The organism is Propionibacterium sp. oral taxon 192 str. F0372 (assembly GCF_000413315.1).
Lineage (GTDB): Bacteria > Actinomycetota > Actinomycetes > Propionibacteriales > Propionibacteriaceae > Brooklawnia.
Genome location: NZ_KE340297.1, coordinates 228378 through 286048, shown reverse-complemented (window position 1 = coordinate 286048; position 57671 = coordinate 228378). Strand labels below are relative to the sequence as shown.

The window sequence follows — 57671 nt, the reverse complement described above, 5'->3', positions numbered from 1 at the left end:
CTCCTGCCCCCGGCGCTCCAGTACAGGAACAAGGCAGGGGTCCAGGTCGGCATCCTCATGGTGCAGGGCACGATCGTCACCGTCTTGGCGCTGCTCTTCATCATCATCCCCAACGGCAACACGGCCTTCGTAACGCTAGTCGACATGGCGACGGCGCTCTACCTCATCATGTACGTCCTCATGTTCGCCTCGGCCCTGCGCCTGCGTCGGATCCACCCTGAGGTTCGCCGCAGCTACCGGGCACCCGCCATCAAGTTGACGGCCAGCGTCGGGCTCGGGGCCTCGGCCGCCGCTTTCGTCATGGCCTTCGTGCGGCCGTCCGGGTTCACCGGACTCAGCGCCGTTAGCTACCCTCTCGTCGTCGCCGTCGTCGTCTTCCTGCTCGGGGCACCACCGCTCGTGTTCTACGCGCTGCGCAAGCCCGCCTGGGACCTGCGACCGGAGGAGGAGCGTGAGACGGCCGAGAATGTCCTTGTCAACGCGCAGTGAGCGCTGAATGAGGCTGCGGAGCTGCCTGGCTTACGCGCCTCAGCCGTCGTCGTCCTCCCCTCACGCTCTCCTTCGCCTTGTAATTTCCGATCTTCACCGCCAGTCGCCCTGGCCGTGATGCTGACTGCGTCCGGGGCCTTGGTCATCCTCCTAGACGCATTCACCGGCCCCGAGAGGTTCAATCTCCACCCACTCGGTCACGTGGTTCGTCGGGCCCACCCCCGCGAGCCTCACTCTGCGCCGGGCCGCCCCTCCCGAGGCCGCGAGCATGGCAACGGTCCGACTGCCCTGGCCGTGTGGACCGACACCCGAGGAGCTTGCCTCTGTTGTTCGGGCACCGTGATGTATGCCCACACCTTCTACGAATGCTTCGCTCCCGCTATCCGCATGGTCCGTACCATGGATTGGTTTAAGTTACGGTTGCTCGTTGCGTGTATCTATTCCGGTGGCGGGGTGATCTTGGTGTGGACCGGTCTCAAATTTGAGACCCTAGTCTCCTTTGGATCGCTGATCGGTGGGGTGTTGTCGATTGGTTTGTGGGCCATCGCGATGTTCTACACCGATGCCAAGTTCCTGCCGAAGCGCTATCAGATGCACCCGGTGATGAGGGTACTGCTACTAGTGAGCGGCATTGTTCGGAGCGGGTAGCGATGCCCCCAGGCCGATTCCGAATGGAGGAGAATCTTTGATCGTTGCTGGTGGCTTAGGATTGCTGTGTGATTTCCTGCATGCCCGATGACGGTCCTCACGAGGAGTGCGGCGTCTTCGGTGTATACGCACCGGGCGAGGTCGTCTCCAAGCTCACCTACTACGGGTTGTTTGCCCTGCAGCACCGTGGCCAGGAATCTGCGGGCATGGCCGTTGGCGACGGCGAGCGGATCACCGTATTGACCAGGAGGACACATGAGTGAATCGGCCTATGCCCGCGCCGGAGTCGACATTGAGGCCGGTGGCCGGGCCGTCGAGTTGATGAAAGCCCATGTGGCATCCACCCGGCGTCCCGAGGTGATGGGTGGGATCGGTGGCTTCGCCGGACTTTTCGACGCCTCGGCCTTGAAGGCCTACGAAAGGCCGGTGCTGGCCACATCCACCGACGGGGTGGGCACCAAGGTGGCCATTGCTCAGGCGCTCGGCATTCACAACACCGTTGGCTGGGATTTGGTGGGCATGCTGGTCGACGATCTCGTCGTGTGCGGTGCCGAGCCCTTGTTCCTCACCGACTACATCGCATGTGGCAAGGTCATCCCTAAGCGGATTGCAGCCATCGTCGAGGGTATTGCAGCTGCCTGTGCCGCATCCGGTACCGCGCTCATCGGCGGCGAGACGGCAGAACACCCCGGGCTGATGGAACCCGACGAGTTTGACATGGCCGGGGCAACCGTCGGGGTGGTGGAAGCCGATCGGATACTTGGAGCCCATCTGGTGCGCCCCGGCGACGTTGCGGTTGCCATGGAGGCTTCTGGACTGCACTCGAACGGGTACTCCTTGGTCAGAAGGGTGTTCGCGAATGCAGGCGTGGGGCTGGAAACACATGTTGCAGAATTCGCGCAAACCTTGGGGGAGGAACTGCTCACCCCCACCCGGGTCTATGCCGTCGATGCGCTGGCCGCGATCCGGGCCACCGAAGTCCACGCGATGAGTCACATCACCGGGGGCGGGCTAGCCAGCAACTTGGCCCGGGTAATTCCCGACGAGGTGACCGTGCGCATTGATCGATCGACGTGGGCGCCGGCTGCGGTCTACCGGATGGTTGCCGGCCTCGGCAGGGTGAGCCAAAACGATATCGAGGCGACTCTGAACATGGGGGTTGGCATGGTGGCGATGGTTGCCCCGCAAGACGCCGATGTGGTGGTGGAACTACTGGGTGCCAGGGGGGTTCCGAGCTGGGTCTGCGGTGAGGCGCTCGGGGCCACAGAGCACCGGGTCGAAATGGTGGGCGAGTACCAGGACTGATTCTTGGGAAGATTCACAACCACAGGGCGGGCATCTTTGGCAGGGGTGCCCACCATTGGGTAGCCTGTACCCACGACATTTTTCATTCATCATGCCGCGGCACTGCCGCGAGGGACAGAGCGAGGGGGTCGACCCATATGGGGCGCGGCCGTGCAAAGGCGAAGCAGACGAAGGTAGCCCGCGATCTGAAGTATCGCTCGGTGACCACGGATTTCGCCTCACTGGAAAGAGAACTTCAAGGTCAGTCCGTCCATGAGGACGACCGCTACGACGACATCCCCGACCAATACGCAGATCTGGCTGCCCGCTACGCGGAGGATGCTGATGTCGCCTACGACGATGAGGACGAGGGCCGATGATCCCGGCTGGGGTCCTGATCGACTGATCGAAGGGTACCAGTCCCGGACGTGGGTGATTGAAGGGGCGGAGCGTGCCGATGGTGAGCCCCAGGTCGACATCACTGCAACCTTGGTCCGGCGCGGTGAGCCGTGCCACGGGCGTGCGGTTCTGTACATCCATGGCTGGAACGACTACTTCTTCCAGACCGACTTGGCCGATTTCTGGGAGTCCATCGGTTTCGACTTCTACGCTCTTGATCTGCGTCGCTATGGCCGCAACTTGCGACGGGGTCTGTATGCGGGATACATCTCCTCGCTGCGGGACTACCAGGCGGAGATCGACGAAGCATTCGGGCTGGTTCTTGCTGAAGGACACGACCGGGTGACCTTGTCCGGGCACTCCACTGGTGGACTGATCCTGTCCCTGTGGGCAGCGCACACAGATTTCGCGTTGAACGGGCTGGTGCTGAATTCGCCGTGGCTCGATATGAATGCTCGTAGTTCCCTGATGAAAACGCTGACTCCGCTGGTCAAGTCGATGGCCTCGGTCAGCCCCACCACTGCCCTGCAGGCTTCCGGCAAGCAGTTCTATGCCCGGTCGATCAGTTCGGCGATGGATGGTGAATGGGACTACGACCTCGACTACAAATCGAATCCGGCCTTCGTGGTGCGGTTCGGGTGGGGTAGGGCGATCATGGCAGGACAGGCAAAAGTGGCTTCCGGGCTCGGTATCAACACCCCGATCCTGTCGATGATGAGTGCATCCTCCCAGGTGGACCTGGCGGAGTGGTCATCGGCGGCTTGGGAGAACGATATCGTCTTGGACGTTGAGCGTTTGGGTGCGGTGTCATGGCGGCTGGGTAACCACGTGACGATCATCCGGATACCCGGCGCGCTGCACGACATGATCCTGTCACCCGAGCCGGTGCGCACCGAGGTCTATGAGGAGATGCGCCGCTGGGTTGCGGCCTACGTCGACTGAGTCCCGGTGTAGCCACCCGGCAGGCAGCACTGGAGCAGAGCATTGCGAAGGAGCATGATTCTGCCTCGATGGCTGAGAGACGGGAGTGGAGTGCTCGGTTTTCAGGCATTCCACTTCATGAAAAGCGGAAGATTTCAGGGGCGGCGGCTCGACACCGGAGGTAAAAATTCATCCGGCAGAAGTCAATTCTAAACCGCAGGAGGCACTCCCGTTCAACGGCAGGTGGCAGTACCGGATGCGATCGATGCCATGCGGAGGTTGTTTCGTGACAATGCCGAGAGCTCCGATCCGACCGGGTGCATCGCGGGTCTAGACCGAGCATCGCATCTCGATCGCGAGCATTCGTGCCACCCTTGCCTGCTATGAAGTTGGTCGGATGGACGGCAGAATCAAGACAACCCAGGACAACACCGTGACGGACGCTCTTTGAAGAGTTGCAGACGAACGAACCCATGGTGGCCAGGGGCGGGGTCGAACCGCCGACCTTTCACTTTTCAGGCGAACGCTGCTACCAACTGAGCTACCTGGCCGTGGCGACCCCGACGGGACTCGAACCCGCGACCTCCGCCGTGACAGGGCGGCGCGCTAACCAACTGCGCTACGGGGCCAGGTGCCTTACCGCTATCCTCCTTAGACAGCTCGAAAAGCATAGCGTGAAGCTCGTAAGAAAAGCAAAATAGGGTGAATCGCCTTGTAAGAATGGAATGCGTCGGGGTGTTCGGCGGAGGCCTGCCAGCGTCCGAATGGTGGCGGGGAGGATTGGGGTATCTCCTGAGCCGTCCACGATTGTCGCCGGGCGGACCAACGACGGTGGGGGATGGGGCTTCAGATGACCCCGATTCTGTCTAGGGTCAACTATCGGTCGGGCAGAGGTTCCGATCAGACAGGAGAAAGACGTGGGCTGTTCGCGTTGCCACACCGAAGTGCCTCCGGCGTCGCACTATTGCTACCGCTGCGGTGGTGACGTTATGGGCTCGGATGCTACCCGTCGGCGTTCCTACGCCGCCCGACCTGATCAAGCTGTCACAACCTTCGCACCGGTAGGGACGATCATGCCAAAAGGCATCGTTGGTCACCCGAGCACCTACCAGTTCGTCTTGGTGGCTGCTCTGCTCATCATGGTCGTCAGCGCAGCCCTCGGTGCTGCGCCTCTCGCTTTGTCGGTGGCGGCCTTCGCCGTCCCGCTGGTCTACATCGTTTACCTCTACGACGTGAATATGTGGGAGGACGAACCCGTTCCGGTTGTCATGCTGGCTTTCGTCCTCACCTTCCTGCTTGGTGCGGGATGGACCGTGCTGTCTGTCATGCTGCGGGGCAATCAAGGTATCGTCACCCCGACCCTTGAGGGCAGCGTCCTGGATATTCCGGGGCTGCTTATCACGGTGCTGCTTGTCCCGGTCGTCGGCGAGGTGATTCGCCAGATTGGCCCGATTGTGCTGGCCTCGCGTCCAGCGTTCGACGACCTGATGGACGGGTTCACCTTCGGCGTTATCGCCGGCGTCGCCTACGCCTCGGCAGAAACTGTTGTGCTCTACTGGTCAATGCTGCAGATTGGTTTCGCCGGGCCCAACGGGGTGGATTCGTTGCAGATGATCGCCCTGCTGGTGCTGCACGGCTTCTGCAAGCCGATTGTCTACGGAACTGCATCCGGCGTTGCCGGAGCGGAATTTTCCGGGCTTGGCGCCGGTTACGACGGCTTTACCTCCCGTTATGCACGCGGAGTGGGCATCGCCATTGCTGCCGTCGCGGTGTTCAGCCTCGGCACCTTCCTGGCCAGCCATGTCGCCAATCCGGCCACCGGGCTGGTGCTGGCCCTGCTCGTCGGCGGTGCTGTGCTATTCGGCCTGACCTTGTTGGCGCGTAATGCGCTGCACACCGGCCTCATGGAGGCTGCTTTGGAGGCAGCCGCTCGTGAAGGTGGGATTGGAGCCGAGGGCGAGCTCCAGTTCTGTGCGGCCTGTGAGATGCCCCTGCTGTACCAAGCGAGCTTCTGTTCAAGCTGCGGCCTGGGTGTCGGCGCGGTGCAGGGCACGGCAGAAACACCCGCGCCGGAGAAGGTGACGGTCGAGGAGACATCCGCACCACAAGACGGTCCCACGGGCGAACAGGAGCAGTCATGAGCAACCAGCAACCGAACCAGCCCCAGTGGGGCCGCCAGCCGCAGGCTGGCCAGCAGTGGGGAGGTTCCCCGGGCCAGGTTCCGCAGGGCGGTTACTCGCAGGGTCTCCCGCAAGGGGGCTCCCCAGGATTGACGCCACCTCGGAACCAGCAATCGCAGCCGGGACAGCAGCGGCCTGGGCAAGGTCCTCAGGCCCCGCAGGCTGGCCAGCAGTGGGGAGGCCCCCCGGGGCAGGTAGAGTTCTCCGGTCCATCGATGCCGGGTGGAATGCCGCCGTCGGGTCCTGTTCGCAAGTCGAACAAGAATGCTGTCACCTTCGGTGTAATCGGGCTCGTTACCCTGCTGATTATCGGTGTGATCGGCTGGGCCATCTTCGGCCGCGGTGGGGACAAAGATCCGCTGCCGACCCCGTCGAGTTCCTCCTCATCGTCGTCCGCGGATCCTTCGCGAGGTCCATCTAAGGACCCGTCGTCGGATCCTTCACGGAGTCCATCCAAGGGCCCGTCGTCGTCCCCGTCCCCCACATCACCGAGCAAACCACCTACTGGGAGCCAGAAGGTTGAGTTGTGGGAGGGAATCACCGCGACCCTGCCATCTGGATGGACGGTCGAGAAGAGGTACGACAGCAAGCAGGCTGTCGTTGTACTGAACGAGGACAAATCGGCGAAGATGACGCTCCAGGCTGCGGAGGGTCAATCAGGCGATGACGCAGTCTCGTTGATGGGCGCTTACCTGAAGGAGCAGGGCGCGCAGATCCAGAACCCTACCTACATGGATGTCGAGGAGATCACCACGACCTCTACCGGTAATGCCGCAGTGGGCGGAGTATCGGGCGTGTACGCTAGCGGATCGGGGTCTTCCAAGATCATCTTGGTCTCGCTGATTGGTGTCAGACGTTCCGACAGCGTGTTTGTCCTGTGTACCCTGATGCTGGATGCGGGAGATCCCCGCGGGGAGGCCCTCGTAGAGGACTGGGCGCAAACCTCCCAATCGATGGTTGACTCGCTGCTCGGTTGAGCCAACACGACAAACACACGACGGGTGGTGGGATCATCTCACCACCCGTCGTGTGTTGTGTGTAGATTCCTCGGCGTAATTCAGCCAAGCAATCCACGCAGATAGGCGACCTGGCCGAGATGCTGGTGACCATCGTTCAAGATGGAGACCAGCCGGGTGGCCACGGTGACCCGATAGGGGTCATCAATGATCGAGATGAGATCTCCGGTGCTCAGTGACGACAGGATCTCCGAGGTCCGAGCGGCCACCGCCAAGTAGTGGTCGACGAGCAGTTCGACGGTGGGTGGGGTGAAAGCGCGAACCTGTTCGATGGTCTGGCCATAACCCATCTCGGTGGGCTCATAGGGCAGTGCGAACCGCTCGACCCAGCCATCAAGGTAGACCTCGGTACGGTGAGTGATCACCGCCATTTGGGCATCCTCGTCGCGGGCGATGTGCCAGGCCAGCCAGGCGATGTGGTTTGCGGTGGGGGAGGGCTGCCACATCAACTGTTCGGTGGTGAGGCCCTCCAGCAAGGTCGGCAACTCGGTGGCCAGCCGGTTGAAACCATCGGCGATCAACTCGAGGTGCGGAATCATGCCAGTCCTTTGCTTCTGAGCCAGTCCCCGGCAATGACTCCGGGAGACAGTTGTTGGTTGACGCTGCGATCGTTCAGATTGACGAGCTCGGTAGTGGACAACTGAGCGCTGATCTCGTTCAAGGTCTCGCGGGCCTTTTCGTCAACCTTGGACGAAACGATCGGCATCACCTGCTGGGGCAAGATCATCGACTGGGGATCTTCCAACGTGACCAAATCGTTCGCCTTGATCGCGGGGGATGCGGTGTAAATATTGGCCACCTGCACCTGCCCGTCGACCAAGGCCTTGACGGTCAGCGTGGACCCGGAGTCATCAACCGGGGAGAGTTTCGCGTCGACGCCATAAACAGATTTCAGTCCCGGGATTCCATAAGGGCGGGTCTCCAGTTCGTAATTCCCGGCTACCGCCACGGGCGCGGGGAGCCTGGTCAAGTCTGCGATGGAAGTCAACTGGTACTGCTCGGCGGTAGTCCGGGTGACCGTGTAGGAATCTTGGTCGGTGGCCTGTGCCGGGGTGAGGGCGGTCAAGGTTGCGGGAAGGGCTTGACCGAGTGCGGTCTGGATCTCCTCGGCGGTGGTGGCGGTGGACTGCGGGTCGAGATACTGCAGCAAATTGCCGGTGTACTCGGGCATGATGTCGACCGAGCCGGATTCCAGCTCGGGCAGGTAAGCCTCGCGCTGGCCGATCCGGAATTCGCGGGAGATCTCGTATCCCTTGGCTTCGAGGGCCTGGGCGTAGATCTCGGCGATGATTTCATTGGAGTAGTAGGCCTGCGATCCGACGGCCAAGGTGGTGGAGTCACTGCCGGGTGCCTGGTCCTCGGCCGAACCGCAGGCTGTCAGGGTGAGCGCCGCGACGACGGATGCCGCGGCCAAAACTCGGAGGATTCTCATGGTGTTCTCCTCGGTAGGGTTTTTCCACCCTATGCTGCGCAGAGGGGCGCCAAGAGGTCTTGTTCGCTACGGGAAAAGTGTGTCGCCTCGCTCGGTGACTAGTGCGCTGTCCTGTACGGGGTGTTGGCTCAGAGTGCTCGTGGGGAAAAACGATGCAGGGGTTGGCTTGCCAGCCAACCCCTGATCTCTGGTATCCCCAACGGGATTCGAACCCGCGCTGCCGCCTTGAAAGGGCGGTGTCCTAGGCCGCTAGACGATGGGGACGCGAAGCTCATGGTAGCGGACCCCTACCGGGTGCACCAATCAGATCAACCCTGCTTGTTTCCGGCGGCTGGTGCTATTCGGGTCCGGTGCCAGGGAAGATACGATGACCGCCGTTGCGTACTTTCGGGGCTTGGTGGGTGTGAATAAACCGGGGCAGGGAGTGCACCCATCCCTGCCCCGGTCTTGATCTCAAGCGACGCGGCGAACCGTGACCACCGAGAAATAGGAGACACTGGTGATCTGCACGCCGACGGCAGGGTTACCAGCGTGGACCATCTGGCCATCGCCCATGTACATACCCACGTGACCGCCACCACTGGTGATGATCAGGTCACCGGGCTGGGCATCGGACAACGAGACCTCGGTGCCGTAGCTCATCTGCGACCATGTGACGCGGGGCAGCGAGACCCCTACCTGGCTGTAAGCCCACACCATTAGGCCTGAGCAGTCGAAGCTGTCCGGACCGGTGGCACCCCACACATAGGGTTTGCCCACCTGTCCCAGTGCCAACTGCAGCGCCTGCTGGGCGGCCCCAGAGGAGGAGTTGACGTTCACCGTTGAGGCCAGGCCTTGGGGCTGCGGGACGTTCTCGGTCTTGGAGGAGGAGATATAGGCGGTTGACACCCACCGTTTCTGCCCATCGATATCCACCTGGGAGAAACCGTCCTGGGTCACTCCGGTGAGGGCGAGTTCGGTATTGGTATCCAGCACCCGGATGATCTGGTATTCCAGGGACGGGCCGGTGCGCAGGTTCACCGCAGTGGTGGTGTAACCAGTGGTGGTCTGTCCGGAACCGGTGTCGATCGACGATGCATCGTCGGTCAGATACTGGGAAGAGATCCAGGCGTCGGTACCATTCCACAGCACCGGCGTCCAACCGTTCTGGTCAGAACCACGGGTCTCGATGGACTGACCGGTGTTCAGCACGGTGAGCACCCGGTCGTTGGTCGAAGGACCACTGCGGACGTTGACTGCGGTGGTTGCGTAGGCGGTGCCGGTCGCGACAGAAGTGCTGGGAGCAGCCTCCTCGGACTTCTCGGGCTCCGGTGCCGCGGGAGCTTCAGATGCTGGGGCAGGGGTCTCGGTGGGTGCAGCGTCGGCCCCGTTGCCCACTGGTGCCACATCGGTTGAAGTGTTGGTCGACAAGTAGGCGCCGTAGACCCAGCCCGGGCGCCCCTGGTAGGACACTGGCACCCAGCCGCCTACCGGATCGCCGGTCACAGAGATGGTGTCACCCACGTTCAGGGTGCCCAGCACCGTGGTCAGCGTGGAGGTGCCGGCTCGCACATTGACGGCGGTGTTGACCGTCGAGGTGCCCTGTGATGCAGAGTTGGTGGTGCCCAGCGACCCGTACTCGGTGTACATCCAGGCGTCTTGGCCCTTGTAGGTAATCGGCGTCCAATCACCCTTGGGATCACCGCGGCGCTCAACCTGCTCACCTGCCGACAAGGTACCGATGATCTCAGCGGACATGGCCGGCTCCACACGCACGTTCACCGATGTGGTTGCCGACAGCGTGCCAAAATTGGCAACTGCGAGTTGGGGAACGGCGATGGCGCCGATCCCGAGGGCTCCTGCTGCGGTGAATGCAGCAAGGGTCTTCCTGGCTCTGAACTGGAGCACGGTTGTCGTCCTTTCCGGCACTGGGAGGATGGGCGGCTTCCTCGATCCGTCGAACTCGATCCGTCGATCGGACCACGCCCACTGTCCCAGGCCAACGACGCCGACGGTAGGTGCCGTGAGCCGCAGAACGCGAGCCCAACTGAGAGCGCCCAACCCTTCAAATCGCCAGTGACAAGGGGATATTAGAAGGTTCATTCAGCTCAACTGAAACTTGAGGTTGAGGGATTTAAACGGTGGAGGTGAAGGTGCCTCCGTTGTGGCTAGACTGTGGGGCGCGCGCCTATAGCTCAGTTGGTAGAGCAGGGGACTTTTAATCCTCGGGTCCAGGGTTCGAGCCCCTGTGGGCGCACCATTGTTCTGGTGCAGGGAGACTTCCATCACTGGTGGATCTCGGTCAGCCCGGTCGTGATTGTGTACACAAAAGATGTACTCCTCGGCTGCGGCTCGCAATGGCGCTGCATCGGCACGAGATCAGCGGCATTCATCGGCCCGATCGCACTGGGGCGGCCTTGTGGGGATGCTGGAACAGGTCATGCCAGGATGTCGGCCTCGGTGGAAGGGGACCGCTCAGGCGCGTACGGTGTCACCGCGAACAGCTCATGACGGATCTGACTCCCAGGATTCGCGGCTTCGTCGCCTGCGACCGACAATTGATGACGTGACTCCCAATTCGCCGGTTTCTCCCCGCTACGCGCCGCCCACCGACCTCAGCCGTTATGCGTGGTTGTCCATCGCTGTCGCGCTGTTGACCATCGTCCTCAAAACGGGAGCGGCCTGGATCACCGGATCGGTGGGTCTGCTGTCCGATGCAGCCGAATCCCTAGTGAATCTGGTGGCCGCGATCATTGCGCTGATCACCCTCAAGATCGCGGTCCGCCCACCTGATGATGGTCATCCCTTCGGGCATTCCAAGGCGGAATACTTCTCCGCGGCGGTTGAGGGCGTCATGATTTTCGTCGCAGCTGCACTCATCATCGCTACAGCCGTCGAGCGGATCATCACCCCGGCGATGCCCAGACAACTCGGTATTGGGTTGGCAATCTCTGTCGTCGCGGCGGTGGTCAACGGTGCCGCCGGGTTCGTCATCCTCCGAGCCGGACGCACCCACGGCTCGGCCACCCTGGTTGCCGATGGACGCCACCTGCTTACCGATGTCATCACATCAGGGGCCGTTTTGCTGGGCGTCGCGCTCGTCGCAGTTACCCGCCTGCCTATCCTCGACCCCATCGTCGCCCTGTTGGCTGGGATTAACATACTGTGGACCGGCTTCGGGCTGGTGAAAGGTTCGGTGGACGGACTTATGGACGTCGCGTTGCCGTCGGAGATCTTCGAGGCTCTTGATGCGGAACTCGATCGCACCAGGGTCGCTGGTCAGATCGAGTTTCACGCGATCCGCACCCGGCAGGCCGGTAACCATCAGTTCATGGATCTCCATGTGCTGGTGCCCGGTGATTGGTCGGTGCGCAAGGGACACGACTTCACCGAGGATCTCATCGACCGGCTAGTGGAAATCGCGCCCGACCTGCGCATCGGTGCTCATTTAGAGCCCATTGAGGATCCACGCTCTTACGAGGACGCCCACGACTTCTGAGACTGGCCCCTGCAGTGTGGCTGCTGGGTACTCGAAGACGGGATCCCATCGGTCCATATTGCGTGAGGTGAGCTCCCCGGGGAACATGGTGCGCGGCGTGGGATCAATCTTCTTTGGCCTCGTTGTAGTAGTCGTGGGCCTCGACCGCGCTGCGCTGTGCTGTTTCATCGGCCAGGCTGTCCTCGACCGCGACGTGCTCGGTTGTGTCATCGGCCAGGCTGTCCTCAATCTCGTCGATGGCCCTGGTCAGCTTCTCGATTGTCGAATGGCGGACGGTGGCCTCGGTGGCCGGGATCGGTGTAGAAGGTGCTTCGCTTGCCAGTGACTCGGTGACTGTCGGAATCGCGACGGCGGTTTCCTCCAGCGATTCTTCGATCAGGGGTCCGCCGGCCAGTGGTTCGCTGGTCAAGGAATCTGCGGCAACCGGGCCGTCGAGCAGAGAGTCGCTGCCAATCCCGGTGCCGGTGCTGGCAGCAGGCTCGGATCCGGAAACATCCGGAACGAAAGCCTCGGGAATGCCGACAGCCCCGGCGTCGGCTGTTGTACCGACCGAAGTAATGGGGTCACCCGTCATGCCCCGGGAGGGTGCCATCCCGGCGTCTTCCTCCACTGGTCCGGGCTCGCCGACAGGGATGACGGCCTCGGTCGCCGAGTCAACGACAGGGGCGGTCTCCGGTTCGTCGAGCATGCTCGGTTCCACCGCCATGACATTGGTGATTCCGTAGTGCGCGTAGAGTTCCGCCTCCTCGGCGGCATCAAGGTGCTTGTCCGGATCGACTCGTGGGGCACCTTTAACGAGTTGCGCATCGTAGGGGATGGTCACCTTCCCACGTTCGATGATGGCCCGGGATAATGGCGTGAAGGTTTCCTTCAGCCCGAACAGTCCCGTCTTGACCGTTATCCAGGTGGCCATCTTGGTCTGGTCGTCCAGGTACACCTGCCCGACCGGGCCGATGCGGGTGCCGTGCATGTCGAACACATCGGCATCGAAAAGATCATCGTAGCTGTTGTCCGCCATTCGCATCCCTTTCTCGTACTACAGCCCCGTGAGGCGTTCCACGCAAGAGGTTACCGTGCCGGGCCCCCGGAACTCGATCACAGGGGCGGTACGGCTGGGATGTTCTCAGTGCCTTAGCTTCGGTCCAACCGCAACCATCCCCGCCGACGACGGTCGAGACGCAGCCGGATTTTGTCGTGCCGGGTTACGTAAAAATAGATCGTCACGAGCGAAACGGCAACTGCAATCACTCCGAACAGCACCGTCCACCGCGGTCCCGCATTGTCGCCCAGCCAGCCCACCACCGGGGAGATGAGTGGGGTCATGCCGAGGGTGGCTACCGACCACAGGGCCATCACCCGCCCACGCATCTGTTCTGCCGTGCCCGCCTGCAGCATCGTGTTCGCGGTGACCAGGGTCGTGATGGCCGCCAGTCCGACGGGCACCTGCAGGATGGCGAAGAGCTCGTAGCTGGGCGATATGGCAGCGGCGAAGTTGAACACGACGTACCCAGCCATCCCGCCCAGCACGTAGCGTAGCCGTGGTGTCCCGCGCCCGGCCGACCACAAGGCCGCCCCTAGCGCACCCAAGCCCATTGCCGAACCGAGAATCCCGTACTCGCCGGGTCCCTTCCCGTACAGCGAGGTGGCCATCACAGCATTGGTGATTGTGAAATTGAAACCGAGGCCCCCCACCGCAACCCCGCAGGCCAGAACAATCAGCAGATCGGGGCGCCGTCGCATATAGCGTAGTCCCTCCCGGACCTTGCCTCGCCCCCTGCTGACCGGTGCTGGATGGAGTTCGCCAGTGCGCATTGAGGCCAGGGCGATCAACATCGCGACGAAGGTGGTGGAGTTCAGCAGCAACACCCACCCCGTCCCGGTCAAGGCAATGAGCACCCCGGCGAGTCCCGGGCCGATGAGCCGGGCGGTGTTGAAAGAAGTGGAATTGAGCCCCACCGCATTGGGCAGATCAGTGATATCCACGATCTCGGAAACGAAGGCTTGCCGGGCCGGGTTATCGAAGGCCGTCACCAGCCCGTCCACCACAGTCATCGCATAGACCATCCACAATTCGATGCGTCCAGTCAGTACGAGCAGACTGAGCAGCCCCCAATTAAGGGAATAGAGCATCTGGGTGGTCATCAAGATGCGCAGCTTCGGCAATCTGTCGGCCAGCGACCCGGTGAGCGGGGCGAGCACCAGCCCGGGGAGGAAGAGGATCGCCGTCACCCAGCCCAGGGCAGAGGCTGAGTTGTCGGTGAGTTCCACCAGCACCAGCCAGGAAACCGCGGTGCGGCCCATCCAGGAACCGATATTGGCGGCCAGAGCCCCTGAGAAGTAGATCCGATAGTTGCGAACAGCCAATGACGAGAAGATCGCTGACATCACTGGGAGCCTACGCTTGAAGCCTTCTAGGCGAACCGGATTCCGGGGAATGACCCGGCGGGGTGCCGTGGTGCAAGTTCGGCGACGCTAAGTAGACGCTAAGTATTGGGAGCCTGGAATGGCCCTCACAATCCCCTGAGGAAATCGGGATCGTCATCGGGGGCTCGTGGTTGGGTCGGACCGGATGCACCGGGGCGAGGGCGACCGAAGATCAGCCAAGCCAGCGGGCCCAGCCCAGGCAGAGTGATAACGACCACCGCCCACAGCCAACGCGGCATGACACGCACGTCGAGTTGCCCAGACTGGGCCACCTCGATGGTGCAGTAGATGGTCAGCGCAATGAGGACGATGACCGGAATGAAGCGTGCCACACCGACCAGCATAGTCAGCGTCGGTGCGCGGGTCACCAAAAGCTACGATGGCGATGTGCTAACCAGATGCCGTCCCGAGGAAGTACCGGTACTACTCGGCGGGGTCCTAGCGGGCCAGACGGTGCTGGCGCCGATCGGTGATGAGGCTACCGCGGCCGCTCTCGACCGGGTCGATGAGGAACCACCCATCGATTCTGGGGTGGTGGTCGGTACCTCCGGATCTACCGGGCAGCCGAAGCTGGTGGTGTTGTCCAGCGAGGCGCTCATCGCAGCGGCCGACGGATTCCGCACCCAGTACGGCTCCTTCACCTGGCATTGCGCGCTGCCGATGCACTATGTGGCGGGGATTATGGCCTTGGTGCGCGGGCACCTCGACGACCTTCACGGTGGGGGATTCCGCATCGCATCTCCGGACCTGAGCAATCTCGAACCCGCCCCGGGCCGTAACGCCCTGTGCGTGGTGCCCACTCAACTGCGCCGGGGACTCGCGGATCCGGCGCTGTGCAAGGTGCTCACCGCGTTCGACATGGTGATCGCTGGTGGAGCAAGCTGCCCGCCATGGATGCTGGAAAATGCTCGTCAAGCTGGGGTTCAGGTGGTCACATCCTATGGGATGAGTGAGACCTGCGGGGGAGTGGCCTACAGTGGGGAACCACTTCCTGGAGTGGACATCGACATCGTCGACGGCCGGATCACCATCGCCACTCCCGCTTTGGCCACCGGTTACCTTGGCGCCCCCGATCTTGCCGCCCGCACTTTCGTTGATGGCCGCTTGATCACCAACGACCGCGGAGCATGGGTCTGCGGCCCCAAGGGAAAGCGCTTGCAGGTGCTTGGGCGTCTTGACGATGTCGTGATTTCCGGTGGGGTCAATGTCGACTTAGGTGAGGTGCAGCGCCTGCTTGATGGGATCGGTCCTGGCTTGGCAGTGGTCGCGGTGCCGGATGCCGAATGGGGGCAACGCGTCGTGCTGGCAGCCCCGAACGGCACTCTGGCTGAGTGGCGGGACAGACTACGGCCCCACCTCGGTGCCCCAGCCCTGCCGCGTCAACTCCTCCTCGGAGCCCTTCCATTGACCGGCAGCGGGAAGATCAATCGCCGGGCGCTGGTTGAGCGGGCCGCCACCCGGGAGGGAATGACCAGCGATCATCTGGCAGGATGAATCGTTGTGACGATGCCGCACGGGCGTCGGGGGTGTGATTGGAGGATTGGGTGGCCAGCGTCGCCGAATGGGTGGAGGGGGCTCGCCTGCGGACCTTACCGGCAGCCATCGCTCCGGTCTTTGCGGGAAGCGCGGTTGCCATCGGCCACGACGGTTTCGTTCTGGTCCGGGCGCTGCTCGCCATGGGCGTGGGGCTGGCTTTGCAGATCGGAGTTAACTACGCCAATGACTACTCCGATGGGATCCGGGGCACCGATGAATACCGCGTCGGCCCGCAACGACTCGTGGGCTCCGGAGCGGCTGCCCCTGCTCAGGTGAAGCGAGCCGCCTTCGGCTGCTTCGGGATCGCCATGGTGCTTGGTAGCGGGCTGGTGGTACTCAGCGGCCAGTGGTGGTGGCTTGCCATTGGCGTGGCCTGCGTTCTGGCTGCCTGGTACTACACCGGGGGCCGCAATCCCTACGGCTATCGCGGTTTGGGCGAGGTTTTCGTCTTCATCTTCTTCGGTTTGGCCGCCACCTGCGGTACCACGTGGACCCAGCTAGGCGAACTCCCCGCGATCACCTGGGCCACTGCCACGGCCATGGGATTGATGGCCTGCCAGGTGCTGGTGTGCAACAATCTGCGCGATATCCCGACCGACACAAAGGCTGGCAAATGCACCCTGGAGACCATGCTTGGAGATGGGAACTCACGGCTGCTGTACTTGGTGTTGGGCATCGTTGCCGTGATGTGCTTAGTTGCGCATGCCGTCGTCATGGGCTGGTGGACCCTGCTGGGATTGGGAGCCTTGGTTTTCTTGGTACCTGCCATCCGCAATGTGCTGTCCGGAGCGATGGGCATGGCGCTGGTGCGCACCCTCAAACTCACCGGTTTCGCTGAGCTCGCCGCCGGAATCGGGCTATATGCCGGGGCGCTGATCGGAGCATGACCGAGCCCTTCGACGAGATCATCGTCTATGCCATCCCCATGCGTTCTCGCTTCCGGGGCATTGACGTGCGCCACGGGATGCTGCTGCGCCGCGGAGATCGTTGGAGCGAGTGGAGCCCCTTCCCGGAGTATGGCGACCGGGAGGCCGCCACGTGGTTGTGCGCAGCCCTGCTCACCGACGATCCCGTCATCGTGCGCGAACGGGTCCCGGTCAATGTCACAATCCCTGTCGTGTCCCCTTCCCGGGCCGCAGAACTGGTGAGCGCAGCCGGATGCACCACTGCCAAGGTCAAGGTTGCCGGGGCAGGCAGCAGCCAAGCCGATGATCTTGCCAGGCTCGATGCGGTGCGTAATGCCCTCGGGGCATCGGGTCGCATCCGCATTGATGCGAACGGCGCCTGGACCCCGATCCGTGCTGCCGAGGCGATCACGTCCATGGCCCGGATCGGCCTGGAATACGTGGAACAACCCTGCGCCAGCGTCGACGAACTCGCCGAGCTCCGGGAGATGCTCGCTCATAAAGGGGTTGGTGTACCGGTTGCCGCCGATGAATCCGTGCGCAGGGCCGCAGACCCACACCTGGTGGTGGCTCGCAATGCCGCCGATCTGCTCGTCATCAAGAACCAACCCTTGGGAGGGTGGCGTCGCTGCCTGGAACTCGCCGACTTTGGACTACCGATGGTCGTTTCCTCGGCGCTGGAGACCAGCATCGGCTTGTACGATTCGCTGAGACTGGCCGCAGCGCTGCCGGTGCTGGACCATGCCTGCGGCATCAACACCGCCCGGTTGTTCACCGACGATGTCGTCACCTCTTCCCTGATTGCCCGCGACGGTCACCTGGAGATCGGGCCTAGACCCGTCGTCGACCACCAGCGGGCCGCTACTTTGAAAGCCGACCGGACGACGACCCGCTGGTGGCGTGACCGGTTGGAACGCTGCCTTGATCTCGCCAGACAGTTCAATTCCGCGGAACAGGAGGAATCGTGAGTTCTCCACTGCTCGGTTCGGTCATCGTGGAAACTCTTGCCGCGGTGGGAGTCCGCCACATGGTGGTCTGCCCCGGATCGCGTTCCGCCCCAATTGCCCTGGCTGCTGCGGCCTCTACGATGACCGTCCACACCCGCACCGACGAACGCAGCGGCGGATTTTTGGGGCTGGGCCTGGCGCGGGCAGCAGGTATCGCCGCGATTGTAGTTACTTCAGGTACTGCCGTCGCCAATCTTCACCCGGCCGTCCTGGAGGCCGCCCACAGCGGGATTCCGCTGGTGGTGTTGAGCGCCGACCGGCCGCTGCCCCTGATCGGCACCGGGGCGAACCAGACCACCGATCAAACCGGGATCTTTGGTAACTGCCTGGTTGATGCCGCTCTCCTGTCCTCCACCGACGCCACCCCCGCGGCCTGGTCGCAAGCCATCGCCAGGGTGGTTCACTCCGCGCTGGGAACCCTGACCCGTGACCCTGGCCCGGTTCAGATCAACGCCATGTTCGGCCTCCCCCTGGTGGGTACCGCTCACCATCGGGCTGTCGCCCCACGAATCGTTCCCGGTCCACCCGCTCCGCCAACCATGCTGGAGTCGGTGGACGAGACCGTCGTACTGGTGGGTGACGCATCTGCTACCGCCGGGGCAGCAGCCGGGCAACTGGCCAAAAGGGCACGCCTGCCGCTGCTGGCCGAACCCTCATCCAATGCCCGAGTTGGCGACAATGCCATCAGCACTTACCGAGAACTGCTTGATACCGATCTAGGCCACGCCATCCGCCGTGTCCTGGTGTACGGGCATCCCACCTTGTCGCGCCCGGTTAACAGAATGCTGTGCCGGGACGATGTGGAGATCATCGCGGTCACTGACCGGGCTCGCTGGGTGGATCCGGGACACCGGGTGTCGCTGGTCACCCATGCCGTGCAGATACCGGAAGGCGATACCGCTTGGTTGACCGCCTGGCAGGAGGCTGACCGCCGTACCGAGCAGGAACTCGCCACCCGAACCGGGATCGCAGAACGGCTGCGGAATCTCATGTCGGCGGTGGTTGCCGCCGAGCCTGCCCACTTGGTGTGGGGTGCATCGAACACCATCCGGCATGCTGATCTGGCCCGGATTCCGGTCCAATCAACCACCCGATGCTGGGCGAATCGTGGCCTGGCGGGGATTGACGGCACCATCGCCACCGCGATGGGTATCGCTTTGGCCACCGGCCAGCCGGTCACCGCGGTGATGGGTGATCTGACCTTCCTGCACGACATCGGTTCCCTGCATATCCCCTCCGGTCAACCACTCCCACCGGTGCGGCTCATCGTCATCGACGACGATGGAGGCGCAATCTTCTCCGACTTGGAGGTCGCCGAGACCGATAGTTTCGAGACCATGTTCGCGATGCCGCACCGCCGCGACCTGGGAGCCATCGCCGAGAGTTTTGAGTGGCCCGTCACGCGACTGGGTCTCGACGAGGCCGCCGGAGCGGTTGCCGCTGGTCGTCTGCCGGAACGAGGTGTCGTGGTGGTGGATGCCACCGGGCGTTAAGCCGTGGATTAGTCATCAATCCTGGGTGCGCAGCCAGTCCCGCAGCGCCATCGTCGCCCGGACGTCGTCTTCGTTGTAGTCGAGGATTCGTTGCATGGTCTCGGAACGGGCTTGTTGATCGGTGGTGCGTAGCGCTTCCAGGAACCACATTTGTGAATTGAGACCCCCGGGGGCTTCATCGCGCCAGTCGAAGCCGGTGGCAGCGTGGGCCACGCTCTTCAGCCCCAATCCGTGGACGCCGAACCAGTGGCGTCGCATCGTCGAGAACAGGTCGAAATGGGCCCGGCGCATTCGTTCCAGCCCGCGGATCACCTGTGGATGCCCACTGGAGCGGGCAACCTTCGTCAGGTGCACCATCTCGTAGTCGGAGTAGTGGTAGATCCTGGCATCGGGATGCGCGTCCAGTATCTGGTTGAGCCAGGTCATCGCTTCAATGGCCAGTTCGTTCTCGATCTCGGAATCAATCTCCCGGAAACGGGCAAAACTCACGTAATGACCGTGGTCGTCGAGACATTCCCGATCACGTACCAAGAAGCCCCACAAGTAGATCCGGTCTCCTGGGGCGGCCTCGATATCCCAGTCGATTTCGATGCGGCTGGCCGGCAGGCGCATCGGTTTGTCATTGGTGCGTTCCAGTTCGATGCCCGAGGCAATCAGGTTTGCCCGGTGTGCTGCCAGACGCAGCCTGGTCTCAGCCCCGTCGCGGTGCGAGACCTCCGGAAGATAATCCCCCATCAGCGCTTCCAGATCGGCTTCGACGAGGTCATTCACCGAGGAGATGCCCATAGAACGCAGTACCGTGATTTCTCGTACGTCCAGCGGTGACTTGTCGATGCTGCGACTCAAATCGTCGGCACCCATTGTCGGGGCACACACCGGCCACCACGGGCAGGAAGCGCACTCCTTGATGTGAATCGGGAAAACCATCGGCGCCGGATCATCGGGGGCTCCGGTACGACGCAGCGCGTTGCGGGCCACCGAGACTCGGAAGGCATGTTCGTGGTCGTAGCGCTCCAAGGCCGAGCGGGACTTCCAACCAGTCTTCGACGAGCGGGCGAAAGTACGGATCTGCTTGGCCACCAGATCCACCCACACGATGCCCAGCACCACCGAGGAGCAATGCGAGGTATTCAGCCGTAGTGCGGGCTCGCCCTCGTGGCGGCGGGTTGCGACGATGGTGCGCACCAACTGGTCCTGGCCGATCAGCCCTGCCCACGGCACCCCGTAGGAAGCCCACCCGGCGGCCTCCAGCATCCGCCAGTAGTGAGCCATCAACATCATGTCCTGTTCCCGCCCGCTGCGCATTCGGGCATCGATCATCCCCATCCGGTCGGTGTGCAGGGGAGTGGTGAGCGGTGAGACACAGATGGTCCAAGAACGGTTGTGTCGCTCCAGCACCCGGTGATCGTGGATCTGGACGGGAAGGTAACCAGGTTCCCCCTCGGGAGTGTCGGCGCCGCGTACCAGCAGCGGGGGTGAACCGCGGCGTGCCCCTGCCCGGTCGACCGGAAGCCTGGGTGCGATAATCACTGAGACCCCGGATTCCACCGCATCACGGGTTGCTGCAGAGCGCACCTGAGGGTCCTCGCAGGCTAGGTCGCGCAGATCGACGGCCTCGGGGGTCAAGGCGAGGATGTCTAGCACCTTGTCAACGAATTCATGGTTGGTCATCCAGGCCTGAGCGGTCTGGGCACCGTCGTGTGCGGCCAGGGATTCGTCATCCTGGCGGGTGATGGTGGGGTCGTGGTGGTTGTGTACCTTGACCGGGCAACGGATCGCTGCATGAGCGTCGAGCAGGATGGCCTGCTCGGGGCCTGGGTCTGCATCCATGTCTATTTCGGGGCCCATCCGCGGTGTATCGCGACGATGCCACCGGTGAGGTTCTTCCAAACGACGTCGACCCACCCGGCGTCGAGCATCATGGCACCCAGGGCCGGTTGGTCATGCCAAGCGAGTATCGACTCGGCGAGATAGTCGTAGGCCAAGGCGTTGGAGGAGGCACGCTGAAAGCGGGGAATGACATTGCCCAAGTACCACGTGTAGGCCGCGCGGAATGGCGTCCAGGTGGGACGAGAGAATTCAGCGATCAGCAACCGGCCACCCGGTTTGGTGACCCGCAGCATCTCGCGCAGCGCGGCGGTGGTGTCGTGGACATTGCGCAGTCCGTAGGAGATCGTGACCACGTCGAAGGAATCATCCCTGTAGGGTAACTGCAGCCCATCGCCGGCGACAAAGTGCAGCCCGGGGTGCATCCGATGGCCTTGGCGCAGCATCCCCAAGGACAAATCGGTGGGGAACAACACGGCCCCGGCATTGGCTAGCGGCAGCGAAGATGTGCCGGTGCCGGCTGCCAAATCGAGGATCAATTCACCAGGTGAGGGCGCGATTGCGTGCAACATTGCTCTGCGCCACAGCCGTACCTGACCGAAGGTCAGCAGGTCATTCATCAGGTCGTAGCGCCGGGCCACGTCATCGAACATGCCGGCGATATCCTCGGGTTCCTTGTTCAGGTCTGCGCGTTGGGCCACCCGCATACCTTGCCACAGTCCGCCGCTAGGCCTAAGCTTGTACCACGTCGTGTGGAGAACCGGGTGCGATTCCCGGGCTGACCCGCAACCGTGACTGGGAGACCAGGAGCCGGACCGAAACTCGACGTTGCTCACCGGCTCGCCGTGGTCATCGGGTCTGGATTGTCCATCTGGGCAGCCCGACGTCGGGGCGGGTCAACGAGGCCCGGGTATGGACTCATGAGAAGAAGTCTTCATGGTCATGTCGTCCATGCGTGTGTCGGAGTCGTCCGACGGGGCCGCAGACGGGACGGTCCTGGTCCGGTCTGCGGTTCGGGCAGGTCGCGATGGATGACCTCCCTCATCCACCAGCCACACGCGGCCGCCTCGCGCACTCGGCAGTTCGGTCCGGGACCGCGACGGTGGTCCCGGACCGACCCGGCAACCGACGGCTGTGAGGATGCCTTTGAGGTGCGTCCGGCCGGTGACCGGGACACAATGGAGGACATGGCCAAACGCGAGAAGGTTCTCCAGGTCTCGGACCTCACCAAGAAATACGGTGACCATGTCGTCGTCGACGGTTTCAACCTCACGGTGCGTGCCGGTGAAGCCATTGCCCTTACCGGGCGCAACGGATCCGGGAAGTCAACCGTTTTGCGGTGCCTGATTGGCGCTGATCGTCCCACCTCCGGACGGGTTGAGGTGCTGGGCCGTAAGGCTTCGGAGACCGACCCGCAGTTCCGTACCGATGTGGCTACCATTGTCGACGATCTCGATTTTTTCCCTGACCTGTCGGTGGTGGAGCACCTCGACTTGCTGGCCCGGGCACATGGCATGGTGGATCCGGATGACCTGGTTGATGAGATTCTCGCCGAAGTGCAGTTGGTTCCTCAGTCTGGGCAGCTGCCGGGCACCTTGTCGTCGGGGCAGCGCCGCCGCTTGGCATTGGCTACCGCGTTGGTGAGGCCGAAGAAGTTGCTCATCATGGACGAACCCGAGCAACGTCTCGACGTTGAGGGAGTGTCTTGGCTCGGCAAACGACTCGCCCACGAGATGACCAAGGGGCTGGCGATTGTCATGGCCTCCCATGAACCACGCTTGGTCAAGGCCATGGGAGCCCGCATCGTGCGCCTTGGCGACGAATCCGAGACCAACGAATCCCTGGTCGAACCGGAGCAGGCGTTGTGAGCGCGAACTCGAAACGGCGCCGACGCCAGTCGAAACCCAACCGGCCGCAGAATCCTCCGCTGCCGGAGCCGGTCGAGGAGGAATTGTCCAGCTCCGAGTGGGAGCCCGCGGGTGATTTTGCCGATGTCGAGGACTACGAGGTCGCCCAGACTGACGAACGCCAGTTGCGGCTGCTGATGCGTGACTGGCGTCGCGGTCGGGCAACCAGGTCGTTGTGGGATATGGTGACCGACTCCTACGTTGCCCTGTTCTCGGTAGTGATGATCCTTGCCATGGTGGTTTCGGGCATCATGTCGATTCAGCAGTCCTCGGCAGGCTGCGGCACCGAGGCCTGCACAACCTCCCGCGGATTGCTGCCATGGCTGATGACTGCTGCGGTGGCGACGACCACCGTCAGCCTGTGCCGCATCTTCGGCCCGGTTACTGCCTCCGCGGCGGAAGGATTTTGGCTGCTTGATGCTCCGATCCGGCGTTCCCGGGTGCTCAACCGTCGACTTTGGACGGTCGTGGCGCTTGCCTTTACCGGTGGTGCGGCTGTCAGCGCCCTGGTGCTGCTTTTGTCGGGCCTGGCTTGGTATGCGGTAGTTCTGTGGGCGCTGGGTGCCGGAGGACTCGCAGCCGGGATCGTCGGGCTGTGCGCCCAGGAACAGGCGGCCGACCGGATGGTCTTCGTCCGGGTGGTGCAGTCCTTTTGGATCATTGTCGCCACAGCCACCCTGTTGGCCATGATTGCGGTATCCGCCGGATGGCTGAACCTTCCCCTGGACTTGGCGCACACCGAATTTGCCGGGTGGATCGTGCTGGGGATCGGGATCACCGGCGCGGTAGGTGGTGCCCTGGCGGGACGTATACACCTCGGGGGTGTCGGCCGGGCTCGACTGGTTAGTGGGGGAGACCTGCTCAGCGGCTTGCAGGGCGCGGCCTTCGCCTTGGACTTCGCCCTGATGCGCGACATCCTGGTCGAACGCCGCTGGATGGAACACGGCAATGTCACCCCTGAACGTGGCCGGGCGGTGGGAACTGCGGCCATCGTGTCACGTGAGATCCGCAAACTGCGACGTAGTCCGGGGCGACTGGTCACCCTGGGATTGTCGATTATTGTGCCCTATGCACTGTTGTCCATAGGGTTGGGCAATCTGACCCCGGCTCTGGCTGGGCTGGTGCTGGTCTTCGTGATGATTCCGCTATTCGATTCGATGCGCGTGGTGAACCGGACCAAGGGTCTCGCCCGGTGCTTCCCGATGTCGGCCTCCGAATTGAATACCGCATTGACGACGCTTCCCGGTGCACTTGCCATTGGCTGGGCCCTGCTTGTCACGCCCGGTTTCGTCCTGCTCGGTTCCCACCCGATGGGACCCATAGGGGCGGCCCAGGGATTCGTCACCGCAATGGCCGGGTACGTCGGGGCGATTCGTTGGGTAAGTGCCCGTCCGGCCGACTACTCCATGCCGATGGTCGCTACCGGCATGGGCGCCATGCCACCGGGGCTGATGTTCAACATGTTCCGCGGCATTGACATGGTCGCCATCATCACCCTGCCGCTGATCATTGGCTGGAGTCCGCTGATCTCGGTGGCGATTGCCGTCATCGCCTATCTGGTGCTGCGTTCGGGACAGCTCAATCTGAATGCCGAGGAACTGATGGAACGCAACCTGGAGGCCCGCCAGGAACTCGCCGCGCTGCGTTCCCAGTCCTCCGGCAAGCAGAAGATCACCTACACCCGCACCCGGCGCTGACTCACTCGGTGCTACTCCGCCTTGGCTCATGGTCGAAATAGGGCATGATGAGTTCACCGGAACAGCATCCCCGGGAATCCAACAGCCACCCCATCGACTTGTGGCTTCGCATGTGGACGATTGTTTCCGCGGGGGCCAGCCCCGGGATGGCTGCGGCGATGGAGGCCTCGACATCCGAGATCGCGCTGTGGTGGGCTACCCGCAGGTTGAGCCGTAGATTGTTCGCTCCGGTCAACCACATGCACGACCGCAATGTCCGCTGGCCACGGATCAATTCCATGATCCTGGGCTTGTGGGAGAAGGCGACCGTGGTGAGCCAGGTGCACTCCAAAAGCCATCCGGTGAATTCGGGCGCCACATCGCAGCGCATGGCGATTCGGTGACTGGCTCGTAGCCGCTGCAGCCTGCGGTGGACCGTGGTGGTGGGGCTGTCGAGGTCGGTGGCCAACGCGGCGACGCTGCGTCGGCCATCGGTGGCCAGCGCCTGGGCCAGGGCCAGATCGAGGTCCTGGGAGTTCACCCGCTCCCTGGGAACCTGTTTGGCGGCCTGCATGGCTTGGTCTCGGCTGACCGCATTCATCCGCCACGACTCGGTGCCGACCATGACGTCGGTGATCAGGGAGGTTCGGGTGCCATGTACCCCGTCGAGCCCGCCGATCCAGTCAATGATCAGCGTGGTGAAGGTCGGCATGTCCGGGGCGCTGATGGTAAGCAGCAGATCGCGTTCCCCGGTGGTTTCGTCGACGCTGAGGATCATCGGGTGACGGCACAATTCGCTGATCACTGGTGGGAGCCGCTCGGTGATGCAATCCACCTCGACGATGGCGCTCAGCTGCTGGTCCAGGGCTGGAAGGGTGGTGATCCATGCCAGGCCTTCGGCGTTCAGCCGAGCCCACCGATGGGATGCGGTGGTCGGGGAGATGCCGAGGATCTGTCCCACCTGGGCCCAGGGTATCCGGGGATCAATCTGCAACAGGTTGACGATCTTCAGATCGGTCTCATCCATGGACGACCTCCCGGGTGAAGCAGGAATCCGAGGTGGGGGTTAACCGCATCCACCAAATGGCGGTGCCCAACGGTACCGGATTCCCGTGCGGGTCCCACCAGCGGTTGCATGTGCTGTGTCCGCCCGCACTGTCAATCTCCTTGTTCATCTGAGCACCTCCCGATCTGGGAAACTCCTTCGTTGGAATGATGATATGTGGGCGATTCGCGTCTCTGGGATGCCAAGAAGTGGTGATCCTTCGGTATGGAGGAATTGGTACTGCACAACGTGCAATTCTGGTCGTGACGAAGATGTCGTACCAAACATTCGTCGGCACAGGGTTTGGCTGGCCCAGTCGATGGATGAGTCATTGAGGGAGAGTTGTGCGATGACTGGAATCATCCCCGTAACGTGTCCGCGCCCACCGTTGTGGGAGCAGCTTCGCTTCTGATTGGTCGAGGTCTGGCCTCTCTGACAGATTGTTCGCGCACCCAAACACACTCATCCAGCAGAAGACCCACATGGGGTCGTTCTGACACATCCGTGCGCCCGGAAACGCCGAGTGCACACGCTCAAGGAGGAGCAAATGAACCAGAACAGTGACCGTATCCGGGTGGTCCAGTGGGGCCTCGGTGCCATGGGCCAGGGCGTCGCCAAGCTCATCCTCGAAAAGGAGGGGCTGGAACTGGTAGGCGCCGTCGATATCCGGGCGGACCTGGAGGGCAAAGACATCTGCGAGGTCATCGGTGGCGAACCCACCGGGGTGACCATCACCACCGATCCAGCAGCGTTGTTGGCCAGCACGAATGCCGACGTGGTGACCATCACCACCACTTCCTGGGTGAAACAGCAGCTGCCCGATCTGAAGACCATCCTGTCGGCCGGGGTGAATGTTGTCTCCATCGCCGAGGAAATGGCTGCTCCCGAGGCGCAGAACCCCGAAATCGCCGAGGAGATCGATGCCTTGGCCAAGCAGCACGGCGTATCCATCGTCGGCGTCGGCGTCAACCCCGGATTCGTCCTCGATCATCTGATCGTCGTGCTGACCTCCGGCAGCCAGAAGGTCGAGCGCATCGAGGCCAGCCGGATCAACGACCTCAGCCCCTACGGCGAGACGGTGCTGCGCACCCAGGGTGTGGGGACCACTCCGGAGCAATTCCGGGCCGGTGTGGCGGATGGCTCGATTGTCGGCCACGTCGGATTCCCTGAATCCGTGCGGCTGATCAGCGACGCCCTGGGCCTGGGCGTGGATCGCCTGGAACAGACCATCGACCCGATCGTCAGCAAGGTCACCCGTCAGGCTCGCGACCGGGTCATCGAGCCGGGCATGGTCGCCGGATGCAACCATGTCGCCATCGGCTACCGTGGCGACACCGAGGTGATCCGGCTCAACCATCCCCAGCAGGTCGCGCCCGAGGCTGAGGATCAGGCGACCGGTGACTACATCACCATCTTCGGTGTGCCGGAGATCCACATGTCCACTGGCCCAGAGATTGCCGGCGGCATCTCTACCGCGGGCATGGCGGTGAACACCATTCCGCGCATCTTCCAGGCGACCCCGGGCCTCAAGCGTGTCATCGACCTGCCCTCGCCCAACGCCCTGATGGGGCCGTCTGCCTACGTCCGCCGGTGAATCGCCGGGCCATCACAGCTCAGGAATAGGAGGAGTCCCGATGCAGGGGACAACGGATGATCTGGTGCCGGCCGGCACCTGGGTCGAGATCCAACGAACAGTTCTGACCCCCGACCAACGTGCGGCCGGTCTTCCCCAGGAAACCGCCTGTACTCCGCTGCTGGAGTGGATCGACGGGTTCCTTGATGCGGATGCGAAGGTGGGTGATGAGGTCGTGATCAACACCATCATCGGCCGTCAGCACTCCGGTGTCCTCAACCGGGTGAACCCCGGATACACGCACAGCTTCGGTGACACCGTCCCAGAAATCCTAACCATCGGAACGGAGTACGAGTCGTGACGGACAACTCCTACCAGGCCGTGATGGCCCGCAAGAACGACATCATGAGGTCATCACTGGGGCTGGACTACGATCAGTTCAACCTCAGCCCGATCGCCTTCGACTACGAAGCCATGATGAACTCCTCGGGATACTCCTTGGAGGAGATCACCGCCATCCAGCGCGAGACTAAAGTCGGTGGGACGCCGCTGCACGAGTTGCGGCGTCTCACCGAGGCGGTGCGCCGGATCTCGGAGCCTGGCAAGGGAGCCCGGATCCTGGTGAAGGACGAGGCAGCCAATGCATCCGGCAGTTTCAAAGCTCGGCGCGCCTCAATCAGCGCTTTCGAGGCCCAGTCCAAAGGCTTCAAGGGGATGGTCACCGCCACCAGCGGCAACTATGGTGCTGCGGTCGCATCCCAGGCAGCCCAGCGAAACCTGAAATGCATCGTCGTTCAGGAGGTCTACGATTCCCAGCGTATTGGGCAGCCCGAGATCGTCGAGAAGTCCCGGGCTTGCGAGGCCTATGGGGCCGAAGTACTCAAACTGACCGTTGGTCCGGAACTGTTCTACGTGTTGTTGCGCACTTTGGAGGAAACCGGATTCTTCAATGCCAGCCTCTACACGCCCTTCGGGATCTTGGGTGTGGAGACCCTGGGTGCGGAGATCGGTGAGGAGGTGCAGGCCAGGTACGGCAAGTCTCCCGATGTGGTGGTGGTCACCAATGCAGGCGGCGGTAACCTCACCGGCACAGCCCGCGGCCTGCGCCGGGTGGGCGCCGAGGAGACCACGGTGATGGCGGTCTCGGTGGATCTGTCGGGACTCCACATGGCCTCCGACACCGCTTTCAACAACAAGTCGTTCACCACCGGTCACACCGGTTTCGGGGTTCCTTTCGCCACCTGGCCTGACCGAGTGGATGTGCCCCGCAATGCGGCTCGTGCCTTGCGCTACATGGACGGCTACCACTTGGTGACTCAGGGTGAGGTCTTCTACCTGACCGAGTTGCTTACCAAGATGGAAGGGCTGGAGCGCGGCCCTGCCGGCAACACGAGCCTTACTGCGGCGGTGGCTCTAGCCCGTCAGATGGATGAGGATCAGATCATCGTCGTGCAGGAAACCGAGTACACCGGGGCGGGTAAACACCACAACTCCCAGTTGTCTTTCGCCCGCAGCCGGGGCATTGAAGTGCGCCGCGGGGACCCCGCGGATAACGTCCCGGGCAGAACCATCGTCATCCCCGAGAGGCTGGACCAAGTGGCTGGGAAACCTCTCGATCTGGAGCGGATGCGCGCGAGCTACATCAAGCATGCGGCATCGGTGCTGCCCGTCGACCAGTGGAGTGAGGTTGACATCAACTTCCTTGCGGAAGATGCCAACACCACTTCCGAACATGTGCAGGAGATCGCAGCCGGCCTGGGTGCCGGTGGAGCGACATCGACAGGACGGAACTGACATGGAAGACACCGACCCGACGACCGAGGAGCAGGAGCGTGAAGCTCGCTTCGAGGTGTTGCGCCAGGAACTGGCGACGATGGACGACGAGGCTCTCAAAGCCCGGTTCTGGGAGCTGTGCAAGGAGGTGATGACCCCCATCGTCGAGCTTGCCCGGACCCACACCTCACCCTCGATCGAGCGCTCCGTGCTGCTGCGGATGGGGGTTGACTCGGTGACCACCCACGCGGTGGTCGAGAACGTGCTGCAGGCCGGGTTACTCGGCAAGGGAGCCGGGCACGCGGTACTGCGGGTCTCGCAGCGCGACCAGATCACCATCCCCGAGGCCGCCACCCGGATTGCCGCCGATGCCGGTGTGCTGACCGGTCTGTTCGAAGGAGCTCGCAATGACTGATCGTTTGGACCCCAACGAGAAGCTCGACATCGACCTCATCATGCAGGACCTGGCCGACTATCACCCACCCCGCAAGGGTTGGACTTGGCGGGTATGTCCTGACGAGGGCGTCGACATGGGTGGCTTCCACTACCACGACATGTCCGAGCCGCTGACCAATTCGGTGCCGATGCCTGCCGCGAAGTATTTCGAGGGTGTCGATCCACAGCCCTCCCCGGTGGTGACCTCGGAGATCGCATCCGGTCGTTTCGAGGACGACCTGCGGCGGATGAGGATGGCCGCGTGGAATGGTGCTGACCACATCATGGTGATCCGCACCACCGGCCAGTCCCACATCGACGGGCTGATGGAGGGCACTCCCGAGGGCATCGGCGGGGTACCGATCACCCGCAAGCAGTTGCGTGCCTCCCGCAAGGCATGCGATCTGGTGGAGCAGGAGGTCGGGCGGCCGATCAACTTCCACTCTTATGTGTCCGGGGTCGCCGGGCCTGAGGTTGCGGTGCTCTTCGCCGAGGAGGGCGTCAATGGGGCCCATCAGGATCCCCAGTACAACGTGTTGTACCGCAATATCAACATGTATCGTTCCTTCGTCGATGCAGCCGAGGCCAAGAAGGTGATGAGCGGGGCACGGATCTTCCAGATCGACGGTGCCCACAACGCCAATGCCACTGCCCGGCACGGCTGGAAGGTGATGCCCGAGCTGATGGTGCAGCATGGGTTGAATTCAATGTTCTCGGTGCTCGTCGGGATGCCCACCGATCTGATCGGTCTGTCGACGGTCCCCCCGAGTGCCCCACCGGCTCCCAAGCTGTGGTACGACCTGCCCTACGCGGTTGCCCTACGCGATTTCTTCTCCGAGTACCGGATGCGAGCCCAGCAGAACACCCGCTATATCGAGTCTGATATCGAAGAAGCCATCCGCACCCATGTCGTGGACACCATGATCTCCATGCTGACCAGCGCGGACATCCAGTCCACCATTACCCCGGATGAGGGCCGCAACCTGCCGTGGCACTACAACTCGGTGCGCGGTGTGCAGACCGTGAAACAGACCTGGGCGGCTCTGGACGGGATCAAGCAGTTGCTGACCATCAACCGGGAAGGCCCGCTGGGCACCATGGTGCGCGATATCAAGGAACGCGCCATCGGCTTCCTTGCCGAGATGGTCCACGCGGGTGGTTACTTCGCCGCCGTCGAGAAGGGCTTCTTCGTCGATTCTGCATTGTTCCCAGAGCGTAACCACGACGGCATTGCCCGTGACGGGTCGGGTGGCGTGGCCGCCGACACCGTCGTGGAGCGCGACCCCGACTACTTGGCTCCGGTCAGTGACCACTTCGGGTACAACAATCTGCCCGAAGGTGTCACCGATCCCAGCGAATTGATCGGTGGGGACACCTTGACCAACCCGGAGAAGATCGTTTACATCGACGAGCTTGATCCGCAGGATTCGGTCGACGCACGCCTGGCTCGTACCGCTCCCTACCGTTCCGGCACCATGCTGCGCCCGGAGGCCGAGTGGGCTGGTGACGGAGTGGCGCTGCTCCAGTTGATGTTCCCCGACAACGCGGACATCGCTCGTGAGGCGGCTCTGGAGACCGCCAAGCGGATGGGTCTGAACGAACCGGAGGTCGTCAATCTGCAAGTGTTGCAGCCCGCCGAGGGATGTTTCGTCGAGGTGAAGGGCCACGTCGGCTTCGAGATCGACAAGACCCAGCTGAAGATTCCGGAGAAGGTCGAACTGCTGCCCGAGGAGGAACTGCGCCAGGTAGTGAACCAGAACGGGATCAACGTCGTGGCCGGTACGGTCGGCGAGGATGAGCACAGCGTCGGGCTGCGTGAAATTCTCGACATCAAGCACGGTGGCCTGGAGAAATACGGCGTCAAGTACCGCTATCTGGGAACCTCTGTGCCAGTGGAGAAGATGGTCGACGCGGCTATCGAATCTGGTGCCGATGCCATTCTTATCTCCACGGTCATCTCTCACAACGAGGTGCACCGCACGATGATGAAGAAGCTGGCTGAGCTGGCTGTCGAGCGCGGCATCCGCGACAAGATGGTGCTGATCGCCGGTGGCACCCAGGTGAGCCGCGAAATGGCAGCTGAAACCGGTCTGGATGCCACCTTCGGCCGGGGCACCAAGGGCATCGATGTGCTCGACGCCATCGTGCGCACCATGCGGGAGCGGCACCTGGTCAAGGAGGCTGCCGACGCATGAAGCCCGTGGTCACCCTCGAGATTGGTTCGACGATCACCAAGGCGAATGCCTTCGAGCTGAGAGATGGTCTGCTGCACCATGTCGGCCAGGGCTTCGCACCCACCTCGGTATCCGACGGTGATGTCGGGGTGGGTGTGCAGGCGGCCTTGGAGCAGATGCACGAGCAGATGACGGTCAACGGCCGGGTCTTCGACCTGGACGCGGCCGAGATCTTCGTCAACAGCTCGGCTGCCGGTGGGCTGCGGATGAGTGTCCACGGACTGACTCGAGGGATGACCGCCAGGGCCGCCAAGGAGGCGGCCCTGGGGGCTGGCGCCATCGTCGGTCAGGTGACCGTCGGGGCGATCGACTCCTACGACCTGGAGGATCTGCACGAACTCGACCCGAACATCGTCCTGCTGGCCGGCGGGGTAGATCACGGGGAGAAACAGATCATCCTGGACAACGCCAGGAAACTTGCCTCGGCAGGGCTGTCGGCACCGGTGGTCTATGCGGGAAATGCCGCGGTGCGCCGACGGGTGCAGGACATCTTCAAGGAAGCGGGCGTGCAGTTGATGTGCGCGGACAACGTCTTCCCCGACGTCGATGTGTTGCAGATCGAGCCGGTTCGCGCCCTGATTCACGAGGTCTTCAACGAGCACATCACCAAGGCCCCGGGAATGGCGGCCCTTGCCGAGGTGTCCGATCACGACATCCTGCCCACCCCGGGAGCCGTACTGCTGGCCACCGAGATCTTCGCAGGGACCATGGGCGATGCCCTAGTGATCGATGTCGGTGGCGCCACCACCGACATCCATTCGGTCACCGATGGCAGCGCCGAGTGGACTAGTCGCTCACTGGATCCCGAGCCGCGTGCCAAGCGCACCGTCGAGGGGGATCTCGGAGTGTATGTCAACGCCCACCAGATCACGGCGATGGTCGGTGACCCGGAGGAACAGGAGCGGCTGAAGTTCCTGAGGGCGATTCCCAACGACGAGCAGGAGTCGAGCCTCACCAGGTGGCTTGCCGAACGGGCCGTGGAGGTTGGGATCCGTCGTCACGCAGGTTCGGTTACCGATCTGTTCACCCCCACCGGCAAGAAGCAGATCGTGCGTGGTAAAGATCTCACCTCGGTGCAGTGGGTAGTCGGTACCGGCGGGGCTCTGACCAAGGTCAGTGGTGGGGCCCAGATTCTGGCCGGGATCCGGCTGGGTGCAGGGGCCAGACTGCTGCCACCCCCGGAGGCCGCCATCCTCATTGACCGGGACTACCGTTTCTCCGCCTTGGGGACGGTAGCCCAGTCCTATCCCGAAGAAGTCGCGGCCACCTTCTCGGCATGGGTGGCCAGCGCTGATGTGATCCCCGGCGAAACCGTCCGGGCCCCCGAGTAGACAGCGAGAAATCATGTACGCGCCCACACCGAGGCTGGAGATTTTCGTCGACCGCATCGCCGAGAATGCTCAAGCGTTGATCGGGCAATGTGCCGATCACAGCATCAAAGTAGCGGCGGTGACGAAGGTACTCAACGCTCACCCGGCACTGCTGAGGGCTTTGATGCAGGCGGGGGTTACGATGATCGCAGATTCCCGCATCGACAACCTGAAAAGGGTGACCGAATCGGGTTTCGCGGGGCCACGCCTGCTGCTGCGCTCACCGACCCCGCGAAGCGCTGCCCAGGCCGTCCAGTGGGCCGATTGTTCGCTGAATTCTTCCAGCAGTACCGTCGCCGCACTATCCCGGGCCGCCGAGGCCGCCGGAGTCGAGCACCAGGTGGTGATGATGATCGATGTCGGCGATCTCCGCGAGGGGGTATGGCCTGATCGCGCCGTCGAGGAGGCGGTGGCGATGAGCCGACTTCCCCATGTGCAACTCGTCGGGGTAGGTACGAACCTGGCCTGCTACGGCGGGGTGCTGCCCTCGGTGACGAATATGACCAAACTCCTGGAAGTCCGTGACCAGTGCTGCGAGGCGACTGGTTTGCCGCTGGAAATCGTGTCGGGCGGCAATAGCGCAAATCTGGAGTTGATGGCCAGCGGGGACATGCCTGCCGGGATCAACCAGCTGCGGCTTGGTGAATCGATCATCTTGGGACGCAACACCCTCGATCGAGAGGCCTGGGTGGGAACCCGCCAGGACACGGTCCGTGTGGTGGGCGAGGTCATCGAGGTGGCCCGGAAGCCTTCGGTGCCCCTCGGGGAAACCGGTCAGGATGCCTTCGGCAACCATCCCGAGTTCGTCGACCGGGGAGTGCGAACCAGGGCGATCTGCAATCTGGGACGTCAGGACGTTGTGCCGGAGGCTATCACCCCCACTGACCTGGGGATCATCGTGCTGGGTGCCAGCAGCGACCACCTCATCCTTGATGTCACCGATGCTGCCTCACCGGTGCATCTGGGCGATGAGATCGGGTTCTGGCCGCAGTATTCGGCCCTGCTGGCGGCTAGCACCTCGATTCATGTGCACACCGTGGCGGTGAATGGATCATGAGCTTCCACCCACCGAGAGGATCCCACATCGGCTGGCGTGCCCAGCCATGGCCCAACAGCCCACCAGGGTGAGGCCCAACCATGTTGCGTCGGCAATCTGTGCCTCATTCGATATCGGCCGTCCCAACACCCGCGAACCCTGATCGGCAGTGCAGCGATCAGATCCACCGCTTGTCGCCGATGCCCCCGTCGGGAGGCAGCAGACCCCACCCCCGAGATTCAATTCGATGTTCACACACGTACAAGGGAGTACCCTGTGAGTCAGACAGATCCTCACGTCGCGACCAGCACTGCGACCTCGGATGAGGACCGCGAACTGCAACGCGGTCTGAGCAACCGCCATCTTCAGCTGATGGCACTGGGCGGAGCCATCGGCACCGGCATGTTCATGGGTTCCAGCCGAACCATCAACGTCGCCGGGCCTTCCAGCATGCTGGTCTATGCCTTCATCGGCATGTTCTTGTACTTCATGATGCGGGCCATGGGAGAAATGCTCCTGTCGAACCTGAAGTACAAATCTTTCCGGGACATTGCGGAACACATCCTCGGCCCGGCGGGTGGTTTCATCGCCGGATGGACCTACTGGTTCGGCTGGATTGTGGCTGCCATGGGTGACCTGGCGGCCATCACCGGCTACGCCCAGTACTGGTGGCCCGATGTGCCTAAGTGGCTGCCCGCCGCGATCCTCTCCTTCACGGTGTTCATCCTCAATGTCGTGGCCGTGCGCTTGTTTGGTGAGGCCGAGTTCTGGTTTGCGATGATCAAGCTGGTTGCTGTCGGTGCCTTGATTATCGTTGCAGCTTGGCTGCTGGCCACCGGTTTTGTCGGGCCCACCGGTGACAAAGCCCAGCTCGCGAATCTATGGAACGATGGCGGTTTCTTCCCCAACGGTCCGCTCGGCTTCCTCGCCGGATTCCAGATCGCCTTCTTCGCCTTCGTCGGCCTGGAGGTCGTGGGTACCGCAGCTGCCGAGACCCGCAACCCGGAGAAGAACCTGCCCATGGCCATTAATGCCATCCCGGTGCGACTCGCCTTGTTCTACGTGCTGGCCCTAGCCGCGATCTGCGTTGTCATCCCGTGGCGTTCGGTGGTTCCCGGCGAGAGCCCCTTCGTTGCGGTCTTCGGCCTGGCAGGGTTCGGTGCTGCGGCTTCGGTAATGAACTTCGTGCTGTTGACCGCAGCAGCTTCCTCGGACAACTCCGGCATCTATTCCACATCCCGGATGATGTATGGCCTAGCCCGTGATGGACAGGCGCCGAAGGGGTTCGGGAAACTTTCCACGCGGGACGTCCCACAGAACGCGCTCATCGTCTCCTGCATCATGCTGTTCGGCGGTGTTGTCTTCCTCTACACCTCCGACACGATCATCGAGGCCTTCACCCTGGTCACCTCGGTTGCCTCGTTGCTCTTCTTGTTCACCTGGTGTCTGATCGTGATCTGCTACGTCGTCTACCGGCGCAAATACCCCGAACTGCACGAGAAGTCCACCTTCAAGATGCCCGGTGGGGTGGTCATGGCATGGATCGTCATTTTCTTCTTCCTCGCCAGCGTCGTCATCTTGTGCTTCGAGGAGGAGACCCGCAGGGCAGTCTTCGTCACCCCGATCTGGTTCTTGCTCATCATCGTTGCCTACCTCATCCACTCCCGCAGGCGCCGCAACGCCGGTACTAGCACGGCTGTGAGCACCGGAAGGTAGACATGAGTGCTGAACGCGTCGCCCTGGTCACCACCGACGCACGGTTTCTCGGTGATCAGGAACGCGATATCGGCATCCTGGCTGATCGCTTGGGCGACCGCGGCCTGGAGGTGAGCACCCCCATCTGGCATGATCCTGCGGTGGCCTGGGAGGACTTCGATGTGGCCATCATGCGGTCTCCGTGGGACTACCCAGGCCGGGTTGAGGAGTTCATGACCTGGCTCGACGACGTCTCGACCAGAGTACCCGTGCTCAACCCGCCCGAGTTGATTCGCTGGGACATGGACAAGCGCTACCTGGTTGATCTTGCCGAGGCCGGGGTGCCGTGTGCCCCTTTCGAGATCTGCGAAACCCGCGATGCCGTCGTGGCGGCTCTTGGGAAGCTGGGGAGCAGCGATGCCATCGTGAAGCCGACGGTCTCGGCTGGTTCGGCGAATACCGGGTGGTTCGCGGCCGATGACCCTGCGGCACTTGAATTGGCCGGGCACATCTTGGCCATCGGGAAGGCGGTGCTGGTTCAACCCGCGATCGCCGACGTGGTGCAGGGTGGTGAGAATGCCCTGATCTTCTTCAACGGGGCCTTCGCCGGTTCCTTCCACAAGGGACCGATCCTCACCCACGGCGGTGGCTACATCGGTGGCAGCTACACCGAGGACATCACCCGGGGGCATCCGAGCGATGCCGAGATGGCCCTCGGCGAACAGGTGATGGCTGCCCTCGCCAGCATCGGTGCGGCCAAGGGATGGCCGCCGGATGCCTGCCATCCCCTCTATGCCAGGCTCGACCTGGCGCTCGCTGGGGGACGCGATCCGATGGTTCTGGAAATTGAGGCCTTCGAGCCAGCGTATTTCGTCGACATCGTCCCGGAGGTCGCCGATCGCTTCGCCGACGCGGTGGTGGCCTGGCTGGCTGCCCGCTGAGATCGTAACGGGTGGGGGAGTGCAGTGCTCCCCCACCCGTTCGTCGTCCTCTAGGACTCGGAGCGCGCCGCCTCAGCGCACATGGTCACTGGCCTGTTTGACGCGACGCCATTGGGCGATCGAATCATCGACGCGTTCCTGCATCTGCGACATGATCTGCTCTCGGTCGGAGTAGATGGCGCCTAATTGCTGATTGACGTGCTGGGTGACCTCATCGAGGCGTGCCCTGACGGCATCGACATCCATTCTCGGGCGTCCGATTTCGTCGAGCACCCCCTGCACGGCTTGGGCGACGGCCTCTGCCAGACGATCGGGCTTGATGAGCCCGTAGGTCACCCGGTCGATGTCGACATTCGTGACCTTGCCGTCGGTTATCTCAATGGCGACGGTCCGGTCCTTCGATTCCGAGATCATGGATGCCTTTCGGTGGGTGTTGGGGCCAATCGACGCCGGGAAGGTGTCTTCTCGGGCGGGGTCGGTGATGCTCATGGGTGTTCCGGTGTGGGGTTGGGGGTGCGTGGTTGGGGTTCGTAGTTGAAGTACAGTTCCAGAATGTCTTGGGCTGCTGCTTGGACTGTGGGGCGGCCGTGTTCGCGCCGGTCGAGCAGGATTTCTTCGAGGTTGTTGTTGTCGAAGTCGAGTTGGATGATGCCGTGCATTTGGGCGCCTTCTTGGAGGGTTTCTTCTTGGTGCCAGATTTCCATGAGGCGGTCGAGGGATTCGGTGTCTCGTTTGGCGAGGATGATGGAGGCTCGTTTGATGACGCCGAGGTCGACGTCGTCGAGCATGGCGAGTAACTCGTCGCGGGCCTGGTCGCCGGGGGTGTTGGCTAGGCGCGGTAGGTCTTCGTCTCGTTGATAGGACAGGGCGACTTTGGTATCCCAGTCGGGGTCGGTGATGCTCATGGGTGTTCCGGTGTGGGGTTGGGGGTGCGTGGTTGGGGTTCGTAGTTGAAGTACAGTTCCAGAATGTCTTGGGCTGCTGCTTGGACTGTGGGGCGGCCGTGTTCGCGCCGGTCGAGCAGGATTTCTTCGAGGTCGTGTCCATCGAACTCGAGTTGGATGATGCCGTAGATCTGGGCGCCTTCTTGGAGGGTTTCTTCTTGGTGCCAGATTTCCATGAGGCGGTCGAGGGATTCGGTGTCTCGTTTGGCGAGGATGATGGAGGCTCGCTCAATGACGCCGAGGTCGACGTCGTCGAGCATGGCGAGCAATTCGTCGCGGGCCTGGTCGCCGGGGGTGTTGGCTAGGCGCGGTAGGTCTTCGTCTCGTTGATAGGACAGGGCGACTTTGGTATCCCAGTCGGGGTCAGTAATGCTCATGGAATCTCCTCGGGGTATGCCTCGCGGATGGTGGACCTGTCCTCTCGTGTACGGGTCACCCCAGTGGTGGGGTTGGTGTTCTTGGTGTAGTAGACGACGTGTGGGGTCTCGATATGCCTGCCGAGCTTCTTGTCGTAGTGGGCCCGCCCGGTTAGGTCGACGCGCTTGGTGATGTATCCGTCGGCGCCGTAGACGGCATAGCCACTCATCTCACCGGTCTGCGCATTGGTGTGCACATAGACCGTTCCGGGGTCGGCCTGGGGCGGGAACTGTCGTCTCCCACGTGGGCTTTCCTGGGCCATCGCCAGCCGCTCTGTGATCGGGGTGGTGTCTTCGGGCAGGTGCACCCCATCGGGGGAATTGTGGATCGGTCGGGCATCCAGCAACTCGATGGCTGCTTGGCAAAGCTGCCCAACGAATCCTGCCGCGTCAACCCCCAGCCCGTTGAGCAGAGAGAGCACCAGATCATGGGCTTCGCGGCATAGCACGCGGATCTTTTCGGTGACTTCTTGCAGGATGAGCGCTGCCTCCGGGTAGCCGGCATTGATGAGGAGTTGAACCTCGTATTCCAGACAGTAGTGCTGGACGAGTAGGTAGTAGATGGTCAGCTTGTAGGTGACCAGATAGGCAGCAGCCGAGAAATTTGACACAGAATGGACCAGGGCCAACTGTGCGGAGAGCTGCATGTGCCCACCGGCCCCGCCCACGCGTTGCCACCATGCTGAGAAGGCGGTCAACCCGGGGGAGGTGTTTGTGCCCATCATCGTCACCACTGCGGCGCTGGTTGTGGCCTGGTTGAGACCGGCGGCGGAGTTGAAGTCGTGCCAAGCACGAGCCTTCTCGGCGATCCGGGTCTCGTCGCACTCCGGCCAGGTCACATCTACTGCGCCCAAGGCCGGGCGAAGGAAGCTGGGAAGTGGCAGTCCCATGATCAGACCAATCCTAGGGAGAGGAGTAGCTCGCTGATCTGTTGTACCGTGCCAAGGTTGTCGAACTCCGTGTTGCGGTAGGCCCTGGCCATCTCGTGGACGACGAAACCGGTCTCCGCGATGCACTGACCGGTCCGGTCGATGTAGTCGAGGGATGGGGCGACGCAACTCTCATGCATCTTCAGTAGCGCAGTGCCGAGATCGTCGTCGCCATAGCAATCGGTCTCGTCGGCCATCGGGCGGACCCTCGCTAGATCCTCGCGCCAAGTGCTTCCACCGTCGCAGATGGCCGAGCCACAAGCATGGATTTCGTCGGGGTGAACGATGCTCGTCATGAACAGCAGTGTAGGGGCCACCAATGACAAGAAAATACCGGCCTTACTCCGCAAGCCGACGCAGCACTTGATGGCTACTGGGTTCAGTACTTCCCAGTGATGGCCATGCGCATCGGGTGCATCTTGGCGTCGGTTTCCACCAACTCAAAATGTGGGTCGGAAGAGGCCACCACTCCGGCACCGGCGTAGATCGTCATCCGGGAATGATCGTCCGGATCAAGCTGGCCGCACCTCAGGGCCAAGGCCCATTCCCCGTCGCCGCGGGTGTCCATCCACCCCGTCGGCCCCGCGTAACGACCGCGGTCCATCCGCTCGTAGGATGCGATCAGGTCGCGGGCCACATCCGTCGGCGTACCGCAAACCGCGGCCGTGGGATGCAGCGTGTTTGCCAGCGACAGAGTGGAGACCTCTGGATCAGAGATCCCGCACACGTCGGTGGCCAGGTGCATCACATTTGGCAGAGTCAGCACGTAGGGGGCCTCCGGTACGTGCAGGCCACGCAGTTGAGTGCCCAGAGTGTCGATCACCGAGGCCACCGCGTAGCCGTGCTCGGCCAGGTCTTTGGTAGATGCGATGAGACGCGAGGCTTGGTAGGCGTCGTCGATGGAATCCAGCCGGGCCATCGTCCCGGCTAGCACCCGGGATGTGGTCATCCCGTCGCAGCGGCGCACGAGCATCTCCGGGGTGGATCCGACGAGCCCGTCGATCAGGTAGTTCCAGCAGCCGCCGAAGTTCTGCGCCAGGTTGCCGAGCACGAAACGTGGGTCGAAGCTCGTTGTGGTAGTGGCCACCACATCGCGAGCCAGTACTACCTTCTCCGCCTCGCCGGCCTGGATCCTGGTGATGATCTCGCGCAGCGAGTCCAACCAGTCCTGTTCAGAGCACGAGCCTTCACAGAAGGTGACTTCCTCGGGGGGTTGTGGGGCCGGTGCGCGAGGTGGCATCTTCGGGGTCACCCGGTCAAGACCCAATTGGGTCATCCAACACACTCCGCCGCGGCGTCCGATGATCGTACGGGGCACCACCATCACCGATGTGGTTGTGCTGTGCAAGGGATCGAAGCAGAAAGACCCGTGAACGATGGGGCCAGTGCCGTAGGTGCCGGGGATCTCCGACTCATCCTCGATCTGCCCGGCGAATTCCTTCCACCAAGCCTCGGCATCGTTGATTGATGAGGTCTCGAACCGGGTTATCTCGCCCAGGGCGACGAATCCGTCCCTGCCACGCAGGAAGGCCGCATCCCGCGGCCCCAGGAAATCGACGAGCGACCCAGGGTCATCAATGCTCACCGTGGAGGCGTGCAGTCGAGATGAGCCGGGATTGACGATCACGGGCCACAGGCTACCGGAATCGGCAGATGAACGCCCCTGTGGTTGGGCAACCTGGCGGCACTGCCGGGTTACGTCGACTTCACTGGAACCCTTGGGTAGACTGCCCGGGCGGAGCGGCGAAGGGGACAGATGTGTCACAGGTGACATCCACGGTCAGGGGCCCCCGGGCGTCGCTGCTCGACACCGAGACCCCCACAGGCGATCAGCAGGCCGAGGTAATCGTCGTCGGTGCAGGGCCTGCCGGATCAGCCACGGCCACTTTCCTGGCCCGCTACGGGGTTGATGTCGTCCTGCTCGATAAGGCGAGATTTCCCCGCGACAAGATTTGCGGCGACGGACTCACCCCGCGTTCGGTGCGGATGCTGGCCAGGCTGGGCATCGACACCAGTCCGGAGGCCGGGTGGCATCATCTCAAGGGACTGCGCGTCTATGGGGGCCGTGTCGGTCAACTCGATATGGAATGGCCGGTGCTCAAGGACTTCCCCAACTACGGGCTGGTCTGCCCGCGCATCGTGCTCGACGACCTGCTGGCGGGCAATGCCGTGGAGGCCGGAGCCAAGCTGTACACCGGAGTACGGGTCACCGAGCCAGTCATCGACGCCACCGGACACGTCAAGGGGGTGAAGGACGCCACCGGACGTGTCTGGTCAGCCCCCGTCGTCGTGGCTGCCGACGGCAATTCGGCGCGGCTGGCGGTCAATGCGGGCCGTTCGCACGACACCAGGGCTCCCATGGGGGTAGCGGTGCGTGCTTACTACGAATCGCCGAAACACGACATGGAGTGGATCGAATCCTGGTTGGAACTGCGCGACGGCACCGATCTGCTGCCCGGCTACGGGTGGGCCTTCCCAACAGGAGCAGGGACCGTCAACGTCGGGCTGGGCATGCTCAACTCCTCGGCGGCTTTCGGCAATACCGATTACCGCGAATTGCAGCGACGCTGGCTGGCCAGCACCCCGCCGGAATGGGGGTTCACCGAAGTTAACCGGGTTACCGAGATTCGTGGGGCCGCTCTGCCGATGTGTCTCAACCGGCAGCCCCTGTACGCTGACGGGTTGTTGCTCGTCGGGGACGCGGCCGGGATGATTTCCCCCTTCAACGGTGAGGGCATCGACTATGCGATGGAGGCGGGACAGTACGCGGCGACGGCGATCGTCGACGCGAAGTCCCGCGGCTTCGGCACTTCTGGGGCCGAACTAGCCCTGAACAACTACGGCGTGGTTGTCAAGGAAGCCTGGGGTAGCCATTACCGGCTTGGCAAAGCATTCGTGAAGCTGATCGGGAACCCGAGGATCATGCATCTGTGTGTACACTATGGCTTGTCGAATCGCAGATTGATGATTTTAGTAAACAAATTGTTGGCTAATTTGACGGATCGCCATGACGGGGACGTCTATGACAAAATCATCAATTCGTTGGAGAAATTGGCACCATCTGGGTGAGATTTGGGGCTGGTTGGACCACAATAGTGATGTGTCGACGGGAATCGGCGGTGATTCCGGGTCGCAACGCATCCGAGAGATGATCAACGGAAGGGGTGGGCGACGATGAGCCCATACATCCCATTGGCGGGGCTTATGGTGCTCGCCATCGTCTTCTGTGCGGCGGCCATACCGCTGTCCACCATCATCGGGCCAGCGAGGTACAACAAGTCGAAGTACGACTCCTTCGAATGCGGCATCCAGGCGACCCCGGCTCCGGCCAGCGGTGGCCGGTTCTCGGTGAAGTACTACGTCACCGCGATGCTGTTCATCATGTTCGACATCGAGATTGTCTTCCTTTACCCGTGGGCGGTTGCCTTCGGGCACCTCGACAACCTCGGGGTGATCGCGATGATCGACTTCATCATCACCGTCTTTGTCGCCTACTACTTCGTGCTCCGCCGTGGCGGGCTCGAGTGGGACTGAGGAAGGGGATCATTCGTGGGTATCGAGGAAAAGGTTCCGGCAGGGATCCTGCTCACCACAGTGGAAGCCATTGCGGGCTGGACCCGCAAGGCCTCTTTCTGGCCATTAACCATGGGTCTTGCCTGCTGTGCCATCGAGATGATGCAGTTCGGCGGCCCCCGGCACGACGGTGCCCGGTGGGGTCAGGAGGTGTTCCGCGCGTCCCCGCGACAAGCTGATCTGATGATCGTCTCCGGTCGGCTGTCACACAAGATGGCGCCGGTGGTGCGTCAGATGTGGGACCAGATGCCCGGCCCCAAGTGGTGCATCTCCATGGGTGCGTGTGCCTCCACCGGTGGCATGTTCAACAACTACGCGATAGTCCAGGGCGTCGACCACATCGTTCCGGTCGACATCTACATCCCCGGCTGCCCGCCCCGGCCTGACATGCTCATTGACGCCATCTTCAAGCTGCGCGCAAAGGAAGTCCAGTGGGCTCCGATCGGTGCCGATCGGATCAAGGCGATTGAGGAGAACGAGGCTGCGGCCCTGGCCGCACCCGCACTGGTTGAGCAGAAGGGACTCATGCGATGACCGAGACCTCTGAGACCACCCCCGCTGGGGAGGTCGTCAACGCATCGGAGACCGCCGCGCTCCAGTTCCCCTTTCTGTCCAAGGTCTTCGTTGACGGTGCCCCTGCCCCGGCTCCGGTGATCGGCGAACGTAAGGGCATGTGGGGTTCGGGTAGCGGTTCCTCGGATACCTCCGGGTTCAACAATATGACTCGCCAGGTGTGCCTGGGTGGCGAGGTAAACGTCCCCTTCGGCGGTTGGTTTGATGCAGTCGCCAATCGGATGGCTGAACTTGTGCCGCATTTTGCCCACCGGGTCACCGTGTGGCGCGACAAGATCACCTTCCATGTCGTTTCCGACAAGCTCGTTGAGCTGTGCAAGGCACTGCGCGACGACGAGGAATTGCGCTTCGAGGTGTGCGTCGGCATGAACGGGGTGCACTATCCCAACGACGTGGATGCTGAATTGCACGCGGTATACATGCTGCTCAGCTACACCCACAACCGGCGCATCTGCCTGGAGGCCAGCTGCCCCGAGGCCGATCCGCACATCCCATCGGTTACCTCGGTGTACCCGATGGTGAATTACCACGAGCGCGAGGCCTACGACATGTTCGGCATCGTCTTCGACGGGCATCCAGGTCTCACCCGCATCCTCATGCCCGACGACTGGGCTGGTCACCCGCAGCGCAAGGACTATCCGCTGGGTGGGGTGCCTATTGAGTACAAGGGTGCGGTCGTCCCCCCGGTCAACGAACGCAGGAGCTACCAGCAATGACTGATACCGTGGGTTTCTCCGCCGACCAGGATCTGTTCGCCGTTCCCGGTGAACCCGCCATTGACCAGGCCTATCTGGCCCAGGGCGGTGACTGGAAGGAGATCATCGAATCGCAACGCGAGCGGGCCGACGAGATCATTGTCGTCAACATGGGGCCGGTGCATCCCTCGACCCATGGCGTGATGCGTCTGGTCATTGAGATGGACGGTGAGACGGTCGTCTCATTGCGCCCGGCGATCGGCTATCTGCACACCGGTATTGAGAAATCGGCCGAATTCCGCACGTGGACTCAGGGCTCTACCTTCGCCACCCGGATGAACTACGTCTCGGGCATTCACAACGAGGCGGTTTTCTCTTTGGCCGTCGACGAATTGCTCGGAATCACCGACCGGATGCCGCGCAGGGCCACCCAGCTTCGGGTGCTGGCCATGGAGACCAACCGCATTGCATCCCACCTCACTGCTGTCGGGGCCAACTGCTTGGAACTCGGTGCCACGTCCCCCCAAGAGGTCGGCCTGCGTGAAAGAGAGCGGTTGCTGGAGTTCACCGAGGCCTGGACTGGCCTGCGGATGAACAACGCCTACATCCGCCCCGGTGGGGTGCAAAACGACCTGCCCACCGATGGCATCGAACTGCTTGACGAGTTGATCAAGCAAATGAAGATCAACATCCCCGAGATCGCCGGGTTCATGCTGGACAATCCCATCTTCAAGCTGCGCACCCAGAACGTGGGCGTGATGGATCTGTCCACCTGCATGATGCTCGGGGCAACCGGTCCGGTACTGCGGGCCGCCGGATATCCATGGGATCTGCGCAAAGCCCAGCCCTATCTCGGTTATGAGCACTACGACTTCGAGGTTTGCTACGAGAAAAGCTGCGATGCTTACGCCCGCTTCAAGATCCGCTGCGACGAGATGATGCAGTCGATCCGCATCGTCGAGCAGGTGCGAGACGAACTCGTCGAATCGGCGGGGGAGCCTTACCGTATCCAGGATCCGGAGCTCGAATGGCCCTCCGACCTCACCGTGGGCGCCGACGGGCAGGGCAACTCTAATGAGCACATCAAGCACATCATGGGTGAATCCATGGAGGCGTTGATCCACCACTTCAAGAAGGTCACCCAGGGCTTCCACGTTCCGGCTGGCCAGGTTTATACCGCCATTGAGGGCCCCTCAGGCGAGTTGGGTATGCACCTGGTCTCCGACGGCGGTACTCGTCCGTACCGGATGCACATGCGCGACCCAGGCTTCCACCACATTCAGACCCTGCCGATCATGTCCGAGGGAGCGATGCTCTCCGATGTGTTCATGGCACTGGCCTCCCTTGACCCGGTGATGGGTGGTGTCGACCGATGATTTCCCAGTTGACAAGGAGCATGAATCGATGAGTGGACACGGATTCGCGTCGCACTACGACGATGCCCAGGCCATCGACTCCATCCGGAAGCCGACCGCGATCACCGAGACCACGATCGCGGAGATGCGTGAGATTATGGCTCGTTACCCCGAGCCACGTTCCGCCCTGCTGCCGATGCTCCATCTCGCCCAGTCCATCGACGGTTGTGTCACCGATGGTGCGGTGAAGATCTGCGCGGATCTGCTGGGTATTTCCGAGGCTCAGGTCAACGGCGTCGCGACCTTCTACACCATGTACAAGCGCCGTGAAGCCGGGGAACACCACATTGGGGTGTGTACCACCTCATTGTGCGCGGTGATGGGCGGCGACGCCCTGATCGACCAGATGAAGGAGAAGCTGGGCATCGATGAGGGGGAGACCACCGCCGACGGGAAGTTCTCCTTGGAGCGCTTGGAATGCAATGCCGCCTGTGACTTCGCTCCGGTGATGATGGTCAACTGGGAGTTCATGGACCAGATGACCCCGGAGAAGGCCGACAAGCTGATCGACGCCTTGGTAGCCGGCCAGGAAGTCCGCGCCACTCGTGGTGCGACGATCACCTCCTTCAAACAGGCCGAACGTGTTCTCGCCGGCTTCCCGGACGGACGGGCCGACGAGGGCCCCTCGGCTGCGGGTGCCTCGCTGGCCGGGCTGGAGATCGCCCGGCAACGCGGGTGGAAGGCACCTGAGGTTCCCCAGACTCCTGCCATCGAAGGGGAGGAACAGTGAGCGTTGACACCCTGACCCCGAACCTGTCGGACAACTGGGACCAATTTGAGTCCTGGAAGCTCGCCAACTACGAAGCCCGGGGCGGCTACAAAGCAGCCCGCAAGGCATTGTTCGAGATGACCTCTGCCGAGATCATTGACGTCGTCAAGGAATCGGGCCTGCGCGGTCGTGGTGGCGCGGGCTTCCCGACCGGCATGAAATGGTCATTCATCCCGCAGGACAACCCGAAACCCAAGTATCTGGTGGTCAACTGCGATGAATCCGAGCCGGGCACCTGCAAGGACGTCCCGATGCTGATGGCCACCCCGCATACCCTGGTCGAGGGCATCATCATCGCGTGCAAGGCGGTGAACTCCCACCAGGCCTTCATCTACGTGCGCGGTGAGGTGCTGCACGTCATCCGCCGCCTGCAGAAGGCCGTCGCCGATGCCTACCAAGCCGGTTACCTTGGCAAGGGGATTTTCGGTTCTGACTACGATCTCGACATCGTGGTCCATTCCGGGGCAGGAGCCTACATCTGTGGTGAAGAGACCGCCCTGCTTGACTCCTTGGAAGGCCGCCGGGGTCAGCCCAGGCTGCGTCCGCCCTTCCCAGCCGTCGCCGGTTTGTACGCATCGCCGACGGTGGTGAACAATGCCGAGTCGATCTCCTCGGTTCCGGCGATCATCAATAACGGTGCCGCTTGGTACAAGCTGATGGGCACCGAGAAGTCCTCGGGGGCGACCATCTACTCGGTCTCCGGGCATGTGATGCGCCCCGGTCAGTACGAAGCCCCGCTGGGTATTACCTACCGGGAGCTGCTCGATTTGGCCGGTGGCATCCGCCCCGGTCACCGACTGAAGTTTTTCACCCCTGGCGGTTCATCTACCCCGATTCTCACCGACCAGCATCTTGACGTGGCCCTCGACTACGAGGGCGTTGCGGCGGCGGGGTCGATCTTGGGTACCAAGGCCCTGCAGACCTATGACGAGACGGTCTCGGTGGTGCGCACCACGCTGCGCTACACCGAATTCTACAAGCATGAGTCCTGTGGCAAGTGCACCCCCTGTCGTGAGGGATCGTGGTGGCTGGTCCAGACGTTGCGCAATCTCGAAGCCGGCAAGGGCCGGGAGGGCGATGTCGACAAGCTGCTGGATGTCTGCGACAACGTGTCGATGAAATCCTTCTGCACTTTGGCCGATGGCTTTGTGGCCTGCATCACCAGCGCCATCAAGCACTTCCGTGAGGAATTTGAGGCGGGATATCACACCCCGGCGTGGGAGCTGTTCCCTTATGAGAAGAGCGTGTACTTCCCGGATCACCGGGAGAAGATCACGGTGAGTGAGGTGGCTGACCAGTGAGCACCGACGTGAAGACACAGGCCAATCCCGAGTTGGTGACCGCCACCATCGACGGTATTGAGGTCCACGTGCCCAAAGGCACCTTGGTGATCCGTGCCGCCGAGCAGATCGGCATCGAGATCCCGCGCTTTTGCGACCACGAATTGCTCGACCCGGTGGCTGCCTGCCGGGCTTGCATCGTGGAAGTACCTGACGCGGGCAATGGACGTGGGATGAAACCCCAGCCGGCCTGCGCGCTATCCCTGATGCCGGGCATGGTTATTGAGACCGGGGCTAGTTCCGAGAAGGTAGCCAAGCACCAGTCGGGGATGCTGGAGTTCTTGCTGATCAACCACCCGCTTGACTGCCCGATTTGCGACAAGGGCGGTGAATGCCCGCTGCAGAACCAGGCGATGAGCCATGGGCCGGGAGAGTCTCGCTATGAGGGTGTCAAGCGCACCTATCCGAAGCCGGTGAACATTTCTGCCCAGTTGCTGATCGACCGGGAACGCTGCGTGCTGTGCCAGCGCTGTACCCGATTCGGGGCACAGATCTCCGGCGATGACTTTATCTCCCTGGCCGAGCGCGGCGCCTTGTCTCAGATCGTCTCCTACACCGAGCATCCCTACCACTCGGTGTTCTCCGGGAATATCGTTCAGATCTGCCCGGTGGGTGCACTGACCAGCGTCGATTACCGCTTCCAGGCCCGCCCCTTCGACTTGGTGTCGACGGCGACCACCTGTGAGAACTGCGCTGTCGGCTGCGAACTGCGCACCGATCACCGGCACTTCCAGGTGAAACGTCGCTTGGCCGGAAATGATCCACTGGTCAACGAGGAATGGAACTGTGACAAGGGTCGTTTTGGTTTCCGTTCGGGGCACCGCGACGACCGGCTGACCACCCCGCTGGTGCGTCGCGACGGTGCCTTGGTGGCTGCCTCCTGGCCAGAGGCGATCGACGTCGCGGTGCGCGGACTCAAGGCGGCCGGATCCGCGGTGGGCGTGCTGCCCGGCGGACGGCTGACTCTCGAGAACGCCTACGCCTATTCGCGTTTCGCCCGCGTGGTACTCGGCACCAACTCGGTCGACTTCCGCAACCGTGCCTACGGTCTTGAGGAAGCCGATTTCCTTGCAGCTCATGTGGCAGGTCGCGACGTCGAGGACTCGGTCACCCTGGCCGGGTTGGAGAAAGCGAAGAAGATCGTGCTGGTTGGCTTCGCCCCTGAGGACGAGTCACCGGTTACCTTCTTGAGGCTGCGCAAGGCATGGCGCAAGCGCGGGGTAGAGATCATCGACATCGCCCCCTTCGTATCTGATGCCGCCAGGAAGATGGGAGCCCGGACGGTTCTCACTGCCCCTGGAGGTGAGATCGCAGCACTGGCCACGCTCGCCGAAGAACTCGATGCTGACAGCGTGGTGCTCGTTGGTGAGCGCGCCGGATTGGTTCCAGGGTTACTGGGTACTGTCTCCGACCTTGCCGGCAAGGGAGTTCGTTTCGCCTGGATCCCACGCCGGGCAGGGGAGCTAGCTGCGCTGGAGGCCGGACTGCTGCCGGGTCTGTTGCCTGGCTCCCGGCTGGTGTCCGATGCATCCGCCCGCGTCGACCTGCAGGCCGCCTGGGGAGTCGGGAAGCTGCCGGAGGCCGAAGGGCTGGATGCTGCGGGAATCTGGGCCGGGGTGGCTGACGGGTCGGTCAAGGCGCTGGTCACCGGTGGCATCGAACTGGCTGACCTACCCCAGGCCGCTGCCGCCCGCCGGGCGCTGGCCGGTGAGGTCTTCGTCGTCTGCTTGGAGCAGCGGGCCAGCGAACTCACCGAGCACGCTGACGTGGTATTCCCCGTCGCTTTGCTGGAAGAGCAGATCGGCACCTTCATCAACTGGGAGCACCGGCTGCGTGAGGTTGTGGCGGTCAATACCCGCACCGACACCGCGATGACCGATGTCCGGGTGCTGGCTGCCCTGGCCGATGCCATGGGCTCGCAGCTGGGGGTACGCAGCCCTGTCGAGGCCCGTATCGCCTACCACGAGATTGCCGACTGGCAGGGGCTGCGCGGTGACTTCCATCCGACCCCGGCTAACGGAATCACCCCTGGTGAGGGCCTGATACTTGCCGGATGGCGCACCGCTTTGGACGACAGCCGCTGCCTGGATGGCGCGGAGACGGTCCGGGAGACCGCCCCGCCGCCGGTGGCTCGGATGTCTGCGACCACCGCTGCGGCGCTAGACGCGGTGAGCGGCCAGAAAGTGACGATCACCGGCGATGCGGGGCAGATCACCTTGCCGCTGATGATCACTGACCGGATGGTCGACGATGTCGTATGGGTGCCGCTGAACTCCGGCATCCAGGTGATCCCAACAGTCGGGGTCCTCCCCGGGCAACGGGTCCGGGTCAGTCCCGACGAGGCCGCTGGAGGTGTGGCATGACCCCATTGGAAGCCGTCTTCGGCACTGATCCTTGGTGGATCGTCTTGATCAAGGTCATCGGGGTATTCGCCCTGCTGCTGGTGTGGACGATCTTCAACGTCTGGTTTGAGCGGCGCATCCTGGGCAAGATGCAGAACCGCAAGGGCCCCATCATGAACGGTCCCTTTGGTCTTGGGCAGGCCATGGGCGACGGCGTGAAATTGCTACTCAAGGAGGATTTCCGGCCAGCCCGTACCGATGCGGTGGTGTTCTCCGTGGCCCCAGCACTGACTGCAGTGGCGGCCTTCTCGTCGTGGGCAGTCATCCCGCTGGGCGGGACGGTGCGGATGTTTGGTCACGAGACCCACCTGCAGTTGACAGATTTCCCGGTCGCAGCGCTGCTGGTGATGGCCATCGCAGGTGTCGGCTTCTACGGTTTCGTCCTCGCCGGGTGGGCCTCGAATGGTACTTACTCGCTGCTGGGCTCAATGCGTGCAACCGCCCAAGTGATCTCCTACGAGATCGCGATGGGGCTGTCGCTTGTGGCGGTCTTCCTCTACGCATCGACGATGTCCACCTCCGAGATAGTCAAAGCGCAAGGGGTCACGATCTCCATGTTCGGTGTGGATACCCCGCTGCCCAGTTGGTATGGCCTGCTGTTGTTCCCGAGTTTCCTCGTCTACGTCATCGCGATGTTCGGCGAGACCAACCGACAGCCCTTCGATATGCCGGAATGCGAGTCGGAGATCGTCTCGGGCCACATCACTGATTACTCGGGTTTCCGCTACGCCTTGTTCTTCCTCGCTGAGTACATCAACTGTGCGACCGTCTCGGCGGTCTCGGTGACCCTCTTCCTCGGTGGCTATGGGGCCCCGTGGCCATTCAACGGTACCTTCCTCAACGAGGGCTGGTGGACCCTGTTGTGGTTTGTCCTCAAAGTGCAGGCGATGATGTTTTTCTTCTCCTGGGTCCGTGGTTCGCTGCCCCGTGTGCGTTACGACCAGATGATGAGCCTGGGATGGAAGGTTCTCATCCCGGGTTCCCTGGGCTGGATTACCCTTCTCGCTCTCACCCGCGGCTCCTTCATCCATCGCTGGACTTCACCGTTGGTATGGGTCGGGGTCGTCGTAATCATGGTGATTGCGGTGTGGGCGGTCTTCCGGGCCAGTGACGAAGGTGAACCCGCCGTCGTGTCGGTTCCTGCAGCAGCCGGTGAGGTCTTTGATGCCTTCGCCGATGGCTACCCCGTACCCCCGATGCCGGGCACTAATCTCATTGAGGGAGTGGTGGTCCCGGCTTCCGATTCCACAGCACGCACCGCCAGCATGAATGGAGCTGATGTCTGATGGGAGCTTGGTCAGGATTCGGCATCACCTTCCGGACGATGTTCCGGAAGTCCTTTACCCAGGGCTATCCGCAGAAGGGTCAGGAGAAGGTCACTGCCCCGCGCTACCACGGACGCCACCAGCTGAACCGCTGGCCCGACGGCCTAGAGAAGTGCGTCGGCTGTGAGCTGTGTGCCTGGGCTTGCCCGGCCGATGCGATCTACGTCGAGGGCGCGGATAACACATCCGAGGAGCGTTTTTCCCCGGGTGAGCGCTACGGGCGGGTATACCAGATCAACTATCTGCGCTGCATCCTGTGCGGGTACTGCATTGAGGCATGCCCCACCCGTGCACTGACCATGACCAATGAGTTCAAGTTCTCCGACCGGACCCGTGAACTCATGATCTACGAAAAAGACCGGCTTCTCGCCCCGCTGTTGCCGGGCATGGAGGCTCCGCCGCATCCGCGGCGTCTGGGCGACGACGAGAAGGACTACTTCCTCGGTCTGCCGCCCACCGGCCAACTCGACACCCGTGGTCCGGTCACCGCTGGTAAGGAGGCCGAGAAGTGATTCCACTGATCACAGGCCAGGCGGTCGCATTCTGGATCTTCGCGGTGCTCGCCGTGGCAGGTGCCCTGGGAATGATTACCTGCCGCAAGCCCGTGCACTCGGCGCTGTGCCTGGCCGGGATGATGGTTTCCTTGGCCTGCATCTACGCAGCCCTTGATGCACCCTTCCTATTTGTCTCGCAGATCATCGTGTACACCGGTGCGGTGATGATGCTGTTCCTGTTCACGATGATGATCGTTGGCGTCGACACCACCGATTCCATGATCGAAACGATCAAGGGGCATCGCGTCGCATCCTTCCTCATCGCCGCGGGTTTTGGTGTCATGCTGGTCATTGGGGTCGTCCAAGGAGCCGTCGGTGGGGCTGCTGCCGGGCTTGAACAGGCGAACGGCGCGGGCAATGTGCAGGGTATCGCCCGGATCGTCTTCGGTCCCTTCCTGTATCCCTTCCTCGCCACCTCGGCGCTCATCATGATCGCCACCATGGCGGCGATCGTGCTGTCTCACGGCGAGCGTCTGACCCCCAAGCAGGGCCAGATCGAACGTGCCCGGGCGCGCAACGAGGCCTTCATGGCCACCGGCGCCGATCCCGGCCCGATGCCCGCCCCTGGCACCTATGCCCGCAAGAATTCGATCGATCAGCCGGCGCTGCTGCCCGATGGGTCGGTCGCTGCGTCCTCGATCTCCCCGACCCTCAACGTGCGGGGTGTGGCGGTTGTCTCCAATGATGGGCTGCGTTCGGCTCACCGCGCGGCGATCACCCGCTTCGTGGAGGACCGTGACGCGATCATCGGCACGAATACCGCCCAGGCGGTCGCTGAGGAACTGGATGATCTGGCACAGGCGGCTGACGATCAATTGACCACCACCGGCGAAGGAGAGCAGTGATGGATCCCAACGCCTACCTGATCTTGTCGGCCATCCTGTTTACGATCGGTGTGGTCGGATTCCTGACCCGGCGCAATGCCCTGATCGCTTTCATGTCCGCGGAACTGATGCTTAACGCGTCGAACCTCGCGATGGTCACTTTCAGCCATGTCACCGGCAACCTTTACGGTCAGGTCGGCGCCTTCTTCGTGATGGTCGTCGCCGCCGCCGAGGTGGTCGTCGGACTGGCGATCATCATGATCATCTTCAAGACCCGGCGCTCTGCCTCGGTCGACGACCAGAGTCAGCTGAAGTACTGAGGAGCCAAGCGTGTACCCAATGGAAATGGAAATCGTGGATCCGGTGGCTGCCACCGGTATCTTCCAGTTCGCCTGGGCGCTTATCGCCTGGCCACTGCTGGTCACCGCGATCCTGTTGCTCGCAGGAAAGGCCTCCAACTCTTGGGGTCACTTGCTGGGGGTGGCCGGGGCGGTTGGCGACTTCGTGTTGGCTGTGGTGCTGTGGATCCAGATGATCGGCACCGAGGTTCCCAATCGTGCGGTCAAGGTGCCGGTGACGGAGTGGATGACGATTGGCACCATGTCGGTGCGAGCGGATCTGCTGGTAGACCAGTTGTCCATTCTTTTCGCCCTGCTGGTGACTGGCGTCGGCTCGCTGATCTTCTGCTACTCGATCGGCTACATGGCCCACGACCCGAACCGGCGTCGCTTCTTCGCCTACCTGAACCTGTTCATCGCGGCGATGCTTACCTTGGTCCTAGCCGACAACTACGCCCTGCTGTTCATCGGCTGGGAAGGTGTGGGTCTGGCCTCCTATCTGCTCATCTCCTTCTGGCAGCACCGCAACTCCGCTGCGCTGGCAGGCAAGAAGGCCTTCTTGGTCAACCGCGTCGGTGATCTCGGGCTGCTGTGTGCAATGTTCACCATGTTCGCTCTATTCGGTTCGGTGAACTTCAACCAGGTGAACCACGCCATTTCCGGGGCTCCGGCAACGTGGATCACCGCTATCGGGATCTTTCTGCTGGTGGCGGCCTGCGGCAAGTCTGCCCAGGTGCCGCTGCAATCCTGGCTGCTTGACGCTATGGAGGGCCCGACCCCGGTGTCGGCCCTTATCCACGCAGCGACGATGGTCACCGCAGGTGTGTACCTGGTGGTTCGGTCCCACGCCATCTATGAGCTGACCAATGCCGCATCGCTTGCCGTGATGGTCGTCGGCGTCGTTACCCTGCTGGCCGGGGCCTGGGTTGGTTCCACCAAGGATGACATCAAGAAGGTGCTGGCCGGTTCCACGATGTCGCAGATCGGCTACATGATGCTGGCCGCGGGCATCGGCCCAGCCGGTGGGGCCTTCGCGATCTTCCACCTGTTCACCCATGGTTTCTTCAAGGCCAACATGTTCTTGGGCGCAGGTTCGGTGATGCACGCCATGGATGATGACACCGACATGCGTCATTTCGGTGCCTTGCGCAAGGTGATGCCGTGGACCTTCGGCACCTTCGCCATGGGTTATCTGGCCATCATCGGCATCCCGCCGCTGGCCGGTTTCTACTCCAAGGATCACATCGTCGTCGCGGCCTGGGAACGTGGCCCGGTATTCGGGGTACTGGCCATGATCGGTGCCGCGATCACTGCCTTCTACATGACCCGGCTGATGATGATGACCTTCCTTGGAGACAAGAGGTGGGCCGAGGGGATTCATCCCCACGAATCGCCGGCGATCATGGTCGGTCCGCTCGTCGTGCTGGCTATCGGCTCGGCGGTGCTGGGTGTGGTGCTGAACAACGCCATCCAGGTGTGGCTGGCCCCGCCGACAGGTCACCATCCGCACGAACTCGCCTGGTACCACGTGCCATGGCAGGGATGGGCAACTCTCCTGCTGGTCATCCTGGGTGTGGCCGTTGGTTACTTGGTATACCGCCGTCCGATTGCCTTCGATGCACCCGGGAAGGTCAATCCGCTGGTCTACATCGGGCGCAACGACCTGCTGGCCGACAAATTCAACCACTTGGTCTTCGTCCGCGGTGGTGGGGCGCTTGCCTCGGGCATCGCTTTGGTGGACGACGTCATCGTCGACGGTGCGGTCCGATCGCTCGCAGGCGGCACCAAGGGCTTGGGCGGGGTATTGCGCCGCACCCAGACCGGTTATTCGCGCAGTTACGGCCTGACGATGGTGCTGGGTGCGGTCATCATCGCAGCCGTGTTGATCCTCGGCCGGTTGGGCTGAGAGGGGAGCACACCGATGGAGAACATTCCGATGCTCACGATCCTCGGCCTGTTGCCGCTGGTGGGAGCCCTGGTTGCCTTCGGGGTCAAGGGTCGCGCCGGACGCAACGTAGCCTTCGGGTTCTCGTTGCTTACCTTCGCGGTCGGGTTCGCGGTCTTCCATATGTCGCTTCATAGCGACTTAGCCCAGACCGTGGACTGGATTCCACAGATCGGCGCACACTACGCGCTGTCGGTCGACGGGATGGCCCGGGCGATGGTCTTGCTCACCGTCATCCTGACCCCGCTGGTACTCGCCTTCGAGTGGAACAACGACACCCCACACCTGGCGGCCCACAAGACCCCACGGTGGGATGTGAACGTTTTCGGGGCCCTGGCGCTACTTGTCGAGGGTTTCGCCCTGTTCGTGTTCATGTCCGCCGACGTGCTGCTGTTTTACCTATTCTTCGAAGGTTCACTGATCCCGCTGTTCCTGATGATTGTCGGATGGGGTGGGGAGAAACGCCGGGGCGCGGCGCTGAAATTCTTGCTGTTCTCCTTGGCCGGTGGCCTGGTGATGCTGGTGGCCCTGATCGGGGTCTATGCCGCCACCTCCGCGGCGGGCAATCCGACCTTCCTAGTCTCCGAGATCGCCGCGATCGAGATCGATCCCCGCTTGGCCCGGTGGCTGTTCGCCGGTTTCTTCTTCGCCTTCGCGGTGAAGGCCCCGATGGTGCCAGTGCACACTTGGCTGCCCGACACCGCCGAACAGGCCACTCCCGGAACCTCGACGATGCTGGTCGGTGTGCTCGACAAGATCGGCACCTTTGGAATGATCAAGTTCTGTCTGGGACTGTTCGGCGAGGCATCCCAATGGGCCTCCCAGTTGGTCATCATCGTGGCGGTGGTCTCGATCTTCTACGGCGCCTTCATGGCGATCACCTCGAAGAACCTGCTACGCCTAGTCGCCTACACCTCAGTGTCCCATTTCGGTTTCATGGTGTTGGGCATTTTTGCCTTCACCATCACCTCGATCGCAGGTTCGATCTTCTACATGCTCGCCCACGGGTTCTCCTCGGCGGCCATGTTCTTCGTCGTTGGATTCTTGGTGAACCGTCGCGGCTCCGCCGAGATCAGCGATTTCGGCGGGGTTCAGCGGCTCGCCCCGGTGCTGGCCGGAACCTTCTTAGTCTCCGGACTGGCAACCCTGGGCCTGCCGGGCACCGCGAACTTCGCCGGTGAGTTTTCGATCATGGTGGGTGCTTTCCGGGTAATTCCAGTGATGGTCTTCGTCTCAGTGATCGCCACGGTGCTGGCTGGTCTCTACGTGTTGTGGGCCTATCAGCGGGTGTTCACCGGGGAGCCCACCGAGGAGGTCCGGGAGAAGATCACCGATGATCTGGGCGGAAGGGAACGTGCCATCATCGGCGTGCTGATCTTCCTGTTGCTGTTCTTCGGCTTCATTCCCAGATTCGGGGCGAGTGTGTCGGAGAAGACGGCGACCGCCACCATGTCGCAGCTCGGTATCGATGATCCCGTCAACGGGTCGATCGGAGGCAAGTGATGGAAGCCTTTATTCCCGCCGCACCGCTGTTCGTGGTGTTCATCGGCGCCATCATCGGCGTCGCTATGGAAGGCGCGGTTCCCAGGTTGCACCGTCCGACGATCCAGTCCTGGTGGACCGCCCTGGTGATTGTCGCCGCTCTCGGCTGGACCGCCGTGGATTGGAATCGCGGGCAGGGAACATTGAGTGCCAAGGCTTCCTTGGCGATCGACGGCCCGACGTGGGCCGCTTGGGTCCTGCTGCTGTTTTTTGGGTTGCTGTCCCTGCTGCTGTTCGCTGATCACCGGGTCGGTGGCGGGGAGTCCCCGTTCGTCGCATCCGCATCGGCGGTGCCAGCCTCCCAGGCCGAGCGCGATGCCATCGCGGCTCGGCAGGAGCAGACCGAAGTTTATCCGCTGCTGCTGTTCTCCTTGACGGGCATGATGTCCTTCATCGCGGCGAACGACATGATCACGATGTTCGTCTCGCTGGAGATCTTCTCCTTCCCGCTGTATATCCTTGCCTCATTGGCCAGGCGTCGTCGCCTGCTGTCCCAAGAGGCAGCGCTCAAGTATTTCCTGCTGGGTGCTTTGTCCTCGGCCTTGTTCCTCTATGGTCTGGCCCTGCTCTACGGCTTTTCTGGTTCCTTCTTCCTGCGTGACATCGACTCATCCATTACCTCTGGTGCCGGCTCCGAGCCGCTGTTGCTGGCGGGCATGGGGCTGGTGTCGGTGGGCATCTTGTTCAAGCTGGGTGCGGTGCCGTTCCACAACTGGGTACCTGATGTGTACACCGGTTCGCCGACCCCAGTCACCGGGTTCATGGCGATCTGCACCAAGCTAGCGGCCGCTGTGGGTCTACTGCGTATCCTCTACGTCGCCCTCGGCGCGATGCGCTGGGACTGGCAGTTGTACGTCGCGGTGATCGCGGTACTCACCATGCTGGCTGGTGGTCTGATCGGTCTGATGCAGACCGATGTGAAGCGGCTGATGGCCTACTCCTCAATCGCCCATGCAGGTTTCATCCTGACCGGCGTCGTGGGAGCCACCACTGTTATCTCCGGACTGGCTGAGGGACGCATCGGATCGGTTGCCTCGGTGCTGTTCTACTTGGCCGCTTACGGCCTGCCCACCCTGGGTACCTTTGCCATCATCGCCCTGGTACGCCGCTCCGGTGCCGAATCCTCCGGCTTCGATGCTTGGGCAGGGTTGGGGCGCCGTCGACCGGTGCTGGGCGTAGCGATGACGATCTTCCTACTGTCCATGGCAGGCATGCCGCTAACCGGCGGGCTGATCGCCAAGATCATGGTCTTTGCTGCCGCCTGGCAGGGCCATTACCAGTGGCTTGTTGTTGTGGCGGTCGTCGCTTCGCTGGTCACCGCGGGTTTCTACTTCCGGGTCATCTGGGTGCTGTTCGGCGAAGC

The 57671-nt window shown here is 62.5% G+C and carries 53 protein-coding genes, 4 tRNA genes and 1 pseudogene (2 of these 58 cut by a window edge); 40 read left to right on the top strand and 18 right to left on the bottom strand.

Annotation, left to right across the window (positions count from 1 at the left end):
- From HMPREF1531_RS01385 to HMPREF1531_RS01360, 6 genes and pseudogenes are all read left to right on the top strand, one after another.
- On the top strand, positions 1-489 hold the 3' end of the coding sequence (locus HMPREF1531_RS01385; RefSeq protein WP_016668095.1) for an amino acid permease. The gene continues 1059 nt to the left of window position 1, outside the view; the window shows 489 of its 1548 coding nt (coding positions 1060-1548); its start codon lies off the left edge, out of view; the stop codon is at positions 487-489.
- A gap of 117 nt (positions 490-606) precedes the next feature.
- Positions 607-1137: a hypothetical protein gene (locus HMPREF1531_RS14040; RefSeq protein WP_016668094.1), complete on the top strand. Its 531-nt coding sequence runs from the start codon at positions 607-609 to the stop codon at positions 1135-1137.
- A gap of 80 nt (positions 1138-1217) precedes the next feature.
- A pseudogene (locus HMPREF1531_RS01375) lies at positions 1218-1376 on the top strand (amidophosphoribosyltransferase); the annotation flags it as partial.
- Positions 1377-1392: 16 nt separating this feature from the next.
- On the top strand, positions 1393-2442 hold the full coding sequence (purM, locus tag HMPREF1531_RS01370) for a phosphoribosylformylglycinamidine cyclo-ligase (protein WP_016668092.1): 1050 nt from the start codon (positions 1393-1395) through the stop codon (positions 2440-2442).
- A 137-nt stretch (positions 2443-2579) separates the two neighbouring features.
- Positions 2580-2801, top strand: coding sequence for a DUF3073 domain-containing protein (locus tag HMPREF1531_RS01365; RefSeq protein WP_016668091.1), 222 nt, complete (start codon positions 2580-2582; stop codon positions 2799-2801).
- Positions 2782-3762, top strand: a complete 981-nt coding sequence (locus tag HMPREF1531_RS01360) for an alpha/beta hydrolase (protein WP_156860127.1) — start codon at positions 2782-2784, stop codon at positions 3760-3762. Before HMPREF1531_RS01365 ends, HMPREF1531_RS01360 begins: the two co-directional genes overlap by 20 nt.
- A 453-nt stretch (positions 3763-4215) precedes the next feature.
- Here HMPREF1531_RS01360 and HMPREF1531_RS01355 read toward each other — a convergent pair.
- Together HMPREF1531_RS01355 and HMPREF1531_RS01350 are read right to left on the bottom strand one after the other, a co-directional pair.
- A tRNA-Phe gene (locus tag HMPREF1531_RS01355) sits at positions 4216-4292 on the bottom strand.
- 1 nt (position 4293) lies between these two features.
- Positions 4294-4370: transfer RNA gene (locus tag HMPREF1531_RS01350), tRNA-Asp, on the bottom strand.
- Between the two features lie 444 nt (positions 4371-4814).
- Here HMPREF1531_RS01350 and HMPREF1531_RS01345 point away from each other — a divergent pair.
- Positions 4815-5882 carry a PrsW family glutamic-type intramembrane protease gene (locus tag HMPREF1531_RS01345; protein ID WP_198010958.1) on the top strand — a complete coding sequence of 356 codons (1068 nt, stop codon included), beginning with the start codon at positions 4815-4817 and terminating at the stop codon, positions 5880-5882.
- A complete protein-coding gene (locus tag HMPREF1531_RS01340) occupies positions 5879-6898 on the top strand; it encodes a proline-rich domain-containing protein (RefSeq protein ID WP_016668088.1) in 1020 nt (339 codons plus the stop codon). Before HMPREF1531_RS01345 ends, HMPREF1531_RS01340 begins: the two co-directional genes overlap by 4 nt.
- A gap of 80 nt (positions 6899-6978) precedes the next feature.
- Here the strand turns inward: HMPREF1531_RS01340 and HMPREF1531_RS01335 are convergent, their stop codons facing one another.
- The 4 genes from HMPREF1531_RS01335 to HMPREF1531_RS01320 form a co-directional block, all read right to left on the bottom strand.
- Positions 6979-7476 carry a DinB family protein gene (locus HMPREF1531_RS01335; protein WP_016668087.1) on the bottom strand — a complete coding sequence of 166 codons (498 nt, stop codon included), beginning with the start codon at positions 7474-7476 and terminating at the stop codon, positions 6979-6981.
- Positions 7473-8369 (bottom strand): ABC transporter substrate-binding protein, encoded by an 897-nt coding sequence (locus HMPREF1531_RS01330; RefSeq protein ID WP_016668086.1) that lies wholly within the window; start codon positions 8367-8369, stop codon positions 7473-7475. Before HMPREF1531_RS01330 ends, HMPREF1531_RS01335 begins: the two co-directional genes overlap by 4 nt.
- 188 nt (positions 8370-8557) lie before the next feature.
- Positions 8558-8633 (bottom strand) — tRNA-Glu (locus HMPREF1531_RS01325).
- A gap of 189 nt (positions 8634-8822) precedes the next feature.
- Positions 8823-10256 carry an SH3 domain-containing protein gene (locus HMPREF1531_RS01320; protein WP_016668085.1) on the bottom strand — a complete coding sequence of 478 codons (1434 nt, stop codon included), beginning with the start codon at positions 10254-10256 and terminating at the stop codon, positions 8823-8825.
- A 276-nt stretch (positions 10257-10532) separates the two neighbouring features.
- Between HMPREF1531_RS01320 and HMPREF1531_RS01315 the strand changes: the two genes are divergently transcribed.
- Together HMPREF1531_RS01315 and HMPREF1531_RS01305 are read left to right on the top strand one after the other, a co-directional pair.
- Positions 10533-10608, top strand: a tRNA-Lys gene (locus HMPREF1531_RS01315).
- Positions 10609-10836: 228 nt separating this feature from the next.
- Complete coding sequence (locus HMPREF1531_RS01305) at positions 10837-11847, top strand: cation diffusion facilitator family transporter (RefSeq protein WP_016668084.1); 1011 nt, start codon at positions 10837-10839, stop codon at positions 11845-11847.
- A gap of 103 nt (positions 11848-11950) precedes the next feature.
- Here the strand turns inward: HMPREF1531_RS01305 and HMPREF1531_RS12650 are convergent, their stop codons facing one another.
- The 3 genes from HMPREF1531_RS12650 to HMPREF1531_RS01290 form a co-directional block, all read right to left on the bottom strand.
- Positions 11951-12865, bottom strand: a complete 915-nt coding sequence (locus tag HMPREF1531_RS12650; protein ID WP_016668083.1) for a PRC-barrel domain-containing protein — start codon at positions 12863-12865, stop codon at positions 11951-11953.
- Positions 12866-12978: 113 nt separating this feature from the next.
- Positions 12979-14223: an MFS transporter gene (locus HMPREF1531_RS01295; RefSeq protein ID WP_198011053.1), complete on the bottom strand. Its 1245-nt coding sequence runs from the start codon at positions 14221-14223 to the stop codon at positions 12979-12981.
- Positions 14224-14357: 134 nt separating this feature from the next.
- Complete coding sequence (locus tag HMPREF1531_RS01290; RefSeq protein WP_036897958.1) at positions 14358-14603, bottom strand: PLD nuclease N-terminal domain-containing protein; 246 nt, start codon at positions 14601-14603, stop codon at positions 14358-14360.
- On the opposite strand from HMPREF1531_RS01290, the gene HMPREF1531_RS01285 reads away from it, so the two are divergent.
- From HMPREF1531_RS01285 to menD, 4 genes are read left to right on the top strand one after another with little or no spacing between them, the layout of a single operon-like run.
- Entirely contained in the window at positions 14590-15765 is a 1176-nt protein-coding gene (locus HMPREF1531_RS01285; protein ID WP_051123304.1) for an AMP-binding protein, read from the top strand. The two genes, HMPREF1531_RS01290 and HMPREF1531_RS01285, sit on opposite strands and share 14 nt — an antisense overlap.
- A gap of 50 nt (positions 15766-15815) precedes the next feature.
- Positions 15816-16694: a 1,4-dihydroxy-2-naphthoate polyprenyltransferase gene (locus HMPREF1531_RS01280; RefSeq protein WP_016668080.1), complete on the top strand. Its 879-nt coding sequence runs from the start codon at positions 15816-15818 to the stop codon at positions 16692-16694.
- Positions 16691-17680 carry an o-succinylbenzoate synthase gene (locus HMPREF1531_RS01275; protein WP_016668079.1) on the top strand — a complete coding sequence of 330 codons (990 nt, stop codon included), beginning with the start codon at positions 16691-16693 and terminating at the stop codon, positions 17678-17680. The genes HMPREF1531_RS01280 and HMPREF1531_RS01275 overlap by 4 nt, the downstream gene beginning before the upstream one ends.
- Complete coding sequence (gene menD, locus HMPREF1531_RS01270; RefSeq protein ID WP_016668078.1) at positions 17677-19212, top strand: 2-succinyl-5-enolpyruvyl-6-hydroxy-3-cyclohexene-1-carboxylic-acid synthase; 1536 nt, start codon at positions 17677-17679, stop codon at positions 19210-19212. Before HMPREF1531_RS01275 ends, menD begins: the two co-directional genes overlap by 4 nt.
- A gap of 15 nt (positions 19213-19227) precedes the next feature.
- On the opposite strand, the gene HMPREF1531_RS01265 is transcribed toward menD, so the two are convergent.
- Together HMPREF1531_RS01265 and HMPREF1531_RS01260 are read right to left on the bottom strand one after the other, a co-directional pair.
- A complete protein-coding gene (locus tag HMPREF1531_RS01265) occupies positions 19228-21060 on the bottom strand; it encodes a TM0106 family RecB-like putative nuclease (RefSeq protein ID WP_016668077.1) in 1833 nt (610 codons plus the stop codon).
- Entirely contained in the window at positions 21045-21746 is a 702-nt protein-coding gene (locus HMPREF1531_RS01260; protein WP_016668076.1) for a demethylmenaquinone methyltransferase, read from the bottom strand. Before HMPREF1531_RS01260 ends, HMPREF1531_RS01265 begins: the two co-directional genes overlap by 16 nt.
- Positions 21747-22217: 471 nt before the next feature.
- Here HMPREF1531_RS01260 and HMPREF1531_RS01255 point away from each other — a divergent pair, with 471 nt between their 5' ends.
- On the top strand, positions 22218-22907 hold the full coding sequence (locus tag HMPREF1531_RS01255) for an ABC transporter ATP-binding protein (RefSeq protein WP_442852408.1): 690 nt from the start codon (positions 22218-22220) through the stop codon (positions 22905-22907).
- Positions 22904-24643, top strand: a complete 1740-nt coding sequence (locus HMPREF1531_RS01250; protein WP_016668074.1) for a DUF6297 family protein — start codon at positions 22904-22906, stop codon at positions 24641-24643. Before HMPREF1531_RS01255 ends, HMPREF1531_RS01250 begins: the two co-directional genes overlap by 4 nt.
- 1 nt (position 24644) lies before the next feature.
- Here the strand turns inward: HMPREF1531_RS01250 and HMPREF1531_RS01245 are convergent, their stop codons facing one another.
- A complete protein-coding gene (locus tag HMPREF1531_RS01245) occupies positions 24645-25649 on the bottom strand; it encodes an AsnC family transcriptional regulator (protein WP_016668073.1) in 1005 nt (334 codons plus the stop codon).
- Positions 25650-26214: 565 nt separating this feature from the next.
- Here HMPREF1531_RS01245 and ord point away from each other — a divergent pair.
- From ord to HMPREF1531_RS01200, 9 genes are all read left to right on the top strand, one after another.
- On the top strand, positions 26215-27261 hold the full coding sequence (ord, locus tag HMPREF1531_RS01240) for a 2,4-diaminopentanoate dehydrogenase (RefSeq protein WP_016668071.1): 1047 nt from the start codon (positions 26215-26217) through the stop codon (positions 27259-27261).
- A 40-nt stretch (positions 27262-27301) separates the two neighbouring features.
- On the top strand, positions 27302-27601 hold the full coding sequence (ortA, locus tag HMPREF1531_RS01235; RefSeq protein WP_016668070.1) for a 2-amino-4-oxopentanoate thiolase subunit OrtA: 300 nt from the start codon (positions 27302-27304) through the stop codon (positions 27599-27601).
- Positions 27598-29034, top strand: a complete 1437-nt coding sequence (gene ortB, locus HMPREF1531_RS01230; RefSeq protein WP_016668069.1) for a 2-amino-4-oxopentanoate thiolase subunit OrtB — start codon at positions 27598-27600, stop codon at positions 29032-29034. Before ortA ends, ortB begins: the two co-directional genes overlap by 4 nt.
- Before the next feature lies 1 nt (position 29035).
- Positions 29036-29428: an ornithine aminomutase subunit alpha gene (locus HMPREF1531_RS01225; protein WP_016668068.1), complete on the top strand. Its 393-nt coding sequence runs from the start codon at positions 29036-29038 to the stop codon at positions 29426-29428.
- Entirely contained in the window at positions 29421-31643 is a 2223-nt protein-coding gene (gene oraE, locus HMPREF1531_RS01220) for a D-ornithine 4,5-aminomutase subunit OraE (protein WP_016668067.1), read from the top strand. The genes HMPREF1531_RS01225 and oraE overlap by 8 nt, the downstream gene beginning before the upstream one ends.
- Positions 31640-33013 carry a glutamate mutase L gene (locus HMPREF1531_RS01215; protein WP_016668066.1) on the top strand — a complete coding sequence of 458 codons (1374 nt, stop codon included), beginning with the start codon at positions 31640-31642 and terminating at the stop codon, positions 33011-33013. Before oraE ends, HMPREF1531_RS01215 begins: the two co-directional genes overlap by 4 nt.
- 13 nt (positions 33014-33026) lie before the next feature.
- Positions 33027-34109 (top strand): alanine/ornithine racemase family PLP-dependent enzyme, encoded by a 1083-nt coding sequence (locus HMPREF1531_RS01210; RefSeq protein WP_016668065.1) that lies wholly within the window; start codon positions 33027-33029, stop codon positions 34107-34109.
- Between the two features lie 255 nt (positions 34110-34364).
- Positions 34365-35804, top strand: a complete 1440-nt coding sequence (locus HMPREF1531_RS01205; protein WP_016668064.1) for an amino acid permease — start codon at positions 34365-34367, stop codon at positions 35802-35804.
- A 2-nt stretch (positions 35805-35806) separates the two neighbouring features.
- Positions 35807-36724 (top strand): ATP-grasp domain-containing protein, encoded by a 918-nt coding sequence (locus HMPREF1531_RS01200; RefSeq protein ID WP_016668063.1) that lies wholly within the window; start codon positions 35807-35809, stop codon positions 36722-36724.
- A gap of 72 nt (positions 36725-36796) precedes the next feature.
- Here the strand turns inward: HMPREF1531_RS01200 and HMPREF1531_RS01195 are convergent, their stop codons facing one another.
- The 6 genes from HMPREF1531_RS01195 to HMPREF1531_RS01170 form a co-directional block, all read right to left on the bottom strand.
- Positions 36797-37213 carry a hypothetical protein gene (locus HMPREF1531_RS01195; RefSeq protein WP_016668062.1) on the bottom strand — a complete coding sequence of 139 codons (417 nt, stop codon included), beginning with the start codon at positions 37211-37213 and terminating at the stop codon, positions 36797-36799.
- A complete protein-coding gene (locus HMPREF1531_RS01190) occupies positions 37210-37629 on the bottom strand; it encodes a hypothetical protein (RefSeq protein ID WP_016668061.1) in 420 nt (139 codons plus the stop codon). The genes HMPREF1531_RS01195 and HMPREF1531_RS01190 overlap by 4 nt, the downstream gene beginning before the upstream one ends.
- Positions 37626-38045, bottom strand: coding sequence for a hypothetical protein (locus HMPREF1531_RS01185; protein ID WP_016668060.1), 420 nt, complete (start codon positions 38043-38045; stop codon positions 37626-37628). The genes HMPREF1531_RS01190 and HMPREF1531_RS01185 overlap by 4 nt, the downstream gene beginning before the upstream one ends.
- Positions 38042-38974, bottom strand: coding sequence for a polymorphic toxin type 24 domain-containing protein (locus tag HMPREF1531_RS01180; RefSeq protein ID WP_016668059.1), 933 nt, complete (start codon positions 38972-38974; stop codon positions 38042-38044). Before HMPREF1531_RS01180 ends, HMPREF1531_RS01185 begins: the two co-directional genes overlap by 4 nt.
- A 2-nt stretch (positions 38975-38976) precedes the next feature.
- A complete protein-coding gene (locus HMPREF1531_RS01175; RefSeq protein WP_156860125.1) occupies positions 38977-39309 on the bottom strand; it encodes a hypothetical protein in 333 nt (110 codons plus the stop codon).
- Between the two features lie 83 nt (positions 39310-39392).
- Positions 39393-40640, bottom strand: coding sequence for an isochorismate synthase (locus HMPREF1531_RS01170; RefSeq protein WP_016668057.1), 1248 nt, complete (start codon positions 40638-40640; stop codon positions 39393-39395).
- Positions 40641-40780: 140 nt separating this feature from the next.
- On the opposite strand from HMPREF1531_RS01170, the gene HMPREF1531_RS01165 reads away from it, so the two are divergent.
- The 15 genes from HMPREF1531_RS01165 to nuoN form a co-directional block, all read left to right on the top strand.
- Positions 40781-42082, top strand: a complete 1302-nt coding sequence (locus HMPREF1531_RS01165; RefSeq protein WP_442852396.1) for a geranylgeranyl reductase family protein — start codon at positions 40781-40783, stop codon at positions 42080-42082.
- 105 nt (positions 42083-42187) lie between these two features.
- Positions 42188-42547, top strand: coding sequence for an NADH-quinone oxidoreductase subunit A (locus HMPREF1531_RS01160; protein ID WP_016668055.1), 360 nt, complete (start codon positions 42188-42190; stop codon positions 42545-42547).
- A gap of 15 nt (positions 42548-42562) precedes the next feature.
- Positions 42563-43120, top strand: a complete 558-nt coding sequence (locus tag HMPREF1531_RS01155; RefSeq protein ID WP_016668054.1) for an NADH-quinone oxidoreductase subunit B — start codon at positions 42563-42565, stop codon at positions 43118-43120.
- Positions 43117-43875: an NADH-quinone oxidoreductase subunit C gene (locus HMPREF1531_RS01150; RefSeq protein ID WP_016668053.1), complete on the top strand. Its 759-nt coding sequence runs from the start codon at positions 43117-43119 to the stop codon at positions 43873-43875. The genes HMPREF1531_RS01155 and HMPREF1531_RS01150 overlap by 4 nt, the downstream gene beginning before the upstream one ends.
- Complete coding sequence (locus HMPREF1531_RS01145) at positions 43872-45230, top strand: NADH-quinone oxidoreductase subunit D (RefSeq protein ID WP_016668052.1); 1359 nt, start codon at positions 43872-43874, stop codon at positions 45228-45230. Before HMPREF1531_RS01150 ends, HMPREF1531_RS01145 begins: the two co-directional genes overlap by 4 nt.
- A gap of 28 nt (positions 45231-45258) precedes the next feature.
- A complete protein-coding gene (gene nuoE / locus HMPREF1531_RS01140; protein ID WP_016668051.1) occupies positions 45259-45999 on the top strand; it encodes an NADH-quinone oxidoreductase subunit NuoE in 741 nt (246 codons plus the stop codon).
- Positions 45996-47339: an NADH-quinone oxidoreductase subunit NuoF gene (gene nuoF / locus HMPREF1531_RS01135; RefSeq protein WP_016668050.1), complete on the top strand. Its 1344-nt coding sequence runs from the start codon at positions 45996-45998 to the stop codon at positions 47337-47339. Before nuoE ends, nuoF begins: the two co-directional genes overlap by 4 nt.
- Positions 47336-49741, top strand: a complete 2406-nt coding sequence (locus HMPREF1531_RS01130; protein ID WP_016668049.1) for an NADH-quinone oxidoreductase subunit G — start codon at positions 47336-47338, stop codon at positions 49739-49741. The genes nuoF and HMPREF1531_RS01130 overlap by 4 nt, the downstream gene beginning before the upstream one ends.
- Positions 49738-51066 (top strand): NADH-quinone oxidoreductase subunit NuoH, encoded by a 1329-nt coding sequence (gene nuoH / locus HMPREF1531_RS01125; protein ID WP_016668048.1) that lies wholly within the window; start codon positions 49738-49740, stop codon positions 51064-51066. The genes HMPREF1531_RS01130 and nuoH overlap by 4 nt, the downstream gene beginning before the upstream one ends.
- Complete coding sequence (gene nuoI / locus HMPREF1531_RS01120) at positions 51066-51617, top strand: NADH-quinone oxidoreductase subunit NuoI (RefSeq protein ID WP_016668047.1); 552 nt, start codon at positions 51066-51068, stop codon at positions 51615-51617. Before nuoH ends, nuoI begins: the two co-directional genes overlap by 1 nt.
- A complete protein-coding gene (locus HMPREF1531_RS01115) occupies positions 51614-52504 on the top strand; it encodes an NADH-quinone oxidoreductase subunit J (RefSeq protein ID WP_016668046.1) in 891 nt (296 codons plus the stop codon). Before nuoI ends, HMPREF1531_RS01115 begins: the two co-directional genes overlap by 4 nt.
- Positions 52504-52803, top strand: coding sequence for an NADH-quinone oxidoreductase subunit NuoK (nuoK, locus tag HMPREF1531_RS01110; protein ID WP_016668045.1), 300 nt, complete (start codon positions 52504-52506; stop codon positions 52801-52803). Before HMPREF1531_RS01115 ends, nuoK begins: the two co-directional genes overlap by 1 nt.
- Before the next feature lie 19 nt (positions 52804-52822).
- Positions 52823-54727 carry an NADH-quinone oxidoreductase subunit L gene (gene nuoL / locus HMPREF1531_RS01105; RefSeq protein WP_084669234.1) on the top strand — a complete coding sequence of 635 codons (1905 nt, stop codon included), beginning with the start codon at positions 52823-52825 and terminating at the stop codon, positions 54725-54727.
- Positions 54728-54742: 15 nt separating this feature from the next.
- Entirely contained in the window at positions 54743-56269 is a 1527-nt protein-coding gene (locus HMPREF1531_RS01100; RefSeq protein WP_016668043.1) for an NADH-quinone oxidoreductase subunit M, read from the top strand.
- On the top strand, positions 56269-57671 hold the 5' portion of the coding sequence (gene nuoN / locus HMPREF1531_RS01095; protein WP_016668042.1) for an NADH-quinone oxidoreductase subunit NuoN. Its footprint extends 145 nt past the window's final position; the window shows 1403 of its 1548 coding nt (coding positions 1-1403); it begins with the start codon at positions 56269-56271; its stop codon lies off the right edge, out of view. Before HMPREF1531_RS01100 ends, nuoN begins: the two co-directional genes overlap by 1 nt.

Bases quoted from the DNA above. Each gene is read 5' to 3' on its own strand.
- oraE (WP_016668067.1), top strand. From the start codon at position 29,421: ATGACTGATCGTTTGGACCCCAACGAGAAGCTCGACATCGACCTCATC.
- HMPREF1531_RS01245 (WP_016668073.1), bottom strand. From the start codon at position 25,649: ATGGATGAGACCGATCTGAAGATCGTCAACCTGTTGCAGATTGATCCC.
- ortA (WP_016668070.1), top strand. From the start codon at position 27,302: ATGCAGGGGACAACGGATGATCTGGTGCCGGCCGGCACCTGGGTCGAG.
- HMPREF1531_RS01360 (WP_156860127.1), top strand. From the start codon at position 2,782: ATGAGGACGAGGGCCGATGATCCCGGCTGGGGTCCTGATCGACTGATC.
- HMPREF1531_RS01285 (WP_051123304.1), top strand. From the start codon at position 14,590: ATGAAGCGTGCCACACCGACCAGCATAGTCAGCGTCGGTGCGCGGGTC.
- ord (WP_016668071.1), top strand. From the start codon at position 26,215: ATGAACCAGAACAGTGACCGTATCCGGGTGGTCCAGTGGGGCCTCGGT.
- HMPREF1531_RS01200 (WP_016668063.1), top strand. From the start codon at position 35,807: ATGAGTGCTGAACGCGTCGCCCTGGTCACCACCGACGCACGGTTTCTC.
- purM (WP_016668092.1), top strand. From the start codon at position 1,393: ATGAGTGAATCGGCCTATGCCCGCGCCGGAGTCGACATTGAGGCCGGT.
- nuoH (WP_016668048.1), top strand. From the start codon at position 49,738: ATGACCCCATTGGAAGCCGTCTTCGGCACTGATCCTTGGTGGATCGTC.
- HMPREF1531_RS01330 (WP_016668086.1), bottom strand. From the start codon at position 8,369: ATGAGAATCCTCCGAGTTTTGGCCGCGGCATCCGTCGTCGCGGCGCTC.
- HMPREF1531_RS01160 (WP_016668055.1), top strand. From the start codon at position 42,188: ATGAGCCCATACATCCCATTGGCGGGGCTTATGGTGCTCGCCATCGTC.
- HMPREF1531_RS01260 (WP_016668076.1), bottom strand. From the start codon at position 21,746: ATGCGGGTGGCCCAACGCGCAGACCTGAACAAGGAACCCGAGGATATC.
- nuoI (WP_016668047.1), top strand. From the start codon at position 51,066: ATGGGAGCTTGGTCAGGATTCGGCATCACCTTCCGGACGATGTTCCGG.
- HMPREF1531_RS01195 (WP_016668062.1), bottom strand. From the start codon at position 37,213: ATGAGCATCACCGACCCCGCCCGAGAAGACACCTTCCCGGCGTCGATT.
- HMPREF1531_RS01340 (WP_016668088.1), top strand. From the start codon at position 5,879: ATGAGCAACCAGCAACCGAACCAGCCCCAGTGGGGCCGCCAGCCGCAG.
- HMPREF1531_RS01150 (WP_016668053.1), top strand. From the start codon at position 43,117: ATGACCGAGACCTCTGAGACCACCCCCGCTGGGGAGGTCGTCAACGCA.
- nuoE (WP_016668051.1), top strand. From the start codon at position 45,259: ATGAGTGGACACGGATTCGCGTCGCACTACGACGATGCCCAGGCCATC.
- HMPREF1531_RS01225 (WP_016668068.1), top strand. From the start codon at position 29,036: ATGGAAGACACCGACCCGACGACCGAGGAGCAGGAGCGTGAAGCTCGC.
- HMPREF1531_RS01190 (WP_016668061.1), bottom strand. From the start codon at position 37,629: ATGAGCATCACCGACCCCGACTGGGATACCAAAGTCGCCCTGTCCTAT.
- HMPREF1531_RS01345 (WP_198010958.1), top strand. From the start codon at position 4,815: ATGCCAAAAGGCATCGTTGGTCACCCGAGCACCTACCAGTTCGTCTTG.
- HMPREF1531_RS01145 (WP_016668052.1), top strand. From the start codon at position 43,872: ATGACTGATACCGTGGGTTTCTCCGCCGACCAGGATCTGTTCGCCGTT.
- HMPREF1531_RS12650 (WP_016668083.1), bottom strand. From the start codon at position 12,865: ATGGCGGACAACAGCTACGATGATCTTTTCGATGCCGATGTGTTCGAC.
- HMPREF1531_RS01175 (WP_156860125.1), bottom strand. From the start codon at position 39,309: ATGACGAGCATCGTTCACCCCGACGAAATCCATGCTTGTGGCTCGGCC.
- HMPREF1531_RS01255 (WP_442852408.1), top strand. From the start codon at position 22,218: ATGGAGGACATGGCCAAACGCGAGAAGGTTCTCCAGGTCTCGGACCTC.
- HMPREF1531_RS14040 (WP_016668094.1), top strand. From the start codon at position 607: ATGCTGACTGCGTCCGGGGCCTTGGTCATCCTCCTAGACGCATTCACC.
- HMPREF1531_RS01100 (WP_016668043.1), top strand. From the start codon at position 54,743: ATGGAGAACATTCCGATGCTCACGATCCTCGGCCTGTTGCCGCTGGTG.
- HMPREF1531_RS01180 (WP_016668059.1), bottom strand. From the start codon at position 38,974: ATGGGACTGCCACTTCCCAGCTTCCTTCGCCCGGCCTTGGGCGCAGTA.
- HMPREF1531_RS01335 (WP_016668087.1), bottom strand. From the start codon at position 7,476: ATGATTCCGCACCTCGAGTTGATCGCCGATGGTTTCAACCGGCTGGCC.
- HMPREF1531_RS01365 (WP_016668091.1), top strand. From the start codon at position 2,580: ATGGGGCGCGGCCGTGCAAAGGCGAAGCAGACGAAGGTAGCCCGCGAT.
- HMPREF1531_RS01210 (WP_016668065.1), top strand. From the start codon at position 33,027: ATGTACGCGCCCACACCGAGGCTGGAGATTTTCGTCGACCGCATCGCC.
- nuoK (WP_016668045.1), top strand. From the start codon at position 52,504: ATGGATCCCAACGCCTACCTGATCTTGTCGGCCATCCTGTTTACGATC.
- HMPREF1531_RS01215 (WP_016668066.1), top strand. From the start codon at position 31,640: ATGAAGCCCGTGGTCACCCTCGAGATTGGTTCGACGATCACCAAGGCG.
- nuoL (WP_084669234.1), top strand. From the start codon at position 52,823: ATGGAAATGGAAATCGTGGATCCGGTGGCTGCCACCGGTATCTTCCAG.
- HMPREF1531_RS01275 (WP_016668079.1), top strand. From the start codon at position 16,691: ATGACCGAGCCCTTCGACGAGATCATCGTCTATGCCATCCCCATGCGT.
- HMPREF1531_RS01185 (WP_016668060.1), bottom strand. From the start codon at position 38,045: ATGAGCATTACTGACCCCGACTGGGATACCAAAGTCGCCCTGTCCTAT.
- HMPREF1531_RS01265 (WP_016668077.1), bottom strand. From the start codon at position 21,060: ATGGGCCCCGAAATAGACATGGATGCAGACCCAGGCCCCGAGCAGGCC.